This window comes from Mesorhizobium sp. WSM4906, assembly GCF_029674625.1.
Taxonomy (GTDB): Bacteria; Pseudomonadota; Alphaproteobacteria; order Rhizobiales; family Rhizobiaceae; genus Mesorhizobium.
Genome location: NZ_CP121355.1, coordinates 3,808,621 through 3,863,605 on the forward strand (window position 1 = coordinate 3,808,621; position 54,985 = coordinate 3,863,605).

General features: G+C 63.0%; 54 protein-coding genes, 2 tRNA genes and 1 pseudogene (2 of these 57 running past the window's edge). 29 read left to right on the plus strand and 28 right to left on the minus strand.

Features of this window, described 5'->3' with window-relative positions; translation table 11 throughout:
- A protein-coding gene (locus tag QAZ22_RS18095) for a peptidoglycan DD-metalloendopeptidase family protein (protein ID WP_278202110.1) crosses the window boundary here: on the plus strand, nt 1-836 show its 3' portion. It extends 694 nt beyond the left edge of the window; the window shows 836 of its 1,530 coding nt (coding positions 695-1,530); the start codon falls outside the window, past its left edge; its stop codon occupies nt 834-836.
- A gap of 101 nt (nt 837-937) precedes the next feature.
- On the opposite strand, the gene QAZ22_RS18100 is transcribed toward QAZ22_RS18095, so the two are convergent.
- Nucleotides 938-1,810: an ATP-binding protein gene (locus QAZ22_RS18100; protein ID WP_278202112.1), complete on the minus strand. Its 873-nt coding sequence runs from the start codon at nt 1,808-1,810 to the stop codon at nt 938-940.
- A gap of 266 nt (nt 1,811-2,076) precedes the next feature.
- Between QAZ22_RS18100 and yajC the strand changes: the two genes are divergently transcribed.
- The 6 genes from yajC to QAZ22_RS18130 all read left to right on the plus strand — a co-directional run bounded on the left by yajC (nt 2,077) and on the right by QAZ22_RS18130 (nt 7,845).
- Complete coding sequence (gene yajC, locus QAZ22_RS18105; RefSeq protein ID WP_067000009.1) at nt 2,077-2,415, plus strand: preprotein translocase subunit YajC; 339 nt, start codon at nt 2,077-2,079, stop codon at nt 2,413-2,415.
- A gap of 55 nt (nt 2,416-2,470) precedes the next feature.
- On the plus strand, nt 2,471-5,020 hold the full coding sequence (gene secDF / locus QAZ22_RS18110; RefSeq protein ID WP_278202113.1) for a protein translocase subunit SecDF: 2,550 nt from the start codon (nt 2,471-2,473) through the stop codon (nt 5,018-5,020).
- Between the two features lie 127 nt (nt 5,021-5,147).
- Nucleotides 5,148-5,537 (plus strand): Mth938-like domain-containing protein, encoded by a 390-nt coding sequence (locus tag QAZ22_RS18115; RefSeq protein WP_278202114.1) that lies wholly within the window; start codon nt 5,148-5,150, stop codon nt 5,535-5,537.
- Nucleotides 5,538-6,392 carry a phytoene/squalene synthase family protein gene (locus QAZ22_RS18120; RefSeq protein WP_278202115.1) on the plus strand — a complete coding sequence of 285 codons (855 nt, stop codon included), beginning with the start codon at nt 5,538-5,540 and terminating at the stop codon, nt 6,390-6,392.
- A gap of 77 nt (nt 6,393-6,469) precedes the next feature.
- Complete coding sequence (locus tag QAZ22_RS18125) at nt 6,470-6,895, plus strand: hypothetical protein (RefSeq protein ID WP_278202117.1); 426 nt, start codon at nt 6,470-6,472, stop codon at nt 6,893-6,895.
- The gene (locus tag QAZ22_RS18130) at nt 6,895-7,845 is read left to right on the plus strand and encodes a sterol desaturase family protein (RefSeq protein ID WP_278202118.1); all 951 of its coding nucleotides are present in this window, start codon (nt 6,895-6,897) and stop codon (nt 7,843-7,845) included. The genes QAZ22_RS18125 and QAZ22_RS18130 overlap by 1 nt, the downstream gene beginning before the upstream one ends.
- Before the next feature lie 8 nt (nt 7,846-7,853).
- Here QAZ22_RS18130 and QAZ22_RS18135 read toward each other — a convergent pair whose 3' ends face one another.
- From QAZ22_RS18135 to QAZ22_RS18155, 5 genes are all read right to left on the minus strand, one after another.
- On the minus strand, nt 7,854-8,177 hold the full coding sequence (locus tag QAZ22_RS18135) for a type II toxin-antitoxin system RelE/ParE family toxin (RefSeq protein WP_278202119.1): 324 nt from the start codon (nt 8,175-8,177) through the stop codon (nt 7,854-7,856).
- A complete protein-coding gene (locus tag QAZ22_RS18140; RefSeq protein WP_278202120.1) occupies nt 8,161-8,451 on the minus strand; it encodes a type II toxin-antitoxin system ParD family antitoxin in 291 nt (96 codons plus the stop codon). Before QAZ22_RS18140 ends, QAZ22_RS18135 begins: the two co-directional genes overlap by 17 nt.
- Nucleotides 8,452-8,522: 71 nt before the next feature.
- Nucleotides 8,523-9,932: a methylenetetrahydrofolate--tRNA-(uracil(54)-C(5))-methyltransferase (FADH(2)-oxidizing) TrmFO gene (trmFO, locus tag QAZ22_RS18145; RefSeq protein ID WP_278202121.1), complete on the minus strand. Its 1,410-nt coding sequence runs from the start codon at nt 9,930-9,932 to the stop codon at nt 8,523-8,525.
- Between the two features lie 400 nt (nt 9,933-10,332).
- Nucleotides 10,333-10,473 carry a DUF1127 domain-containing protein gene (locus QAZ22_RS18150; protein ID WP_071096637.1) on the minus strand — a complete coding sequence of 47 codons (141 nt, stop codon included), beginning with the start codon at nt 10,471-10,473 and terminating at the stop codon, nt 10,333-10,335.
- A 49-nt stretch (nt 10,474-10,522) separates the two neighbouring features.
- The gene (locus QAZ22_RS18155; protein WP_071031999.1) at nt 10,523-10,663 is read right to left on the minus strand and encodes a DUF1127 domain-containing protein; all 141 of its coding nucleotides are present in this window, start codon (nt 10,661-10,663) and stop codon (nt 10,523-10,525) included.
- 233 nt (nt 10,664-10,896) lie between these two features.
- On the opposite strand from QAZ22_RS18155, the gene QAZ22_RS18160 reads away from it, so the two are divergent.
- Together QAZ22_RS18160 and QAZ22_RS18165 are read left to right on the plus strand one after the other, a co-directional pair.
- Nucleotides 10,897-12,012 carry a DUF2157 domain-containing protein gene (locus tag QAZ22_RS18160; protein ID WP_278202122.1) on the plus strand — a complete coding sequence of 372 codons (1,116 nt, stop codon included), beginning with the start codon at nt 10,897-10,899 and terminating at the stop codon, nt 12,010-12,012.
- The gene (locus QAZ22_RS18165) at nt 12,009-12,587 is read left to right on the plus strand and encodes a GDYXXLXY domain-containing protein (protein ID WP_278202123.1); all 579 of its coding nucleotides are present in this window, start codon (nt 12,009-12,011) and stop codon (nt 12,585-12,587) included. The genes QAZ22_RS18160 and QAZ22_RS18165 overlap by 4 nt, the downstream gene beginning before the upstream one ends.
- A 149-nt stretch (nt 12,588-12,736) precedes the next feature.
- On the opposite strand, the gene QAZ22_RS18170 is transcribed toward QAZ22_RS18165, so the two are convergent.
- A tRNA-Leu gene (locus QAZ22_RS18170) sits at nt 12,737-12,821 on the minus strand.
- Between the two features lie 343 nt (nt 12,822-13,164).
- On the opposite strand from QAZ22_RS18170, the gene tig reads away from it, so the two are divergent.
- The 4 genes from tig (at nt 13,165) to QAZ22_RS18190 (ending at nt 17,435) form a co-directional block, all read left to right on the plus strand.
- The gene (gene tig, locus QAZ22_RS18175) at nt 13,165-14,664 is read left to right on the plus strand and encodes a trigger factor (RefSeq protein WP_278202124.1); all 1,500 of its coding nucleotides are present in this window, start codon (nt 13,165-13,167) and stop codon (nt 14,662-14,664) included.
- Nucleotides 14,665-14,837: 173 nt separating this feature from the next.
- The gene (locus tag QAZ22_RS18180) at nt 14,838-15,353 is read left to right on the plus strand and encodes a hypothetical protein (protein WP_278202125.1); all 516 of its coding nucleotides are present in this window, start codon (nt 14,838-14,840) and stop codon (nt 15,351-15,353) included.
- Nucleotides 15,354-15,639: 286 nt separating this feature from the next.
- Nucleotides 15,640-16,020 carry a cytochrome c family protein gene (locus QAZ22_RS18185; RefSeq protein ID WP_278077657.1) on the plus strand — a complete coding sequence of 127 codons (381 nt, stop codon included), beginning with the start codon at nt 15,640-15,642 and terminating at the stop codon, nt 16,018-16,020.
- 596 nt (nt 16,021-16,616) lie between these two features.
- Nucleotides 16,617-17,435: a DUF2189 domain-containing protein gene (locus QAZ22_RS18190; RefSeq protein WP_278202126.1), complete on the plus strand. Its 819-nt coding sequence runs from the start codon at nt 16,617-16,619 to the stop codon at nt 17,433-17,435.
- 45 nt (nt 17,436-17,480) lie between these two features.
- Here the strand turns inward: QAZ22_RS18190 and QAZ22_RS18195 are convergent, their stop codons facing one another.
- The 7 genes and pseudogenes from QAZ22_RS18195 to QAZ22_RS18225 all read right to left on the minus strand — a co-directional run.
- A complete protein-coding gene (locus QAZ22_RS18195) occupies nt 17,481-17,954 on the minus strand; it encodes an aminoacyl-tRNA deacylase (RefSeq protein WP_278202127.1) in 474 nt (157 codons plus the stop codon).
- A 129-nt stretch (nt 17,955-18,083) separates the two neighbouring features.
- On the minus strand, nt 18,084-18,473 hold the full coding sequence (locus tag QAZ22_RS18200) for a cytochrome C oxidase subunit IV family protein (protein ID WP_278202128.1): 390 nt from the start codon (nt 18,471-18,473) through the stop codon (nt 18,084-18,086).
- Between the two features lie 25 nt (nt 18,474-18,498).
- Complete coding sequence (locus tag QAZ22_RS18205) at nt 18,499-19,218, minus strand: heme-copper oxidase subunit III family protein (protein WP_278202129.1); 720 nt, start codon at nt 19,216-19,218, stop codon at nt 18,499-18,501.
- Between the two features lie 10 nt (nt 19,219-19,228).
- Entirely contained in the window at nt 19,229-19,933 is a 705-nt protein-coding gene (locus tag QAZ22_RS18210) for a cytochrome c oxidase subunit 3 (RefSeq protein WP_278202130.1), read from the minus strand.
- The gene (ctaD, locus tag QAZ22_RS18215) at nt 19,930-21,699 is read right to left on the minus strand and encodes a cytochrome c oxidase subunit I (protein WP_278202131.1); all 1,770 of its coding nucleotides are present in this window, start codon (nt 21,697-21,699) and stop codon (nt 19,930-19,932) included. Before ctaD ends, QAZ22_RS18210 begins: the two co-directional genes overlap by 4 nt.
- A gap of 21 nt (nt 21,700-21,720) precedes the next feature.
- Nucleotides 21,721-22,605, minus strand: coding sequence for a cytochrome c oxidase subunit II (locus QAZ22_RS18220; protein WP_278202132.1), 885 nt, complete (start codon nt 22,603-22,605; stop codon nt 21,721-21,723).
- A 153-nt stretch (nt 22,606-22,758) separates the two neighbouring features.
- A pseudogene (locus QAZ22_RS18225) lies at nt 22,759-22,927 on the minus strand (JAB domain-containing protein); the annotation flags it as partial.
- A gap of 438 nt (nt 22,928-23,365) precedes the next feature.
- Between QAZ22_RS18225 and QAZ22_RS18230 the strand changes: the two are divergent.
- From QAZ22_RS18230 to QAZ22_RS18250, 5 genes are all read left to right on the plus strand, one after another.
- Nucleotides 23,366-24,283 carry an AraC family transcriptional regulator gene (locus QAZ22_RS18230; RefSeq protein ID WP_278202133.1) on the plus strand — a complete coding sequence of 306 codons (918 nt, stop codon included), beginning with the start codon at nt 23,366-23,368 and terminating at the stop codon, nt 24,281-24,283.
- Nucleotides 24,284-24,385: 102 nt separating this feature from the next.
- Nucleotides 24,386-25,201 carry an SDR family oxidoreductase gene (locus QAZ22_RS18235; protein ID WP_278202134.1) on the plus strand — a complete coding sequence of 272 codons (816 nt, stop codon included), beginning with the start codon at nt 24,386-24,388 and terminating at the stop codon, nt 25,199-25,201.
- A gap of 73 nt (nt 25,202-25,274) precedes the next feature.
- On the plus strand, nt 25,275-25,706 hold the full coding sequence (locus QAZ22_RS18240) for a heme-binding protein (RefSeq protein WP_278202135.1): 432 nt from the start codon (nt 25,275-25,277) through the stop codon (nt 25,704-25,706).
- 65 nt (nt 25,707-25,771) lie between these two features.
- Complete coding sequence (locus QAZ22_RS18245; RefSeq protein ID WP_278207877.1) at nt 25,772-26,239, plus strand: nuclear transport factor 2 family protein; 468 nt, start codon at nt 25,772-25,774, stop codon at nt 26,237-26,239.
- A gap of 11 nt (nt 26,240-26,250) precedes the next feature.
- The gene (locus QAZ22_RS18250; RefSeq protein ID WP_278202136.1) at nt 26,251-26,853 is read left to right on the plus strand and encodes an NAD(P)H-dependent oxidoreductase; all 603 of its coding nucleotides are present in this window, start codon (nt 26,251-26,253) and stop codon (nt 26,851-26,853) included.
- 110 nt (nt 26,854-26,963) lie between these two features.
- On the opposite strand, the gene QAZ22_RS18255 is transcribed toward QAZ22_RS18250, so the two are convergent.
- Together QAZ22_RS18255 and QAZ22_RS18260 are read right to left on the minus strand one after the other, a co-directional pair.
- Entirely contained in the window at nt 26,964-27,455 is a 492-nt protein-coding gene (locus QAZ22_RS18255; protein ID WP_278202137.1) for an SDR family NAD(P)-dependent oxidoreductase, read from the minus strand.
- Nucleotides 27,456-27,516: 61 nt separating this feature from the next.
- Nucleotides 27,517-28,788 (minus strand): epoxide hydrolase family protein, encoded by a 1,272-nt coding sequence (locus QAZ22_RS18260; protein WP_278202138.1) that lies wholly within the window; start codon nt 28,786-28,788, stop codon nt 27,517-27,519.
- A gap of 80 nt (nt 28,789-28,868) precedes the next feature.
- Between QAZ22_RS18260 and QAZ22_RS18265 the strand changes: the two genes are divergently transcribed.
- Nucleotides 28,869-29,780, plus strand: a complete 912-nt coding sequence (locus QAZ22_RS18265; RefSeq protein WP_278202139.1) for a LysR family transcriptional regulator — start codon at nt 28,869-28,871, stop codon at nt 29,778-29,780.
- Nucleotides 29,781-30,249: 469 nt separating this feature from the next.
- On the opposite strand, the gene radC is transcribed toward QAZ22_RS18265, so the two are convergent.
- The 3 genes from radC to map form a co-directional block, all read right to left on the minus strand.
- Nucleotides 30,250-31,002, minus strand: a complete 753-nt coding sequence (gene radC, locus QAZ22_RS18270; RefSeq protein WP_278202140.1) for a DNA repair protein RadC — start codon at nt 31,000-31,002, stop codon at nt 30,250-30,252.
- A gap of 266 nt (nt 31,003-31,268) precedes the next feature.
- Nucleotides 31,269-31,952: an OmpW family protein gene (locus QAZ22_RS18275; RefSeq protein ID WP_278207878.1), complete on the minus strand. Its 684-nt coding sequence runs from the start codon at nt 31,950-31,952 to the stop codon at nt 31,269-31,271.
- Between the two features lie 479 nt (nt 31,953-32,431).
- Nucleotides 32,432-33,259, minus strand: a complete 828-nt coding sequence (gene map, locus QAZ22_RS18280; RefSeq protein ID WP_278202141.1) for a type I methionyl aminopeptidase — start codon at nt 33,257-33,259, stop codon at nt 32,432-32,434.
- A 281-nt stretch (nt 33,260-33,540) separates the two neighbouring features.
- Between map and QAZ22_RS18285 the strand changes: the two genes are divergently transcribed.
- The 3 genes from QAZ22_RS18285 (at nt 33,541) to QAZ22_RS18295 (ending at nt 34,733) form a co-directional block, all read left to right on the plus strand.
- Nucleotides 33,541-33,873, plus strand: coding sequence for a hypothetical protein (locus tag QAZ22_RS18285; RefSeq protein ID WP_278207879.1), 333 nt, complete (start codon nt 33,541-33,543; stop codon nt 33,871-33,873).
- Between the two features lie 113 nt (nt 33,874-33,986).
- Nucleotides 33,987-34,223, plus strand: a complete 237-nt coding sequence (locus QAZ22_RS18290) for a hypothetical protein (RefSeq protein WP_278202142.1) — start codon at nt 33,987-33,989, stop codon at nt 34,221-34,223.
- Nucleotides 34,224-34,427: 204 nt separating this feature from the next.
- A complete protein-coding gene (locus QAZ22_RS18295) occupies nt 34,428-34,733 on the plus strand; it encodes a DUF982 domain-containing protein (protein WP_278202143.1) in 306 nt (101 codons plus the stop codon).
- 4 nt (nt 34,734-34,737) lie between these two features.
- Here the strand turns inward: QAZ22_RS18295 and QAZ22_RS18300 are convergent, their stop codons facing one another.
- The 6 genes from QAZ22_RS18300 to QAZ22_RS18325 all read right to left on the minus strand — a co-directional run bounded on the left by QAZ22_RS18300 (nt 34,738) and on the right by QAZ22_RS18325 (nt 42,561).
- A complete protein-coding gene (locus QAZ22_RS18300) occupies nt 34,738-35,424 on the minus strand; it encodes an aspartyl/asparaginyl beta-hydroxylase domain-containing protein (RefSeq protein WP_278202144.1) in 687 nt (228 codons plus the stop codon).
- Between the two features lie 100 nt (nt 35,425-35,524).
- Nucleotides 35,525-37,018: an efflux transporter outer membrane subunit gene (locus QAZ22_RS18305; protein ID WP_278202145.1), complete on the minus strand. Its 1,494-nt coding sequence runs from the start codon at nt 37,016-37,018 to the stop codon at nt 35,525-35,527.
- A gap of 10 nt (nt 37,019-37,028) precedes the next feature.
- On the minus strand, nt 37,029-40,184 hold the full coding sequence (locus QAZ22_RS18310; RefSeq protein ID WP_278202146.1) for an efflux RND transporter permease subunit: 3,156 nt from the start codon (nt 40,182-40,184) through the stop codon (nt 37,029-37,031).
- Nucleotides 40,185-40,188: 4 nt separating this feature from the next.
- On the minus strand, nt 40,189-41,478 hold the full coding sequence (locus QAZ22_RS18315; protein ID WP_278202147.1) for an efflux RND transporter periplasmic adaptor subunit: 1,290 nt from the start codon (nt 41,476-41,478) through the stop codon (nt 40,189-40,191).
- 89 nt (nt 41,479-41,567) lie between these two features.
- Nucleotides 41,568-41,774, minus strand: coding sequence for a hypothetical protein (locus QAZ22_RS18320; RefSeq protein ID WP_278202148.1), 207 nt, complete (start codon nt 41,772-41,774; stop codon nt 41,568-41,570).
- Between the two features lie 103 nt (nt 41,775-41,877).
- Entirely contained in the window at nt 41,878-42,561 is a 684-nt protein-coding gene (locus QAZ22_RS18325) for a hypothetical protein (RefSeq protein WP_278202149.1), read from the minus strand.
- 215 nt (nt 42,562-42,776) lie between these two features.
- On the opposite strand from QAZ22_RS18325, the gene QAZ22_RS18330 reads away from it, so the two are divergent.
- A complete protein-coding gene (locus QAZ22_RS18330; RefSeq protein WP_278202150.1) occupies nt 42,777-43,502 on the plus strand; it encodes a response regulator in 726 nt (241 codons plus the stop codon).
- A complete protein-coding gene (locus QAZ22_RS18335; RefSeq protein ID WP_278202151.1) occupies nt 43,499-44,746 on the plus strand; it encodes an ATP-binding protein in 1,248 nt (415 codons plus the stop codon). The genes QAZ22_RS18330 and QAZ22_RS18335 overlap by 4 nt, the downstream gene beginning before the upstream one ends.
- Before the next feature lie 431 nt (nt 44,747-45,177).
- Here QAZ22_RS18335 and QAZ22_RS18340 read toward each other — a convergent pair.
- The 3 genes from QAZ22_RS18340 to phaC all read right to left on the minus strand — a co-directional run bounded on the left by QAZ22_RS18340 (nt 45,178) and on the right by phaC (nt 48,867).
- Nucleotides 45,178-45,252, minus strand: a tRNA-Glu gene (locus tag QAZ22_RS18340).
- A gap of 288 nt (nt 45,253-45,540) precedes the next feature.
- The gene (locus QAZ22_RS18345) at nt 45,541-46,761 is read right to left on the minus strand and encodes a D-Ala-D-Ala carboxypeptidase family metallohydrolase (RefSeq protein ID WP_278202152.1); all 1,221 of its coding nucleotides are present in this window, start codon (nt 46,759-46,761) and stop codon (nt 45,541-45,543) included.
- Nucleotides 46,762-47,031: 270 nt separating this feature from the next.
- The gene (phaC, locus tag QAZ22_RS18350; protein WP_278202153.1) at nt 47,032-48,867 is read right to left on the minus strand and encodes a class I poly(R)-hydroxyalkanoic acid synthase; all 1,836 of its coding nucleotides are present in this window, start codon (nt 48,865-48,867) and stop codon (nt 47,032-47,034) included.
- Nucleotides 48,868-48,964: 97 nt separating this feature from the next.
- On the opposite strand from phaC, the gene QAZ22_RS18355 reads away from it, so the two are divergent.
- The 5 genes from QAZ22_RS18355 to recJ all read left to right on the plus strand — a co-directional run.
- On the plus strand, nt 48,965-49,369 hold the full coding sequence (locus QAZ22_RS18355) for a hypothetical protein (RefSeq protein ID WP_278202154.1): 405 nt from the start codon (nt 48,965-48,967) through the stop codon (nt 49,367-49,369).
- A 49-nt stretch (nt 49,370-49,418) separates the two neighbouring features.
- The gene (locus tag QAZ22_RS18360) at nt 49,419-50,636 is read left to right on the plus strand and encodes an LL-diaminopimelate aminotransferase (RefSeq protein ID WP_278202155.1); all 1,218 of its coding nucleotides are present in this window, start codon (nt 49,419-49,421) and stop codon (nt 50,634-50,636) included.
- 47 nt (nt 50,637-50,683) lie between these two features.
- Nucleotides 50,684-51,997, plus strand: a complete 1,314-nt coding sequence (locus QAZ22_RS18365; RefSeq protein WP_278202156.1) for a homoserine dehydrogenase — start codon at nt 50,684-50,686, stop codon at nt 51,995-51,997.
- A gap of 175 nt (nt 51,998-52,172) precedes the next feature.
- Nucleotides 52,173-53,156 carry a class II fructose-bisphosphatase gene (gene glpX, locus QAZ22_RS18370; RefSeq protein ID WP_278202157.1) on the plus strand — a complete coding sequence of 328 codons (984 nt, stop codon included), beginning with the start codon at nt 52,173-52,175 and terminating at the stop codon, nt 53,154-53,156.
- A 140-nt stretch (nt 53,157-53,296) separates the two neighbouring features.
- A protein-coding gene (gene recJ, locus QAZ22_RS18375) for a single-stranded-DNA-specific exonuclease RecJ (protein WP_278202158.1) crosses the window boundary here: on the plus strand, nt 53,297-54,985 show its 5' portion. 96 nt of this gene lie beyond the right edge of the window; 1,689 of the gene's 1,785 nt are visible here — the first part of the coding sequence; the start codon lies at nt 53,297-53,299; the stop codon falls past the right edge of the window.

Sequence of the window (54,985 nt, forward strand, 5' to 3'; positions counted from 1 at the left end):
AGGTTGCCGTTTTGCCGCAGCAGCCGAAGCTCAAGGATGGCAAGTCCGCCGCGCAGGTCGATGCATCGGCTGCCGCCAGCGGCTCGAAGAACGCCAAGCCCACGCCGCAGATGGCTGAGGCAAAGCCGGCGGGCGCCGGCGGCACCTACACCGTCCAGCAGGGCGATTCCCTGTCTTCCATCGCCCGGAAGACTGGTGTCAGCGCCACGGCGCTCAAGCAGGCCAACGGCATGAAGGACGGCCTCTTGAAGATCGGCCAGACGCTCAAGGTTCCGGCCGGCGGTACCGTTGCCGTCGCCGCCGCCAAGCCCGCCGCGACCAAGCCGGCCGTCGATCCGGTTACGACGGCGACCACGCCGCCGCCGGCAAAGACCACGCCATCGGAGACGCTCGCTTCCTACACGCCGCCGAAGAAGGACGCAAAGGTCATCCAGCAGGCCGAGGACGACGAAGCGGTGGCGCCGGATGCAACCGGCATCGGCAAGATGCGCTGGCCGGTGCGCGGCCGCGTCATCTCCGGCTTCGGCTCCGGCAAGGACGGCGTCGACATCGCGGTGCCGGAAGGAACGCCGATCAAGGCGGCCGAGAACGGCGTCGTCATCTATGCCGGCGACGGCCTCAAGGAGTTCGGCAACACGGTGCTGGTGCGCCATGAGAACGGCCTGGTCACCGTCTATGGCCATGCCAGCTCGATCGAGGTGCAGCGTGGCCAGAAGGTCAAGCGCGGCCAGGAGATCGCGCTGTCCGGGATGAGCGGCACGACGGACTCGCCGAAGCTGCACTTCGAGGTGCGCAAGAATTCCGCCCCCGTCGATCCGAGCGGCTATCTCGAATAGAACAAGAACAATTGCGGGCCGCCTGACCTCCAGTCCGGCCCGCCGTCTTCAGCCCGCTCCGCCAGGGGCGGGCTTTTTCAGTGCCGGCGACCAATCCTGGATCAATCCTTGAGCGGCCTGCCGAGGCGGCCGGCAAGATCCTGGGTGAATTGCCAGGCGACGCGGCCGGACCGACTGCCGCGCGTCGTCGCCCATTCCAGCGCTTCCGTGCGCAGCGTTTCGGGGTCGATTGTCAGGTCGTGGTAACGGACATAGCCGTCGATCATATCGAGATATTCGTCCTGCGAGCATTTGTGGAAGCCGAGCCACAGGCCGAACCGGTCAGACAGCGAAACCTTTTCCTCCACCGCCTCGGAAGGGTTGATGGCGGTCGAGCGCTCGTTGTCGATCATGTCGCGCGGCAAGAGATGCCGCCGGTTCGAGGTGGCGTAGAAGATCACATTGGCCGGCCGACCTTCGACGCCGCCTTCGAGCGCCGCCTTCAGCGACTTGTAGGAGGTGTCGTCATGGTCGAAGGAAAGGTCGTCGCAAAATAGGATGAAGCGACAGGGGGCAGCCTTGAGCAGACCCATCAGCTTGGGCAGCGTGTCGATGTCCTCGCGGTGGATCTCGATCAGCTTCAGCGGCCGGTCGAGCTTGTCCGAGACATTGACCTTGGCGTGCACGGCCTTGACCAGCGACGACTTGCCCATGCCGCGCGCGCCCCAGAGCAGCACATTGTTGGCGGCAAAGCCGGACGCGAAGCGCGCTGTGTTGTCGAGCAGGATGTCGCGGACGCGGTCGACGCCGCGGATCAGGCCGATGTCGACGCGGTTGACCTTGCGCACCGGCTCCAGATAGCCGGGATCGGCCTGCCAGACGAAGCAGTCGGCCACGCCGAGGTCAGTCTCCGGAACAGGGGGCGGGGCGAGGCGGGAGACCGCCTCGATCAGGCGGTCGAGCTTTTTGCTCAGGGCGTCCAGGCTATCGGTCATTTCGAGGTCTTTTCGTTCAGGCATCTTGCAACGTGAAGCGGCTTCATGGCTGCGCACCAAGGACCAACCGCAAGCATTTGTTGGAGCACGATCTTTTCGGCCAGCTCCTGGTGGCTTCCGGCTGCGACGCTCTAGCACGCGCCAAACGGCTGGAAAAGCAACGGATTCGGCGGGTCGCGGAGTTGCATTGGCAACTTTACCGACTATATTCCGCCCAAATTTTCGCGGGGCCGTCCCGGCGTATTTCACCATCCAGGAGTTTCTTGATGTTCGTCACACCGGCATACGCCCAAGGCGTCGGCACCTCGCCCGATATGTTCATCAGCATTTTGCCGTTTGTCCTGATTTTCGTGATCATGTATTTTCTGATCATCAGGCCGCAACGCACGCAGTTGAAGAAGCGCCAGGAAATGCTGGCCGCGGTGCGCCGCGGCGATACGGTGGTGACCGGCGGCGGCTTCGTCGGCAAGGTGACCAAGGTGATCGACGACAATGAGCTGGAGATCGACCTTGGCGGCGGAACCAAGGTGACGGCGCTGCGCTCGACGATCTCTGACGTGCGCGTCAAGGGCGAGCCGGTGGCGAACCAGAACGCCAAGAAGTAATCATCACCTCGATGGCGGAACGCTGCCGCTTGTACGCCTGAACGGATAAGAACGAATGCTGTATTTCTCGCGCCTGAAGATGATCCTGATCTGGCTGGCCGTGGCCGTCACAGTGATCCTCGCCGCGCCCAACCTGTTCCCGGCAAGCACGCTGGCGCAACTGCCGAGCTGGGTGCCGAAGCGGCAGATGACGCTCGGCCTCGATCTTCAGGGCGGATCGCACATCCTGCTCCAGATGGATCAGAACGACCTGATCAAGGATCAGCTGGAGACGACGCGCGACGAGATCAGGACGCTGCTGCGCGATGCCAAGATCAATTATACCGGACTTTCAGGCTCCGGCCGCACCGTTCAGGTTCGCATCAACGATGCAAATCAAGTCGATGCCGCCAAGGCAGCGCTGAAGCCCATAACCAATCCAGTCAATGCCAGTCTATTCACTGGCGGATCCGTTCAGTCGATGACGCTGGACGATTCAGAACCTGGGCTACTGAGATTTACCGTCACCGACGCTGGCCTCAAGTATCGGACATCTACGGCGCTGTCACAGGCAATCGAGGTAGTCGAACGGCGCGTCAACGCGCTTGGCACCACGGAGCCGATCGTCCAGCGACAGGGTGACGACCGTATTCTCGTTCAGGTACCCGGTCTTCAGAATCCTCAGCGACTTAAGGATATTATCGGCCAGACCGCCAAGCTGACGTTCCAGATGGTCGATACGTCGGTGCCTGTCCAGGACGCGCTGAAGGGGCGGCCGCCGGCTGGCGACTCGATCCTCTACTCACAAGACGATCCGCCGGTGCCCTATTTGATCGAGAACCGCGTCATCGTGTCGGGTGAGGACCTGTCGCAAGCGACGCCAACCTACAATTCGCAGACCAATGAGCCGGTGGTCTCCTTTACGTTCAATTCGCGCGGTGCCACCCGGTTCGGTCAAGCGACCCAGCAGAATGTCGGCAAGCCCTTTGCCATCGTGCTCGACAATCAGGTCATCTCGGCGCCTGTCATCCGCGAGCCGATCCTTGGCGGAACCGGACAGATTTCCGGCAATTTCACCGCCGAAAGCGCCAACGATCTCGCCGTGCTTTTGCGCGCCGGCGCCTTGCCGGCAAAACTGACCATCATTGAAGAACGCACGGTGGGTCCGGGCCTTGGTCAGGACTCGATCCATGCGGGCAAGATCGCAGGCATTATCGGTTCGATCCTTGTCGTCGCCTTCATGTTCGTCGCTTACGGATTCCTCGGCTTCCTCGCCAATGTGGCCTTGGCCGTGCACGTTGCGATGATCGTGGGCGCGCTGTCGCTGCTCGGCGCAACGCTGACCTTGCCGGGTATCGCCGGTATCGTGCTCACCATCGGCATGGCGGTGGACTCGAACGTTTTGATCTATGAGCGCATCCGCGAAGAGCGACGGAACGGCCGCTCGGTGATCCAGGCGATCGACACCGGCTTCTCCAAGGCACTGGCGACGATTGTCGATTCCAACGTCACCTCGCTGATCGCGACCGTGGTGCTGTTCTGGCTCGGCACCGGTCCGGTCAAGGGCTTCGCCATCACCTACGCCATCGGCATCCTGACCACGGTCTTTACCGCCTTCACCTTCACCCGCATGCTGGTGGCGATCTGGTTGCGCCGGGCCCGCCCGAAGGAACTGCCGCGCGCGCCGGTTACCTTCATTCCGCCCGGCACCAAGATCCCGTTCATGGGCATCCGCCGCTGGACCTTCGCGCTGTCCAGCCTGCTGTCGATCCTGTCGGTCGTCGGGTTCCTGACCATCGACATAAATTACGGCATCGACTTCAAGGGCGGCTCGATGATCGAGGTGCAGGCGAAGCAGGGCAACGCCGATCTCGCTGACATCCGTGGCAGGCTGTCCGAGCTCAACATCGGCGAGATTCAGGTGCAGCAATTCGGTCAGCCGAACGACGTCCTGATCCGCGTCGGAACACAAGATGCCGGCGAGAATGCCGAGCAGACCGTCATCGACAAGGTGCGGGGCGAACTGCAGGACCAGTACGACTTCCGCCGCGTCGAGGTGGTGGGACCGACGGTCTCCGGAGAACTGGCGAAGCAAGGCACGATCGCGATGCTGATCGCGCTGGTCGGCATCCTTCTCTATGTCTGGTTCCGCTTCGAATGGCAGTTCGCGGTCGGCGCCATTGTCGCCACCGTGCACGACGTGGTGATGACCATCGGCTTCTTCGTCATATCGGGGCTGGAATTCAACCAGTCGTCGCTTGCCGCGATTCTTACCATCATCGGCTATTCGCTCAACGATACCATCGTTGTCTACGACCGTGTGCGCGAAGATTTGCGCAAGTACAAGAAGATGCCGCTGCCGCAACTCCTCAACAACGCCATCAACGAAACGCTGTCGCGAACCACGCTGACGTCGGTGACGACATCGCTCGCGCTTTTGGCACTGGTGCTGTTCGGCGGCGAGGTGATCCGTTCCTTCACGCTGGCGATGCTGTTCGGCGTGGTGTTCGGCACCTATTCGTCGATCTTCATCGCCGCCCCGCTGCTGATCCTCTTCAAGTTGCGGCCGCAATCCGCGACCGCTGAAGAGACGAAGCCGGCGAACGGCAAGGCCGTGACGACCTGACGCCGCTAGAGCCGGATGATTTCAGGTCGAGTCGACCTGAAATTTGAATCCGGCTCTAAATCAAAGAGATAGAGCATGATGTCGTCCGAAAACCGCTCCACACTTTTCGGCATCATGCTCTAGACCCATGGCCAAAGGCATCATCATCCGCGAGGCGCATTTCCCGGGCAGGGCGCCGATCGAGGCCTATGGCAATGGCGGATTTCGCTTTGCCGACATGTCGCATCGTGGCTCGCTGCTCTGCCTGCCGTCAGGCATCCATGGCTGGGAGCCGGCCGATCCGTCAGCGCTGAAGACCTCCGACTTCGACAAGCTGTTCGCCCAGGCCGACAAGGTCGAGATCCTGCTGGTCGGTACCGGCAAGGATCTGCGGCCGCTGCCAGCAGCGTTGCGCACCGCGTTCAAGGAGGCCGGCATCTCGGCAGATCCGATGTCGACGGGAGCGGCCGTGCGCACCTACAACGTGCTTCTGGCCGAGGACCGCGCCGTGGCCGCGGCCCTTGTTGCTGTCGACTGAATGGCCGGCACATCCAACACCGTCATGGACGCGGTGCGTGCCGCCGACCATGACCGCTATCTGTCGGCACTCTATGCGCCGGCCAACAAGCGCGACGCTTTGCTTGCGCTCTATGCCTTCAATGCCGAGATCGCCGGCGTGCGCGACCGCATTCATGAGCCGCTGCCGGGCGAGGTCAGGCTGCAGTGGTGGCGCGATGTCATCTTGGCCGAGGGCGAGGCGGAGACCGGCCATCCGACCGCCGATGCGTTGAGGGCGGCGATTACCGCCCATCACCTGCCGAAGGCCGCTTTCGAGAACATGCTCGAAGCGCGCGTGTTCGATCTCTACGATGATCCGATGCCATCGCGGATCGACCTCGAAGGTTATTGCGGCGAGACGGCCGCGGCGCTCATCCAACTTGCGGCAATGGTGCTCGATGCGACTGCTGCGCCAGGCCTTGCCGAATTGGCGGGCAGGGCCGGCTGTGCGCAGGCGATCACCGGTCTGCTGCTCCTGTTGCCGCTGCACCGTCGACGGGGCCAATGCTACGTGCCCGCAGACATCCTGGCGGCCGCTGGCACGACGCCGGAAGAGTTCGTCAAGGGCGATGGTGGGGCCGGCGCTGAGCGAGCAGTAGCGGCGACGATTGCGCTGGCGCGAGAACATCTCGGCGCTTTCGAGAAGGGCGCATCGGCTCTCCCAGCGTCACTGCGCCCGGCCTTTCTGCCGCTCGCCCTGACGCGCGCCTATCTCGACAAGATGGAAAAGGGAGCGCCGTCGCCGTTGAAGGGCGCTGCGGCGCTCTCAGCATTGCGCCGGCACTGGCTGCTCTTGCGTCATGCGACCCGGGGCCTGGGCACCCCTTTGACGTAAACGTCAATCGTGCTAGGTGTTCTGCCGGCTGGACTCGCCGCCGAAGAAGAGCGAGCCGCCGGAGGAGAGGCCTTCACATGAGCCTGCCTGTCCTGGTCATCCTTGTGGTGGTCGGCATCGCGCTGTCGGTCGCGGCCGTGCACTTTACCGGCGGCACAATTACCGCCACCCTCGCCACTGCTGATCAGGCGCTCGCGCGTTTCGCCGACGATTTTCCAGACGAGAAGCCTGGCACGGTCAGGTTGACTGCGGACAGGCATGCCGCGTTTCTCGATCTTGGCCCGCAACGCTGTGGCATCGTCCAGAGCATCGGCGACTGCTTCCTGACCCGCATCGTCACACCGCAGGACATTCTGGCGTTCACAAGGGAAGGGAATTTGGTGTCGCTAAGGTTGAATGACTTCACCTGGAAAGGCGGCAAGTTTGCCTTCGCCAACGAAGCTGACGCGCGGGCGGTGGCAGCGGCGCTGCAGAACCATGATCAGATCCGAAAGGCTGCGTGATGGACGACTACAACTTCCCGCAGGTCACGCAGCTTGCCATCCCGTTCTTCGTCACGGCGATCCTGATCGAGCTCTGGCTGGTGCGCACGGGCCGCGCCAAGGGATCGTTCGAGACGCGCGACACGCTGACCAGCCTGATGATGGGAACCGGCAATGTCGTTGCCGGGCTGCTGCTCGGTGTCGTGTCCTACTGGGCGCTGCTATGGCTCTGGCAGTTCCGCTTCTTCAATCTCGGCCTGTCGATCTGGGTGTTTGTCGCCGCCTTCCTGCTCGATGATCTGCGCTACTACGTCTATCACCGCGTCGCGCACCGGGTACGCTGGGTCTGGGCCGAACACGTCAACCATCATTCCAGCCAGCACTACAATCTCTCGACGGCGCTCAGGCAGAGCTGGACCGGCCTCTTTACCTTCACCTTCATCCTGCAGGCGCCGCTGGTGCTGCTCGGCTTCCATCCGGCGGTGATCGCCTTCGTCTTCGGCTTCAACCTGGTCTGGCAGTTCTGGATCCACACCGAAACGATCGGCAAGATGTGGGGCTGGTTCGAGTTCATCTTCAACACGCCCTCCCACCACCGCGTCCACCACGCCACCAACCCGCGCTATCTCGACGCCAATTTCGCCGGCACGCTGATCATCTGGGATCGCATGTTCGGTACTTTCGTCGAGGAGCTGGAGGAGGACCAGCCGCGCTACGGCATCGTCAAGAACATCGGCACCTTCAACCCGCTGAAGGTCGCCTTCCACGAGTGGATCGGCATGTTCAAGGATGCGGCTATGCCGGGACTGACGCTCAGCCAGCGCCTCAACTATCTCATCCAGCCACCCGGCTGGAGCCATGACGGTTCGCGCGACACGTCGGAAACGCTGAAGGCGGCCTATGTGCGGAGAAATCCGGGTTCGGCGGGGAAGCCGGGATTGCCGGAGGCGAGCGCCGAGCCGGCTGAGTAGCTATTCTGTTAAGACGGCTCGCCGCCTCGCATCAAAGCTTCGTAGTCGCGCCCGCCATAGAAAACATTGACGATGCGCACGATACTGCTTTCGATGACATAGGTGATGACGGCGGAATGTTCGAACGGGACCATTCTCAGTCCCGGAACGATATAATCGAGCGAACGTCCGCCATGAGGAGCATTGCCGATACGTTGACAGCGGTCTTCGATACGCAGGACAAATTTCAGTGCGAGATCAGGATTCCCGCTGGCCTCGGCGATATGCCGGAAAATATCAGTAAGATTATTGTTGGCGCTTTCACGATACTCAACCTCAAGCCGCCGAATCATCGTTACGGCCTGAATATTGAGCGGCGTATCTTTCCAATCGGGCGCGAACCTCTTCCCCGGAAAGGTTTGGCCTCTTGTCCTCGAGCGAAGCCTTCACTCGCGCTCGGATCGAGGCGATGCGTTCGGCATGCTCTTCCTCTTCGCGCTGGAAGGCGCGCAGCGCTGCGCGGATGACTTCGCTCGCCGATCCGAAGGAGCCGTCCTCGACCTTTTCGCGGATCATGCGCGCCATGGCTGGCGTGACGGTGACGGACAGTTTCTCGGCGGACTCCATAGCATCGCTCCATGCATATAAAGTAGGATGATATCCTACTTTATATGGGTCGTCCAATCGGAATCGAAAGCTTATTCCGCTGCCTGTGCCTGAACCGGCAGCCCCAGCCACTGCCTGCAATCGGCAAGCGCGCGCGCCGTAATCGTTCTGCGCTTGGCGACGGTTTTGTCCTTACCGCGCAGGCGCTTGCCCTCGGACTTTGGCGCCTCGACCGGCGGGAACAGGCCGAAATTGACGTTCATCGGCTGGAAGGAGCGTTTGCCGGGTTCATCATCCGAGACGATGTGGCCGCCGGTGATGTGATTGAGCAGCGCGCCGAAGGCCGTGGTCGGCGGCGGCAGCGAGGGCGCCTGGCCGAGCCGTTCTGCGGCGGCGAAGCGGCCGGCGAGCAGGCCGATCGCGGCGCTTTCGACATAGCCCTCGCAGCCGGTGATCTGGCCGGCAAAGCGCAGGCCCGGTCGCGATTTCAGCTGCAGCGACGGATCGAGCAGCGTCGGCGAGTTGATGTAGGTGTTGCGGTGCAGGCCGCCGAGACGGGCGAACTCGGCATTCTCGAGCCCGGGAATGGTGCGGAAGATGCGCACCTGCTCGGCATGCTTCAGCTTGGTCTGGAAACCGACCATGTTGTAGAGCGTGCCCAGCGCATTGTCCTGACGAAGCTGCACTACCGCATAGGCCTTGACCGACGGATTGTGGACGTTGGTCAGGCCCATCGGCTTCATCGGCCCGTGGCGCAGCGTCTCGACGCCGCGTTCGGCCATCACTTCGATCGGCAGGCAGCCGTCGAAATAGGGCGTGCCTTCCCACTGCTTGAACTCGGTTTTTTGTCCTTCCAGCAGCGCCGCCACGAAGGCGAGATATTGCTCCTTGTCCATCGGGCAGTTGATGTAGTCCTTGCCGGTGCCGCCGGGGCCGACCTTGTCGTAGCGCGACTGGTACCAGCAGACATTCATGTCGATCGTGTCGAAATGCACGATCGGCGCGATGGCGTCGAAGAAGGCGAGCGCATCGGCGCCGGTCGCCTCCGCGATCGACTGCGCCAGCGAGGGCGCGGTCAGCGGACCGGTGGCGATGATCGCCTGTTCCCAGTCCGCCGGCGGCAGGCCGGGCACTTCCTCGCGCTGGATGGTGATCAGCGGATGCGCCTTGATCTTCGCTGTGACCTCGTCGGAAAAGCCGTCGCGGTCGACGGCAAGCGCGCCGCCGGCCGGGACCTGATGCGCGTCGCCGGCGCTCATGATCAGCGAGCCGGCAAGCCGCATTTCGGCATGCAAAAGGCCGACCGCATTGGTCTCGGCATCGTCGGAGCGGAAGGAATTGGAGCAGACGAGTTCGGCGAGTCCCTCGGTCTTGTGCGCGTCGGTGCCGCGCACCGGGCGCATTTCATGCAGCACGACTGGCACACCGGCTTGCGCGATCTGCCACGCGGCTTCGGAGCCGGCGAGGCCGCCGCCGATGACGTGAACGGGATTTTTGCTCATGAGCGCCGAAATAATCGCTCGACGCGGCGAATGCAATTGCCGGCTTCACGAGCCGATGCGGCAAGCCTGCTTCCAAAAACAACAACACCCGCCGGGGGAGGAGGTCCGGCGGGTGTCGTTTTGGGGGTCGATCCTCGGGAGGAGGTGAAGATCGACCGTATTCGTCATCGCCGGGGAGGAGGTCGGCTTTGACGAAATTCCTTTCGCCTTTTTAGAAGGGCGAAACCTTCGAAGACGAACTACGTTCGCTTGGAAGACGAACTTCGTTCGCTTCTGAACAACGCCCGCCGGGGGAGGAGGTCCGGCGGGCGCCGTTTCGGTGGTCAACCTTTGGGAGGAGGTAAAGGTTGACCGTATCCGTCAGGGTCGGGGAGGAGGTCGACCCTGGCGAAATTCCTTATCAAACCGCCTTGCGGGCGATCATCTTGATCTCGTCGCGAACGATGCCGAGATCATGGAGCTGGCGGTTCGAAAGCCGACCCAGCTCGGAAACCGTCTCGCGATAAACGCGCCAGTTACGATAGCTACGGATCAGGTTCATTGTCTTAGTCTTTCAAAACTGGTTCGGACCATTCGCGGTCCGAAGCGGATTAGACCGCCTTGCGGGCGACGTAGTGGATGTCGCTGCGGCTGATGCCGAGGTCGGTCAGTTCACGGTTCGACAGGCGGCTCAGCTCGGAAACGGTTTCCCGGTAGCGGCGCCAGTTGCGGTAGTTGCGGATCAGGTTCATGGTAGTTCTCGTTTCGTCTTTAGTTCGGATCATTCCGTTTGTGTACGAACAGAAAATAGGTGGGATCATATCGGTTTAAAAGTGCCATTGGCGCATGGCAGCAATGCAAATTGTGCAATGCAACATTAACGGCCATTCACGCTTGCGACACAAAGAAGGCCGAATCGGAAAATGCCGCTGCGTCAGCGGTTTGGCTGTTCCGGCTAAGAGAATGACCAAGCTTGGGGGAACGCATGGCGAGCTATGCGACAAAGGTTAGGGTCGATATCGCCCGCTGGCGGGAAGCGGGCCTGATCGATGCGGCGACCGCCGAGGCCTTGGCGCGCGACGTAACCGCCAACGAACGAGCGTCGCTGAGCTTCGGCTCGATCCTGGCGATGATGGCGGCGCTGCTGTTCGGCGCGGCGATCCTGATCTTCGTCGCGGCCAACTGGGAAGCCATTCCGCGGCTGGCGCGGGTGGCGGCGCTGTTTGCGGTCATCCTCGCCGGCTATGTCGGCGGCGCCGCTCTGAAGACACGCGACCATGCGGCGATCGGCGAGGCGCTATGGATCGTCGCCGCCGCGGCCTTTGGCGGGTCGATCGCGCTGATCGGCCAGATGTACCATTTGTCTGGCGACGAGGCTTCGGCGTTGCTGACATGGTGCGCCGGCACGGCGCTGGCAGCGGTCGCCCTGCGCTCCAGCCCGCTCACCGTGGCCGCGGTTGGGATCGCCGATGGATGGCTGTTCTTCAAGGGGTTCGGCTATTACTGGCACGCCGGGTTTCCGCATTTCTTCGTCGCCATGGCGATCGTTCTGTTCGCCATCTCGTTCTGGACGCGCAGCCTGGCGGCGCGTCATTGCATCATCCTTTCGCTGATCTTCTATCTTGTCCTTCTGGCCCTGGATCACGACACGCTGCGGGTCGCCATCCCGGTGGTCGCGGGTTCAGCGGCGCTGTTTGCCGCCGGCGTCTTTGCCGCCGGACCAGTCGACAGGATCCTGCAGCTCGGCGGCCGCTTGCCGTTGCATGCGCTGCTCGGATTCCTGACGGGCCTTGCAATCATCCAATTCGAGCTCGCGGATGAAAGCACCTACAACAGCGGCTTTGCCGTTGCCTCGATTATCGCGTTGGCCGGCATCGTCGCGGCAATCATGCTTGCGGGGCGCGAGAGCCGCGGGCTGCGTTGGCTGGCCTATGTCGGCTTCGCTTTCGAGCTGGCCATCATCTACAGTGTCACCCTGCAGTCGATGCTGGATACGGCCGGCTTCTTCCTCGCCGCGGCCGTGCTGCTCGGCATCCTGGCGCTGGTCATCATCCGCATTGAAAAACGCATGAGGGAGCCCGCAGGAGGAGCAGCGGCATGACCGGGAACAGACTGATCATCTCGGCGCTGGTGCTGGCGCTCGTCCAGATCGGCTTCCTCAGCTGGATCATCGCCGGGCGCGCGGCGATCTTGCGCAACGGCAAGGAAGTTCTGCTCAAGGTCGAGCCCGTCAATCCGCGCGATCTCCTGCGCGGCGACTATATTTCGGTCAACAGCATATCGCGGATCCCGGTGAAGCTGATCGCCAACATCCCGCAAGGCAAGTTTTCCAGCGACGACACCTCGATCGTGGTGCGGCTCAAAAAGGGCGCCGACGGCTACTGGCAGCCGACGGCGGCGTGGTTCGGCAAGGCGCCGGCATCGGCAGGACCGGACGAGGCAGACATTGCCGGCCATCTCGCCGAGGGCTGGGGCCTTCGTGATCCGGACGCGACGATCGCGCCTGAGTACGGGATCGACCGCTTCTATGTGCCGGAAGGCGAGGGCATGGCGATCCAAACAGACATGCGGGTGCGGCCATTCGGCATCAAGCTGGCGCTGGCGGCCGATGGGACGCCGCAGATCAAGGCGCTCATGGACGGCGACAGGACGCTGTTCGAGGAGCCGCTTTATTAACTTTATTAAAGAGCTGCGTGTCTTGAGTTGGCGCTGAAGAGTTCAGCGTGCGCATTGCCTGCGCCGGTCCTCTTCGGCCAGGGCTTCGGAGGTTTTGCTCTAACGAGCCTCAAGGTGGCTTGCCACCCTGAGCTCGTCAGAGCGAAGGGTGGTGCGGATGAAGGGACTCGAACCCCCACGCCTTTCGGCACTGGAACCTAAATCCAGGGCGTCTACCAATTCCGCCACATCCGCGCATCCCGGCAATCCCATGTAGCCATCATTCTGTCAATGTCGGGGTCCAAATCACCGTCATTCGCTAATCGCGAAGATGGTTGAAAATTAGCCTAGCCTGTGACAAAAGGCGTGTCGAATGTGACGGGACGCGACTATCCGCTTCTGCAGAATGTGAAAAGAAGTAGGAAAAACAAAGACTTCTTCACATTTTTGGAAGCATAGGTCAGGAGAGTTTGAGCCGCATTGGCGGTCAAATCACCAGGTTCCGTACCAAAAGCCATTTCCGGCAAGATTATACCGGCAGGCTGTGAACGGCTAAGGACCGTTTGGCAGCCTCATTGGTGAAAACAAAGGTTTTAGGATGCAGGTCACCGAAACGCTCAACTCCGGTCTCAAGCGCGAGATCAAGATCACCGTGCCGGCCGGTGACATGGAAGCCAAGCTGATGGCGCGGCTGAACGATGCCCGCGACAAGGTGCGGATCAACGGCTTCCGTCCGGGCAAGGTGCCGGTGCAGCACCTGCGCAAGATGTACGGCAAGTCGTTCATGGCCGAGGTCGTCAACGAGATACTCAACGACTCGACCCGGTCGATCATCTCGGGCCGCGGCGAGAAGGCCGCGATGCAACCCGAAGTCATCATGACCGAGGACGAGAAGGAAGCCGAGAAGATCCTGGCCGGCGGCGCCGACTTCGAGTTCCGCCTCAACTACGAGGTCATCCCTGCGATCGAGATCAAGGATTTCTCCGACATCAAGGTGAGGCGTCAGGTTTACGACGTGCCGGAGTCCGAGATTGAAGACCAGGTGAAGCGGGTCGCCGAATCTGCGCGCAGCTACGAGCCCAAGGACGGCAAGGCCGCGGAGGGCGACCGCGTGAGCATCGACTATGTCGGCAAGATCGGCGGCGAAGCCTTCGCCGGCGGCGCCGGCACCGACCAGCCGCTGGTGCTCGGCTCCAAGGAATTCATTCCGGGCTTCGAGGACCAGCTGATCGGCACCAAGGCGGGCGACGAGAAGCTCGTCACCGTCACTTTCCCGGAGAACTACCAGGCGGCGCATCTGGCCGGCAAGGAAGCCACCTTCGACGTCACCGTCAAGGAAGTGGCCAAGCCCGGCGAGCTCGAGATCAATGACGAAACCGCCAAGAATCTCGGCCTGGAGTCGCTGGAGCGCCTGCGCGAGATCGTGCGCGGTCAGATCGAGAACCAGTTCGGTTCGATGACACGCCAGAAGGTGAAGCGCCAGCTGCTGGATCAACTCGACGCCGCCTATTCCTTCGAGGCGCCGTCGAAGCTCGTCGAGGCCGAGTTCAGCAACATCTGGGCGCAGGTCAACCGCGACCTCGAGGCCGCCGGCCGCACGTTCGCCGACGAGGAGACGACGGAAGAAGAGGCGCGCGCCGAATATATGCGCCTGGCCGAACGCCGCGTGCGTCTCGGCCTGGTTCTTGCCGAGATCGGCGAGAAGGCCGGCGTCACCGTATCGGACGAAGAGCTGCAGCGCGGCCTGTTCGAGCAGGTTCGCCGCTTCCCGGCCAACCAGCAGCAGGAAGCCTTCGAGTTCTATCGAAGCAACCCCGAGGCGATCAATTCGCTGCGCGCACCGATGTTCGAGGAGAAGGTCGTCGACTACCTGCTCGGTCAAATCTCGGTTGATGACGTCAAGGTCAGCAAGGAAGAATTGATGGCCGACGACGAGGAGGCCGAAACCGCGACCAAGGCGAAGCCGGCGAAGAAGGCTTCCTCGAAGAAGGCCGAGGCCAAGGCAAGTGAAGCAAAGTCGGGCGAGGCCGCCGGCGAGGCGGAAGAGCCCAAGAAGAAGGCCGCGCCGAAGAAGAAAGCCGCCAAGGACGCCGAGTAAAAAACGGCTCGATACGTGATTTGGAAAGGCCGCCCTCGAGGCGGCCTTTTTCGTTGTTGCCGCGCGGCAACACAATCGGCTTCGGATGAATGCCGGCTGCTGGCGATACCGAACGTTGATGATTATCTGCGCGGTATCGCATTTGGCGGGGTTGTTTGGAGGCGCGGGTGATCATGGCATTCAAGATGAGGGGCGTGGTTGTTGCCGCGGCGCTCTTGCTTGCCTCGGCTTGTGTTGCTCAAGCCGGACCCGATCTCGGCAACTGGCGCGTCGATGCCGCCGGCGGCCAGGTGACCGCATCGCTTTACGCCACCAACAAGTTGATCACCGGCGGCGGCGCGCTGGGCTACAGTCCGGTGCTGACGCTGGCCTGCCGGTCCGACGGTGAACCGCGCTGGAGCGAATGGCTGCAGCTCAACGACGCTGTTTCGGCCAGCCGCAAGATCACCATGTCGGTCATGGTCGACGGCGGCACCAAATTCGACGAAAACTGGTCCGTCGGCCCACGCGGCAAATTGCTGGTCAGGGAAGGGGATGACGGCATCAGGCGGCTGGTTTCCGCGAACCGGCTGTTGCTGTCATGGCGCTTCGGCCTGCTGTCGGGACGCGGCGAGGCCGATTTCGATCTCGCCGGACTGTCGGAGGCAATCGGCCAGATCGCTGCAAGCTGCAAGACCGACCCGCCCTGATCGTGCCGTCCAGAACAGGCTTGCACGGACGACGACACCGAAAATGGGAGCCGGCGAAACCCGACCCAGTTTCTGCCGCTTTTGCCGTTTCGGGCGGCTACCACCCCTCGCAGCCTAAACCTTCGCAAAAGCTGGCTTTTTCTACCCATTGAGATGATTCTGTGGTATGTAGATGCCGCAATTCCACTGAAGAGACACGGACATTCCGCTCCACCGTGCAGGGTACGCCAGCGGGCTGGTGTGGTGCGGATCGTCCGACGTAAACGACGATCAGGGAGGAAGTGCCATGCGCGCAACCGCGCTTTTCATCGTCTTGTCCGCCACGACCTTCTTTGCAAGCCCATCGCAGGCGCAGGACGCCGCCGCAGGTGAGAAGGTCTTCACCAAGTGCAAGGTCTGCCACATCGCGGATCAGGACAAGAATAAGGTCGGGCCGTCCCTGCATGGCGTCATCGGGCGCACGGCGGGCACACATCCCGATTTCACCTATTCCGCGGCCATGATCGCGGCCGGAAAGTCCGGCGTCAAATGGGACGAACCCACATTGACGACCTATCTTCACGATCCCAAGGCCATGGTCAAAGGAACGAAGATGGCGTTTCCAGGCCTCAAGAGCGACCAGGACATAGCCAACGTCATCGCCTACCTGAAGCAGTTTTCCAAGTAAGCGCGGCCCTCCCAGGCCCATTTGGTGGTCGCCTGCTTATTCCGAAGGAAGACGGTCGGCAGTTGCGCAGTTGAATATCGCGCCCGGCGCCGTCACGCCGGCAGCGCAAAAAATCCCAACAGCAGCAGAATGACTATGCCAAGGCCGAGTATGAGAAGCGTCCGCGTGTCCATGACGTTCACCTTCGCATCTTGACAATACCGAAAAAGCGGCCCTGGAGCCAGAACGCTGATGCGGCTGACCATTAAACGCGTTACGCAGAAACGGATTCGGGTGACGCGCTTTGAGTCTCTGTTTTGATGCGTGTCGTTCCCCCAAAACCGCTGCGCGCTTTTGGGCGACATGCACCTAAAGCGCATCGCGATCTTTCAGGTTCGCTCCATGCGCTTAGGTTTTTGATTTTACACATGTCTTTGTCCCGAAAACCGGTTCCCACCTTCGGGAGACATGCTTTAGCCGACGCCGTCCGGAGGGCGACAAATCGGGCGCAGAGGAGTATGTTGGTACCGGGTGCAGGTCGCGGTTTGCGTGGCCACGCAGAGCGGTAGCACCGTAAAGATCCGCGACCGTGCCGGACTTGGTCTGGAGGATTGGTCATGGCAAGCTTTCACGTGATTGCAGGGGCCAGCGAGACGCTGGAGCATACCAGAGTCAGAAAGATCGGCGTTTCCGACCTCTTTGACGCGCTTCGGCGCGGTGTCGAAGACTTCATGGTCAAACCCTCGCACATCGTCTTTCTGTGCATGATCTACCCGCTCGTCGGCGTGGTGCTTGCCACTTGGACGTCGGGAGCAAACGCGCTGCCGCTGCTCTTTCCGCTGGTGTCCGGCTTTGCGCTGATCGGCCCATTCGCGGCGATCGGCCTCTACGAGATCAGCCGCAGACGGGAAGCCGGGCTCGATGCGTCCTGGCGCCACGCGTTCGAGGTCAGGAACTCCCCGGCGCTGCCGGCCATCGCCGCGGTCGGGATCATGCTGTTCGCGATATTCATCGCTTGGCTTTTGACCGCCAAGATTTTCTATGAGCAACTGTTCGGCCCCGAACCGCCGGCGTCACTGTCGAGCTTCATCAATGAGATATTCGCCACCGGACGCGGCTGGACTTTAATCGTGCTGGGTCACGCCATCGGGTTCGTATTCGCCGTGGTCGTGTTGTGCACCACCGTGGTCGCTTTCCCGTTGCTGCTCGATCGCGATGTCGGGGCCTATGAGGCCATCCACACTTCAGTGCGCGTGGTCCTGGCCAACCCCATTGTGATGCCCGCCTGGGGACTTATCGTCGTCGTTGGGCTTATCGTCGGCTCGCTGCCTGTGTTTGCGGGACTGGCGGTGGTGCTGCCGATTCTCGGCCATGCCACCTGGCATGTATACCGCAAGGTCGTGGAGCCGCCGGCCGCCCGCAGACCGGCGAATTGACGAACCGAACCCTGTCATGGCGCACCGGCGGAAATGCCGGTGCGCTCAGAAGGCCCGGTGGCTGAACCGCGCCTGACGCGCGCCCGTGGTCAGGTTGCGGAAATCCTTGCCGCTGACATGCACAAGCGTCTTGTGATCGCCGCCCTCGAAATAGACCTCGGCGGCATCACCGAGGCTTTCGTCCAGGATGACCGGCACGTCATAAGCCGCGCCGATCGGCGGTATGGCACCGATGTCGCAATCATCGAAAAGCGATACCACTTCGTCTTCGGAAGCGAGGCCGAGGCGCCTGTCCATGACGTCCTGCAGCTTGTTGAGCTCGATCCTGTGGGTGCTTGGGACCACGGCCAGCGCATAGCCGAGTTCGTGGTGAACGACCACGGACTTCGCCATGATGCTGCCGGGCACGTGGGCGGCAATGGCGGCCTGCCGGCTGGTGGCAGTTCGATGATGCCCGACGGTGTCGTAGGAGATTCCCTTGCCGTCGATAAAGTCTCTCAGTTTGTTTGCTATCGTCATTGTCCGCGTCCTTTGCTCGAGTTCACGGCGCATACGCCAAACCAAAATGGGCCGGCAGCCTGTTGTTTCAAGGCACCGGAACCGGCCGTTCCCGGCTGGTTGTGCTGCGGATGGACCCCGTATCGGGTGTCAGGGGCCGGGCCCGAAGAACGCGATACGGGTCAGCAGCGTATAGTCGGCCTCGAAGACCATCATCGTCACGAAAACCAGCACCAGTATCGGTGGCAGGATGATCGCATACATCATCGCCAGCCGCTCCCAGGCCATATGCATGAAGACGGCGACGATCAGTCCTGCCTTGAGCATCATGAAGATCAGGATCAGCGACCATCTGAGATAGCCGTGGATGCCGAAATAGTCGACCAGATAGGAGCAGGTGCTGAGAATGAACAGCCACGCCCAGACCACCAGATAAAGCTTGATCGGGTGCTCCTGATGCGTCTCCGACTTGGCGACGATCGCCGCGTCATGGGGATGCAGTGCGTGCTGCCCAAGACCGTTTGCGGTTGCTTCAGCCATGTCTGCCTCTCAACAAGTCTGCCTCTCACCAAAGATAGAAGAAGGCGAAAATGAACACCCAGACCAGGTCGACGAAGTGCCAGTAGAGTCCCATGATCTCGACATTCTCGTAGCGGCCGCGGCGGCTCGTGAAAAACCCGGGTCGTCCGATGTCGAAATCGCCGCGCCAGACTTTTCGCGCCACGATGATCAGGAAGATCACGCCGATGGTCACGTGGGTGCCGTGGAAGCCCGTGATCATGAAAAAGCACGAGCCGAATTGCGCGGCTCCCCAGGGATTGCCCCAGGGACGAACCCCTTCGGTGATCAGCTTGGTCCATTCGAAGGCCTGCATGCCGACGAAGGTTGCGCCGAGCGCGGCGGTCAAAAGCATCAGGATCGCGGTTTTGCGGCGATCGCGGCGGTAGCCGAAATTGACCGCCATGGCCATGGTCCCGCTGCTTGAGATCAGCACGAAAGTCATGATGGCGATCAGGATCAGCGGGATTTCCGAGCCGCCGATGCGCAGGGCGAAGACCTCGCTCGGATTCGGCCACGGCACGCGCGTGGACATCCGCGCCGTCATGTAGGAAAGCAGGAAGCAACCGAAGATGAAGGTGTCGCTGAGCAGGAAGATCCACATCATGGCCTTGCCCCAGGACACGTTCTTGAAGGCGCGCTGATCCGAGGCCCAGTCGGCGGCGATCCCGCGCCAGCCTTGGGGGCGATCCAACTGGCTGGTATGCGTCAGTGTCGTCTCGGCCATCGCCAGTCTCCTAGGTCAGCAGCCGTTGGCAAATGCTCACGAACGTTGTCGCCCAGCCGGCCAGAACGGCGAAGATGCAGAGCCAGACGAAAAGCAGGAAATGCCAATACATGGCGCAGAGCTCGACGCTGAGGCTGAGCCGCTCCGGCCGCGTTCCGTTCCAGGCGCCGGCGCTCGTCCTGCCAAGGCCGACCAGTCCGCCCAGTATGTGCAGGCCATGCGTCGCGGTGATCAGATAGAAGAAGCTGTTGGCCGGGTTGGAGGCCAAAAGGTAGCCGTCATCGGTCAGTTGCCGCCAGGCCATCAACTGGCCGGCCAGGAAGGCGAGGGCGGTCAGCCCGGCCGTTGCAAGACCGAGCCTGACCATGTCCACCTGGCCTCTGCGCGCGGCGACCACGGCACATTGCAACGCGACGCTGCTCAGCACCAGCACCCCGGTGTTCAGCCAGAGCAGGCGCGGCAGCGGCAGCGGCCGCCAGTCCGACAGGCCCATGCGCATGAAGTAGGCGCTGGTGAACAGCGAGAACAGGCAACCGACGACAGCGAGGAAGACACCGAGGCCGATCTTGGCGGTGGGCAGGGCCGACCGGTCGAAGCCGACGAAGTCCCCGGCCACGCCTTGCTCCAGCCACGGCTTCGCCATTAGCCGCTGGTGCGAAAGCCACCAACCGGCAAAGCCGGCTATCACCAGCAGAAAGACCAGGATGACGCTCATGCCGGCTCCCTGGAGGGGCCGAAAGAGCCCGGCACGTTCTGTGGGATGAAGTCCTCCTTGGCCCCTGGCACGCTGTAGTCGTAAGCCCAGCGATAGACGATCGGCAGTTCCTTGCCGAAATTGCCATGCGCCGGCGGCGTCTCAGGCGTCTGCCACTCGAGCGTCGTTGCCCGCCACGGGTTGCCGCCGGCCTCGCGGCCATGGCGGATGCTCCAGATCAGGTTGAACAGGAACACCATCTGGGCGAAGCCGACGATGAAGGCCATGATGCTGATGAACGAGTTCAGATGGTGGGCCGATTCCGTCATGATATTCATGTCGGTCAGTTCGGCGTAACGCCGCGGAACGCCCATCAGGCCGAGATAGTGCATGGGGAAGAAGATCAGATAGGCGCCGACGAAGGTGACCCAGAAATGGAAGCGGCCGAGCGTCTCGTCCAGCATCCGTCCGGTGACCTTCGGATACCAGTGATAGATCGCACCGAAGATCACCAGGATCGGCGCGACGCCCATGACCATGTGGAAATGGGCTACGACGAACATCGTGTCCGACAGCGGCACGTCGACGACGACATTGCCGAGGAACAGGCCCGTCAGGCCGCCGTTGACGAAGGTGACGATGAAGGCGAGCGCGAACAGCATGGGTATGGTGAGGTGGATGTCGCCGCGCCATAGCGTCAGCACCCAGTTATAGACCTTGATCGCGGTCGGCACGGCAATGATCAACGTCGTGGTGGCGAAGAAGAAGCCGAAATAGGGATTCATGCCGCTGACATACATGTGGTGCGCCCAGACCACGAAGCTCAGCGCGCCGATGGCGATGATGGCCCAGACCATCATGCGGTAGCCGAAGATGTTCTTGCGCGCATGCGTGCTGATCAGGTCGGACACGATGCCGAAGGCCGGCAGCGCCACGATGTAGACTTCCGGGTGGCCGAAGAACCAGAACAGATGCTGGAACAGGATCGGGCTGCCGCCATTGTGCTGCAGCTGCTCGCCCATCTCGACGATCGCCGGCATGAAGAAGGAGGTGCCGAGCAGACGGTCGAGCAGCATCATGACACAGGCAACGAACAGCGCCGGGAAAGCGAGCAGCGCCATCACGGTGGCGGTGAAGATGCCCCAGACGGTGAGCGGCAGGCGCATCAGGGTCATGCCGCGTGTGCGGCCCTGCAGCACCGTCACCACATAGTTCAGGCCTCCCATGGTAAAGCCGATGATGAACAGGATGAGCGAAGAGAGCATCAGGATGATGCCCCAATCCTGGCCGCCCGGCGTGCCGCTCATGATCGCCTGTGGCGGGTAGAGCGTCCAGCCCGCGCCGGTCGGCCCGCCCGGCGCAAAGAAGCTCGACACCAGGACCAGCACGGCGAGCAGATAGACCCAATAGCTCAGCATGTTGACATAGGGGAAGACCATGTCGCGGGCGCCGACCATCAGCGGGATGAGGTAATTGCCGAAGCCGCCAAGGAAGAGCGCGGTGAGCAGGTAGATCACCATGATCATGCCGTGCACGGTGATGAACTGGTAATAGGCCTCCGGAGTGATGAAGTCGAACGTGCCGGGGAAGCCGAGCTGCAGGCGCATCAGCCAGGACAGCACCAGCGCGACAAGGCCTATCGCCGTTGCCGTCGCCGAATACTGGACCGCTATGACCTTGGCGTCCTGTGAGAAGACGTATTTCGTCCACCAGCTGTGCGGATGGTAGAGCTCGACCTCCCCGACTTCGGCGGGTGGAACGGCATCTGCGGGTGTGACATCGACCATGGGAGCACCTCCGTGCCCTGTTCAGCGGGCCTCGAGCGTTTCGAGTTTTGCCGGGACGCCCAGATTGGACGCCATCGTCTTTCCTGACGCTTGGTTCGCCGAGCCGGTTTGCTTGGGCGCGGACAATTGCGCAAAGGTCTGCTGCTGGCCGAGCCAGGCCAGATAGTCCTGCTCGGTGTCGACCACGACCACGCCATGCATCAGCGGATGTCCCTGGCCGCACAGCTCGGCGCACAAGACCTGGAAGGTTCCGGTTCTGGTTGGCGTGAACCAGAAATAGGTGACCGATCCGGGGATCATGTCCATTTTGGCGCGGAATTCCGGGATGTAGAAATCATGCAGCACATCGATCGAACGCAGCAGCACCTTGACCGGCTTGCCGACGGGAAGGTGCAGATCGGCGGCCTCGACCAAGACGTCGTCCTGGCCGTTGGGATCTTTGGGGGCGATGCCCAACGGATTGTCGGCGGTCACGTCGCGGGTATCTGAGGTACCGAGCTTGCCGTCCTTGCCCGGCAAGCGGAAGCTCCATTGCCATTGCTGGCCGATAACCTCGATATCGGCGGCCTGGCTGGGAACGTTGACGAAGCGGCTCCAGACGAAGAGACCGGGAACGAGCAAGGCGGTGACGCCGGCCGCGGTGGCGATCATCAGCCACGATTCGAGCCGCTTGTTCTCCGGTTCATATGCGGCGCGATTGCCTTCCCGATGCCGGAAGCGGAAGACGCAATAGGCCATAAAGAGCACGACAGCGGAAAAGACGATGCCGGTGATCCAGAAGCTGATGATGATGGTGTTGTCGATATAGTCCCAGTTCGAGGCGATCGGCGTCCACCACCATGGGCTCAGGAGGTGGAACAACACCGAGCCCACAACGATCAAAACGAGTACAAGCACAATGGCCATGTCCCGTCCTCCCGATATTTCACCGGAGCGCGAAGCATCCTATGGAAATACCAAGCCCCATCATGCTTGATTTCCTGTTGAAATTCCAGAGCCGACTATCTGAAGAGGAGACGATGTCGTTCGCCCGGCAATCTCGAATGTCGGGCAAACGCCTCAAATCAGCAGCAGCCCCTTCATCGAGGCGTTGCCCTTGCGGCCGATGATGATGTGGTCGTGCACCGCGATACCGAGGGGCTTCGCCGTATCGATGGTCTGCTTGGTCATCTGGATGTCGGCGCGGTCGGCGCGAGGGCGTCGGGTCGCCGGACGGATGGTTGTGCACAAAGCCGCTGATATCCACATCATGCTGATATTCTTGGGCTTTCTTTGATGCCTGTTTCAGCGGGGGTTGCGCCGGGGAGCGGTAACCAATGACAACTCATGATGATGCCGCTGACTCATGTTCGCTCACAATTGAGATACGTGGAGCATATCCACCCGCCCTGTAGAGAACGAGGATTCGATGGTACACTCCTCGGACTCCTCAGCCCGCAATCCCAGGAAAGTATGATTCATGCCCTCCGAGGCCGAGAGTCGCGGCTTCGCGTCCTGCCGGAGCGCCATCTCTGGTAAGCGAGATGGCCATCTGGTCGATTGCATGACCCCGCTTGCGGGAGGGTTGAGTATCTCAAATGGGGACTCGCTCGCTTTCCGGCTAAGATCAAACTATCTTGCTCGGATCGGCTCTAAAATTGATCGTGGTGTGCTTGAGGGGGTGAGCATGTATAATTCTTCGCGAGGATTTCAGGAGAAATTTGTCGACATTGACAAGGCCCCTGGCGTCAACGCCTCTCAATTGGAGAACGGCGAATTGAGAGCTATGCACGTCAGTTGGCAGGCCGGCGAATGCGCATATGCGACGAGATGTAGCTTGGCCGAAGGCTACATGCTCTATCTGACGAGATGCGATCTGGCGCCGCACCCGAACTGGGTCGATGGCCGCTCTGCGCCGCTGCGCACGCTTAACTCAGGCCAGTCTCTGCTATTGGATTTGCGTGCACAGCATTCCGCGCTTGTCACCGGAGATGTCGATTGCGTGTCAGTCTACACATCGAGCGCAGCATTGCTCCGGTTTCAGGCAGAACATGATTTGCCTTGTCATGGTTTACTGCATGCTCCCGAGAACGTGATCCACGACGACGGCGTGCTCCGGCACTTAGGGGAAGCTCTCTTGCCCGCCCTTCAGCAGCCGAAATATGCCAGCAAGCTCTATGTGAATCACTTGACGCTGGCGCTGCTTTTCAGGCTAACGACTCAGCACGCAGCAGATGATATCGCCAAGGCCCGGTTGATCCAGCCATTGCGAGGCGGACTTGCTAGTTGGCAGGAACGGCGAGCCAAGGAGATGTTGCTGGCAAGTATGGATGGCGGGATCGGCCTTGAGGAGCTCGCTGCACAGTGCCAACTGTCGCGTAGCCATTTCGCTCGAGCATTCAAGGCCTCAACCGGATTGTCGCCTCTTCGTTGGCTGGCCAAACAGCGGTTGGAACGGGTGAAAGTCTCGCTGAAAAACACAAATCTATCTTTGGCGGAGATCGCCGCGTCCTGCGGTTTTGCGGATGCCAGTCACCTCACTCGAGTGTTCATCCGAGAGACAGGCCATCGTCCAGGCGCCTGGCGCCGAGAGCGGCGTCGTTAAGCGGCGGCGCTTCACAGCACTCCGGTCCAATCATCGGCACCCGCGATCATCGGCACCACGTCGGAGTCGGCATAAATTCGTTCCTCAACAAAGGAGCGAACTATGCAAACCAAGACCATTCTTATCACCGGTGCCGGGTCGGGCTTCGGCAAGGGGGCCGCCATCGGCATGGCCAAGAACGGACATACTATTATCGCGACTTGCGAAGTCTCGCCGATGGTCACCGCAATGCGCAACGAAGTGAAAGCGCTCGGCTTATCCGAGCGCATCCGCGTCGAGCGCCTCGACCTCCATGATCCCTATGATATTAAGCAGGCTCAGAGCTGGGACTTCGATATCCTCTGGAACAATGCCGGCCGCGGCGAGCCCGGCCCGGTGTGGGAGATCCCGGTCGATATCGTCCGTCGCAACTACGAGAACAATGTCTTCCTGCCGCTGGAGCTGACCCAGGGCGTTGTCCAGCGCTGGATCCGCGAGGGGAAGAGTCAGGGCAAGAAGGTGGTCTTCACTTCCTCGATGGGCGGCCTGTTCACTCCGGCCAACTGGGGCACCTATGTCTCGACCAAGCACGCGCTCGAGGCGTTCGCGGAGGCGATGCAGCAGGAGCTGGCGAGCTACGGGATTAAGGTCCAGACGATCAACCCGGGCGCCTATTACACCGGCTACAACGAGACCATGGCGGACAATCCCTTCCGCTGGCTCGATGACTCGAAGAATTTCACCAAGCGCGCTGACTTGCGCAAGGGCTTCGACGACTTCTTCGCGACGCCCGAGGGCAGGATGGACCCGCAGGAGCAGATCGACCGGATGATCGAGATCGTTCCGGCCGACACCGGCAAGTTCCGCAACGTCTGCCCCAAGGCGATCGAGGACATGCTCAGGCAGCATCAGCTCCAGGCTTGGGAAAACCAAATCTGAGCCGGCGCCTCCCGTCGCGCCGTCATCCCCCTTGGGCGCGGCGGCAACATCTTTCTCAAATTGGAGGCGTTCAATGACTATCTCCCAGGACCAAGCGGATAAAGTGATCGCCGCCGGCCGCCGCGCCGCCGAGGCAATTGGCGTCCCGATGAACATCGCCGTTCACGACGACGGAGCCAATCTGAAGGCCTTCTCGCGTATGGATGGCGCGCTGCTCGGTTCGCTTGACATCGCCATGGCCAAGGCTCGCACGGCGGCGCTGTTCGGGTTCAATACCGAGGCACTCTACGAATTCTGCAAGCCGGGCGGCACATCACCTGGGTTCGAAAACACCAACGGTGGTCTTGTGGTCTTCGCCGGCGGCATCCCGATCCGCGACGCGAACGGCAGGCTACTCGGCGCGGTGGGCGTCTCAGGCGGCGCAGTCGATCAGGACTTCAGTGTCGCGCAGGCGTCTGTCGCCGGCCTGCAGCCGACCGCATCGTGTTCGGGGGACGAGCTATGATGCGCGGCATCAAAGCGATCACACCTAGCGTCGTAGCCCTTTCGTTGTGTGGGGTGCTGTTTTTGATGGCCGAGGGAGCGTCAGGTCAAAACATGAGCGAACAGGAGCGCAAAATCGTGAGCGAGCAGGAACGCAATCGAGCCCTGGTGTCAGAAGGCTTTGCAAAGTGGGCTTCCGGGTCAGGGAGTCCGTATGACCTTCTCGCCGACGGCGCCCGCTGGACCATCACCGGCAAGTCGCTCGCCGCAAAAACCTATCCTTCCAAGGAAGCCTTCCTGAGCGAGGTGATCCGGCCATTCAATGCGAGGATGCGCGACCGGCTGGTCCCAACGGTCAACCGCATCTACGCCGACGGAGACACGGTCATCGTCCATTTCGACGCGAGCGGCGCAGCCAGCGACGGCAAGCCCTATGTCAACAGCTACGCGTGGATCCTGCGCCTGGAGGAGGGTCGGATCGTCGAGGCTCATGCCTTTTTCGACAGCATTGCATTTGACGATCTGTGGCGGCGGGTCGCGCCAACAGCGAAGTAATAGGCGCGGTTATGATTCAGAGACCGCGCATTGCGATCGTCATCAGCACGACACGGCCGGGTCGGTTTGGAGACACACCCGCCGAGTGGCTCCTTGGACTAGCCCAGGCGCGAGATGACGCAGATTTTGAACTCATCGATCTTCGCGACTACCCGATGCCATTCTTCAACGAAGAACGCGCGCTGGTGTATGCTCCCGCGCAAAACCCGGTGGCAGTGCTCTTTGCGGAGAAGATGCGAAACTTCGACGGATTTATCTTTATCACGGCGGAGTATAACCACAGCATCACGGGGGTTCTGAAGAACGCCCTCGACTACCTTTATACAGAAATGCATCGCAAGCCGGCGACCTTTGTCGGCTACGGCGGCGTGGGCGGATCGAGAGCCGTCGAGCATCTTCGTCACATACTAGCAGAGCTTCAAATGGCGACGCTCAAGTATGCGGTCCATATTGGTGCAACAGAGCTTATCGGCATGCTCCGTGAAGGCAGAACGATGGCAGATTTCCCGCATTTGGCGGACGCGGCATTCATCATGATCGACGATCTGCTCTGGTGGACTAATGCGCTCAAGATGGCGCGCGCCGCAAAAGAAGACGTCGAGTGCCGGCTGTGAGCCCGCCGCCGTCTACGACAATCTGGCCTGGCTGATGTCGCGTGGCGCAGTCGGGTTCGGCATAGGTCACATCGAGCCGCCACAATGAGCTTTGCCGCTGTCCTCATGTGCTAATCAGACAGTCTGGTTGGGCGCAGTTTCAAGATCGTCGGGAGCCATTCGGCATCACCTACGTGGTGCCGATCGTTGAGCAGTATCGAAGTATAGGCTGACCTACGATCCGAACGGGTAGCTTCCGGGTCGATGCGTGCGGCGCGCAGGGTTCGCGTATACGCCATGTACTTTGAATCCATGGCGTCACGCATGTGCCCGTCATTGAGCTGTGCGAAGGGTAGCGTGATCGACTGCGTCCCTAAGGTCAGAACGAGGTGGTCGAACGTGCCGATCTCACCGAAGAAATGGCGCAGATCAGCCTCATCGGCAGGTGAAACGACATGGCCGCGCGCCAAGGGGCCAAGCAACTGAGCTCTGGCTGCCGCACGCTCCCGCTGTCGTCCGGTTATGATCACGCGAGCGCCAGCCTTGACGAACAGCTTCGCGGTGGCGTGTCCGATGTCGCCCGTCCCTCCGACGATGACTGCCGTCTGCTTTTGCAGGTCCATATACGCCGTTCCTCTCTGTCGAAGGTATCAACTTTGTCCGCTACCTTGGCGGTCTGCCCCGTCAGTCAAGTCCGGCAGCGAAATCCCGAATGTCAGCGGCAAGAACGTCCGTCTGCTCGAGCATCGGAAGATGGCCGCCCTCAACGTGCTCGCGCCACAATCTGATGTCGGGGCGCGATCGCTCGACGAAGCGGCGCGGCATGCGGGGCAGGAGCGGATCGGGAAACGACGAGTAGCCGAACGGAACCGCTATCTTCTGCCCTGGCTGCAGGCCAAACGGCTCCGTGGCAAAGCCGGCGTAGGGCCAGATCGAGGTCGCCACCGTGTCGGTGACGAGAAACAGCATGACTTCGGTCAGCAATCGGTCCGGGCCGTAGATCGCGTCGACGCTGCGCTTGCGCGTGTCGCTCCATTTCTGCCACTTGTCGAGCATGTAGGCGGCCCAGCCGACCGGGCTGTCCGTTAGGGCATATGTGATGGTCTCGGGGCGCGTGAACTGGAGGCGAAAGTAGGCGCTCTCACGATCCATGTTCTCCACCTCGGCTTTCGCATAGGCCATTTCCTCGGGAGCTGGGTCCGCGACACCCGTTTGGCCTGACCCATACTCCGCGCCAGCATGGCGGAAGGCGATCATGTGGGCATGGATGCCTGCCAGGTGGTCGGGCGTGTCGATCGCGATCCAATCGGCGACCACCGCGCCAAAGTCGCCGCCATGAATGAGGTAACGGGCGTAACCAAGAACATCGGTCATCAGGCGATCGATTCGCCTGGAGATGAAGCGGAGGCCACGGATTTGATCGTCGGGGGCTTCCGAGAACGCGAAACCCGGCAAGGACGGCACGATTACTTCGAAGCCATCGTCTGCGAGCTTCTCCGCCAGCGGAAGCATGGCGGCAAATGTGTACGGCCATCCGTGCAGGAGCAGCAGCGGCGGATGGGCGCCGTGTCCGCCGGCCGGAGCAAGTCGAGCATAGTGAACGTTTCGGCCGTCAATATTGACCAGATATTGCGGGGTGCGGTTCAGCGACGCCTCGATCGACCGCCAATCGTAAGTGTCGCGCCAGTACGACACGAGCTTCGCGAACCAGTCCGCATCTACGCCATACCGCCAGCCGGTGGTCTTCGAGACGTTCGGCCAATGGACGGTCTGGAGCCGATCCCTGACGCGGGCGAGCGTTGCGTCGGGGACATGGATCTTGAACGGTTCAGCTTGGGACATGGTGTTCGATTCCTTTGATCCGGAATCGGCCAGCAGTGCATTGGGCATCAAGCTCGCCGCCATCAGCGCTGACGCCGAGGCGAGGACTGCTCTGCGATCTGCTTCAAGAGACATGGGTTCATTCCAATTGAGGGCAAAGCCATAGCCTGAAATCATCGTTGCCATGAAGCAAATGGCATGTTTTCATGACAGTCATGAATGAGAAGAATTTTCGGGGCGTCGATCTGAACCTGCTGGTGATGTTCGTGGCGGTGATGCGCGAACGATCGACGACGCGCGCGGCCGAGCGCCTGTTCGTGAGCCAGCCTGCGGTGAGCCACGCGCTGCGGCGGCTGCGAGCGATCTTCGACGACCGGCTGTTCGTGCGCGTGCGCCAGGGCATGGTCCCGACACCGCGCGCCGAGGCGCTCTACTGCGACTTGCTGCCGAGCCTCGAGGCGATCGAGCGCAAGCTGCAGGAACGCGACCACTTCGAGCCGGGGCCTTCCGAACGCGTGTTCCGACTGGGTCTGCCGAGCGCGCTGGACATCTGCGTCATGCCGCTACTGTTGGAGGCGCTCGCTAAGCAGGCCCCTCGCGTGAGTCTGGTTGTGCGGCCTGTGAGCCTGCATACGGGGCCAGCGCTTCTCGACAGCGAGGAGATTGAGCTGGGCGTGTCGGTATTTCCGAGGATCGAATCCTGGCACCGCCGCAGGAACCTGGGCCCGCGCAACTACGGCTGCGTGTTCAATGGCCGGCGGCTGGGAATCCGGCCGCCGATCACCCTCAAGCGCTACCTCCGCCTGCCGCACCTGCTGACCTCGTTCAGCGGCGAGCGAAGCGGCGTGGTCGACACCGCCCTTGCCAAGCAGGGGCTGAGCCGTCGTGTCCTGGTGGCGGGCGACCTTGCCGCGCTGCCGTTCTATCTCTCCAAGTGCGATGCGGTCGCAACGCTGCCCGACTACGCAGCCCGGGTGGTCGCGGCCCGGCTAGCATTGAGCTACAGCAAGCCGCCACTCGCGCTGCCGGATTTTTCGCTCTCCATGATCTGGCATGACCGGCACGACTACGATCCCGGCCACCGCTGGTTCCGCGACCTGGTCGGCGAGATCGTCATTGCCATCTGAAGCTCGTCTCGCAATGCCCGTGGGAGGCGGAATTCTCGCCCTGGCACGTCCGTGGTCCATGGGTGCCGCTTGCTCAAGGTCCGGTGCCCGGAGTCGAGCTGACCCCGCTCTGACCGCAGGCCTGCGAACGGGCACCAAACGCATCTGTCGTCATTCGGATGGCATGGCGCCACTGATCAGCTCCGCGAGGGAGCGGAGCACATGCTTTGGCGGGTGCGCGCGGTACTCGTCCGTTTGATTGGTGCGGTTGGGAGCGAAGGGAGCGGATCATCGCCATGAGTTCGGGCCAACAGGATCATGCCGGGAGGAGCCCGAGTGTTCAGTGGAAGGCGGCAGTCTTCGCGCGCGATGGCACGCGCCAGATGTCATGTCTGGACCTATGAGCGGCTCGGGTGAACTCCCCGACTCGGCAATCGCATCGAAACCGAAATGTCTGCAATTGAGTCCGTTCTGCTCCAAGCAGACATCGCTAAATCAGCAGCAGCCCCTTCATCGAGGCGTTGCCCTTGCGGCCGATGATGATGTGGTCGTGCACCGCGATACCGAGGGGCTTCGCCGTATCGATGATCTGCTTCGTCATCTCGATGTCGGCGCGCGAGGGCGTCGGGTCGCCGGACGGGTGGTTGTGGACCAGGATGATGGCGCTGGCGGACAGTTCGAGCGCGCGCTTGACCACCTCGCGCGGATAGACGGGCGTGTGGTCGACGGTGCCGGTCTGCTGCACTTCGTCGGCGATCAGCCCGTTCTTCTTGTCAAGGAAGAGGATGCGGAACTGCTCACGGGTCTCGAAGGCCATCGCCGAGCGGCAATAGTCGAGAAGTTGCGGCCAGTTGGACAGAACCTCGCGGCTCTGCACCTCGCCGCGGGCCATGCGCTGGGCGGTCGCCGCGACGACCTTGAGATCGGTCGCCACCGCCGGACCGATGCCTTTGACTTCCTCGAGCAGGGAAGGCGGCGCGCCGAGCACCTCGGCCAACGAGCCGAAGCGGGCGATCAGCGCCTTGGCGATCGGCTTGGTGTCAACGCGCGGGATCAGCCGGAAAAGCAGGAGCTCGAGCAACTCATAGTCGGGCAGGGCATCCGGTCCGCCGGCGACGAAGCGTTCGCGCAAGCGTTCGCGATGACCATGATAGTGCGGCTTTTCGGCCGGCTCGGCCTTCGCGGGCCGCCGGATCGGCAGCTCCGCGAAAAATCCCCGCTCGTCGTCGCCGGTTTCCCCCATAGGCCGCCCGCTCTTGGCCGGAAAGGCCCGGCAAGAAGAAACTCTAAGCCGGTAGGCCGGGGCCAGTCGAGTTTTTTCGGCACGGGCGCGAAATCCTGCACCGGCTTCGGTCGTGTCGACGGGTGTGCGCGCACTGCCGCGACGATGATTCGAGGGGCCAGCCTGCGTATTGAAGGTGACGAAGGCGCCCGATGCGCGAGGAGGACGCGCAAAGCACCCTCCGAATAGCGACTCAAATGCAGGCAATCGGCCTTCGTCGTGCCTTGTCAGAAGCGGTAGGTGACGCCCGTGCCGATCAGCCACGGGTTGAGCCTGGCCTTACCCGTAAAGTCCGTGCCGCCGACCGTGACGTCGAATTTCGGCTCCAGGAAGAGCTTCTTGACGTCGAAATTGAAGCCCCAATGCTGATCCAGCATGTAATCGAATCCGACCTGCAGAGCGCCGCCGAATGTGTCCTTGACATGGAGAGCGTCGGCACTGCCGGCATCCTGGTTGTAAAAGATCGTGTAGTTCACGCCAGCACCGACATAGGGCTTGAAGGCGCCGAAATCGGTGAAATGGTATTGCAGCGTGAGCGTGGGCGGCAGCAACCAGACCTTGCCGATCTTGCCCAATCCGCCGATCGTTCCCTCGCCGTAGATATTGGCGTAGGTGGTGCCGAGAATGAGTTCGGCGGCGAGATTGTCGGTGAAGTAATAGGAGATGTCCAATTCCGGCGTCACCGTGTCCGAATAGGAAAGGTCAGAGCCCGGGATTCCGTTGACGTTGCCCTTGTCGTCCGTGATCACGCCCAGGGCGCGCAGGCGAATCTGCCAAGGGCTGGATGCCGCTATGGGAGCCTCTGCTTGCGCAGTGTCCACCGATCGTACGTCCGCCGCCGCGGCCTGCTGCAGCCCTGCCACAACAAGCGCGATGGCAACCGTCGTGATCCCTCGCCGTCGCGGCCCCATCCAGTCTCTCACCATGATATCTCTCCTTGAAATTTCGAATTTGGTGCGCTGCAGCAATGACAGCCGCGGAGAGATGCTCGGTTGACCCAGATCAATGGTGGAATGAAGTAGATTGAAGCAGCATTTTCTTCGATGTCGCATGTAACAAAAATGCAACAATGACGATCGCGACAATGAGGCGGAGCCCGGCCTAGAAAGACCGAGTAGCCATGGGCGCAGAGGGCCGAATGTCGCGACGGCGTGAGCTCCAAAAGAAGAAGCCTCTTGCGCACAGCGATACGATGAGCGGCATACCCCTGCGCGGGACCATGGACGTCGTGGGGGAAACTTCAAGTGCTACGGTCGGGGACGGTCCGGCGGCAAGAATCCTAGAGCAATTCCAGGAAAAGTGTGAAAACGGTTTTCCGTTCGGAATTGCGCCAAAACAAAGAGATAGAGCGGTTCGCCGTTCCCGTCTTCCCGTGAAACGGTGAAATGCTCTAGGCCGGCAGACCGGGGCGGTCGAGCTTTTTCGGCGACAGCGTGAAGATCTCGCAGCCGGTATCGGTGACGCCGATCGTGTGCTCGTATTGTGCCGACAGCGAACGGTCGCGCGTCACCGCCGTCCAGCCATCCGACAGCACCTTCACATGCGGGCGGCCGAGGTTGATCATCGGCTCGACGGTGAAGATCATGCCGGGCCGCATCTCGACGCCTTCGTTGACGGTGCCGTAGTGCAGGATGTTCGGCGCGTCATGAAAAAGCTGGCCGACGCCGTGGCCGCAGAAGTCGCGCACCACCGAACAGCGCTCGGCCTCGGCATAGGTCTGGATCGCGGCGCCGATGGCGCCGGTGCGGGCGCCGGGCCGGATCGCGGCGATGCCGCGCATCAGGCATTCATAGGTCACTTCGAGCAGGCGCTCGGCGGCGCGCTTGATCGTCCCCACCGGGTACATGCGCGAGGAGTCGCCATGCCAGCCGTCGAGGATATAGGTGACGTCGATGTTGACGATGTCGCCGTCCTTCAGCGGCTTGTTGTCGGGAATGCCGTGGCAGACGACGTGGTTGATCGAGGTGCAGGAGGACTTGGTGTAGCCGCGATAGTTGAGCGTCGCCGGCAGCGCGCCGTGGTCCATGCCGAACTCGAAGACGAAGCGGTCGATGGTCTCGGTAGTGACGCCGGGCTTCACCATCGACACGAGTTCGTCGAGGCAGCGCGCGGTGAGGTCGCAGGCCTTGCGCATGCCGGCAAAGCCTTCTTCGCCATAAAGGCGAATCTGGCCGGTGTTTCTCAAGGGGGCCGTTGCGGCGTCGAGATAGGTAACCATTCTTGTCCGTTCGCGGGTTGGCTCCTGACGCGAGCCGATGCGGGAATTTTCTCCAGATTTGGCACCGGAAGCGGCAAGGTTCAAGGACGAAGTGCCTTCAACCGGTTTGCTGCGGGGAATATTCGCTGGCGCAGAGCTGGCGCGTCCGGGTTAGTTGCAAGCTTTCCTTTCGCTGCCCCATGGGGTAGGGCGGTCTGGATATGGGAGATTTAATGCCGTTGACGGCATCGGAACGCGCAAGATCGACGCTGCAGCCATTCAGGACCGCATGCTTGGCCCTGATGGCGATGCTCGTGCTCGCGCTGCTGGGCTTCGCTCAGGCCGAAGTCTCCGCGTCCGCCGCCTCGGCCGCGGGCGGCCCCGGCCTCAGCGCAACGCGGCAGGGCGAAACGCTTGCATTGCTGAGGGTCACCGGCAAGGCGCAGGCCATCGAGGCCCGCGCCGGCCGGCCGCTGCCCTTGAAGCTCGTCGGCGGCAATCCCGGCGCGCTCGCCCCCGCATCCGATTTCCTTGTCAGCGGCCAGGCCTTGCCGGCGCAGGCGAACATCGCGCCTGTTCCCGTGGCCGCGACGCTCTCGCATGCCAACCAGCCTCGCGCGCCACCAACGGGCTGAACCCGGCGGCCGCTGACCGCAGTTTTCACACCTCAAACATTCCTTCGCGCTGCGATCTGGCGACGGCATGTGCCGCCCGCCGGCTGCGTGGCGCGTCCATTGGACATTTCGCGATGCGACGTATCAAGACCTTCAAAACGCTCACGCGCGCTGCCTCGGCAGCCTCGTTTCTCACCGTCCAGGCAATCATCTGCGCCGGCACCGTCTACTGGGCCATTGCCGAAACGCTTCGCATGGAGGGGACGGCCGCGATCGTGCTCGGCGTCATCTTCGCCATTCCGTCCGCCTATCTGCTGATGGTGGTCTCGCGCATGGCCTACGATGCGGAGACGGACCCGGCGAACCAGTAGGCGCGAATGAAATTGGCGGAATACGGGACGGAGCGATGCCTGTCGCATCGCCCCGTCGAACGATGTGACCAGGGTGCCGATCCGCCGCACCCAGGCTCGAGCGGCCGACCGTACTGAGGTCACATTCCTGTCCCAGAAGGCGTCAAAAGAATTTTTTCAGAACGAACGGCGCTGCTCGGGCTTCGCCAGTTCGGGAGACAGGGAATGGACAGACTGCAATTCGAGGTGCCGGTGCGCATCACGCCCGCGCCCGGCCTGCCGGTTGAGGAAATCTACAGCGTCGAGCAGGCGCTCGACTTCCTGCAGGACTGGCCGAAGCGCCGCCAGGGCAAGGTCTATGATCTCGCCTTCAACGCCTGCTTCGGCGCGACCGTCGATGTCGCGAGTTCGGAGGAAGCCTGCCGCGCCTTCATGGCTTTCTGCCGCATCAGCGGGTTGCTCGCCCGGGATATGATGTTGCCGGTCAAGCGCGGCGGCAGCGCAAGGAGATTTCGCGAGGCGAGGGCGTAAGGCTTCAGCCGGCGAAAGATACCCCTCTGTAGTGCATTCCCACCTGCACGCCGCGCACGATCAGTCTGGACAGGATCTCCATGTCCAGGGGCATTTCTGGACGCCACACATCGAGCAGCAAGGCAATACGCGCCTGATCGGCGTTGTTCATCACCTCGTGCTCGAAAGTGTCGTCCCAAAGCATGCACTCGCCGTCGGAGATGCGCCTGTCCTCATGGTTGATCATCATGACTGTCGCCGGCCGGCCATCCGCCTGTTTCGGGATGACCAGACCGAGATGAAATCTCATGATGCCGCGAAAGGGACCGCGATGGGGCGGGATATGCTTGCGCGGCGCCAGGAATGAGACGGCCGCCGATTTGACCTCGGGGCATTCGGACAGCAGCCGGCCGAGGGTGGGCATTCGCGCGAGGTTTTCCGGAATCGTCATGTCGTAGGCCTTGAGCACGAACATGCGCCAATCGAGGCCGTCATTGGCCGAAATCTCGGCCTGCTCCGGCATGATGTCGTGGAAGCGCGGCACCCTGTTCAACTGCACCGCCAGGGCTTCGTCGCGAATACTCTGCCAGGCGGCCGCGAACTTCGTCGCGTTGGGGAAATGGGTGCTGATATCAAGAATCGCTGGTGCATCTATGCGCTTTTCATAGATACGACGCACCAGATTGGTTCCAAGATCGTAGACGTTCGACATCGCATTGCCTCGACCAGGTTATAGTATAGTGGATGATTGCTTTCAGCTATTGCTCACGGAGATTTGTTCCGAGGGCTTCAGATAGACGTCCGGCTTCATATCACTGCGTTTCCGATGCCAGCCGCGGACCGGCGCCGACATCGACGACTTCAGGCTTGGCGCTGTCGATCGTGCCGTCCCAACCGCCGCCGAGCGCCTTGTTGAGTGCGATGTAATCGGTGGCCAGCGACACGCGGCTCTGCAGCAGGGTGTCCTCGGCCGTGTAGAGCGACCGCTCTGCATCCAGCACGTCGAGAAGGCTTGTCTCACCCGCTTTGTAGAGTGTTCTTTCGAGCCGGGCGGCGTCGCCATAGGATTTTGCGGAAGAGGCGAGCTTGCCGTTCCTGATCCGCTCCTGCGACAGAGAGACGGTGGCGTTTTCCACGTCCTCCAGCGCCGTCAGCACGGCGGCCTTGTAGGCAATGAAATATTGGTCGCGCTGGGCTTTGGCGATCTCGACGGCCGCCTGCAACTGACCGGCGTTGAACAGCGGCACGCTGAGCGTCGGGCCGAACGACCAGCCGATGGTGGAATTCCTGCCGAGATCGCCGAGCTTGAGGGCGGTGGTACTGATGTCTCCCGTCAGGCTGACGCTCGGATAGCGCGCCGCCTCTGCCTGGCCGATCTTGGCCGTGTACTGAGCATATTGCCGTTCCGCCATCCGCACGTCGGGGCGGGTCAGCAGGATGTCGGCCGGAATGCCGGTCGGGATCGGCAGGCGCGGCGCCGGGATCGACGTGGGGCGCTTCAGCCGCTCGACCAACGCCGCCGGCGGACGGCCGGTGAGCACCGAAAGGCGGTGCACCGCTTCGGCGTAGTTCGCTTCCAGGGTCGGGACGTCGGCTTCCGTGCTGCTTGCCTGTCCCATCGCCTTGGCGACATCGGCAGCGGTTGCCGTGCCGGCCAAGGCCATGGTGCGGGTGAGCTCGGCGGTCTGCCTTTGCGATGCAGCCGAGCGCCGGGCAAGCGCGATGCGGGTCTGGTAGCCGCGGGCCTGGACGTAGTTGGAGGCAACATCGCCGATCAAGGTCAGCAGGGTCGAACGGAGGCTCTCTTGGGAGGCGTCCAATCCGTAGCGGGCGGCCTCGACACTCCTGTGGTTGGCGCCGAAGAGATCGAGCTCCCAGCTGGCGTCGAAGCCCGCCTGATACTGGTCGTAGGTCTCGCTGGCGGTCCCGCCCGAGGTGGTCGCGGCGACCTTGTTGCGCGTGGCGGAGGCCGAACCGTCGACGGATGGAAACAGCGTCCCCGCGGATTGGCGGTAGGACGCGCGTGCCTCGCGGATCTTGGCCTTGGCCGTCGCCACGTCCAGATTGTCGGCAACCGCTTCCTCGACCAACTGGTTGAGCTCGGGATCGCGGAGCTTCCGCCACCATAGCGACAACTGCGCCGGCTTGGCCGGCTTCGTCGCCTTCCAGTCGCTCCAGGTCGCTGGCACGACCAACAAGGGCGTCCGATAGTCTGGACCAACGACGCATCCGGAGAGCAGAAGGCCCGCAAAGGCGGGCAAAAGCAGCCCTTTCGCGGTCCGCAGACCACGTTCGAAACCCATCATGACGAAACCCTTATTGCTGAGTGGCTGTGGCTGGCGTCCCGCCCGTATCCTGCCCAGAATCCTGCTTGGCGGCCTTGCCCTTGAAGATGCGGCGCACCGTGACGAACAGCAGCGGCACCAGGAACACGCCGATCACGGTTGCCGCGAACATGCCGCCCATCACGCCGATGCCGACGGAATTCTGCGCGCCCGAACCCGCGCCGCTGGCGATTGCCAATGGCGTGACACCGAGAATGAAGGCCAGCGACGTCATCAGGATTGGCCGCAGTCGTTGCCGCGCCGCTTCCAGCGTCGCCTCGACCAGCCCCATTCCCGCCGCCTGCCGTTCGATGGCGAATTCGACGATGAGGATGGCGTTCTTGGAGGCGAGACCAATCGTGGTCAGCAGGCCGACCTTGAAATAGACGTCGTTGGTCTGCCCGAACAGGCTCGCCGCCAGCAGCGCGCCGAAGATGCCGATCGGCACCGACAGCATGACCGCGAACGGGATGGACCAGCTCTCGTAAAGCGCGGCGAGGCAAAGGAAGACGACGAGCGCCGAGATCAGATAGAGCGACATCGCCTGGTTGCCGGAAAGCCGCTCCTGATGCGAGAGCCCCGTCCACTCATGCGCGTAGCCTGCGGGCAGTTGCGCGACCAGCTTGTCGATCTCGTCCATGGCGGCGCCTGAACTCACGCCCGTCGCCGCCGCGCCCTGGATTTCCACGGCCGCCGAACCGTTGTAGCGCTCGAGCCGGGGCGAGCCGTATGTCCAATGGCTGGAGGCGAAGGCCGAGAATGGCACCATGGCGTTGCCGGAATTGCGGACCTGCCATTTGTCCAGGTCTTCCGGCTGCATGCGGAAGTCCGCGTCCGCCTGCAGATAGACCGGCTTCACCCGACCGCGATCGATGAAGTCGTTGACGTAGTCGCTGCCCCAGGCGGTGGAGAGCGTGTTGTTGATGTCGGAGAGGCCGATGCCGAGGGCGCTTGCCTTTTCCTGATCGATGTCGACCGAGAACTGCGGCTGATCCTCCTGGCCGTTGGGGCGGGTGTTGGCGAGCAGCTTGCTCCGCGCGGCAAGACCGAGAAGCTGGTTGCGCGTCTGGATCAGCGCCTCATGGCCGGCGCCGTTGACGTCCTGCAGATAGAAGTCGAAACCGCTGGTGTTGCCGAAGCCCTGGATGGCGGGAGGGGCGAGCGCGAAGACTTGCGCATCCCTGATCTTGGAGAAGGCGGCCATGGCGCGGCCGGCGACCGCCTTCGCCGCCAGGGCCGGCGACGTGCGCTTGTCGAAATCCTTCAGCCGAACGAACGCGATACCGACATTCTGTCCAGCGCCGCCGAAACCGAAGCCGGATGCGGTGAACACCCCATCGACCGCGTCCTTCTCCTCGTTCAAATAGTGGTCGGTCACCTGGGCGAGCACGCGCTCGGTTCGGTCCTGTGTCGCGCCGACCGGCAGCTGCACGCTGGTGATCAGGATGCCCTGGTCCTCGTCGGGCAGGAATGAGCTTGGCAGCCTGGCAAACATCCAGCCCATGGCAATGACGATGGCCAGGAAAACGACGAGGAAGCGCTTGCCCCGGTTGATGATGCCGTGCGAGCCGTCGCGATAGGCCGTCGTGCCGCGGTCGAAGGCGCGGTTGAACCAGCCGAACGGACCTCTCTGCGTCGCGTGATCCCTCGGCGGCCGCAGGATCGTGGCGCACAGCGCGGGCGTCAGCACCAGCGCGACCAGCACCGAGAGCACCATCGCCGAGACGATGGTTACCGAGAACTGCCGGTAGATGATGCCGGTGGAGCCGCCGAAGAAAGCCATCGGCACGAACACGGCCGACAGCACCGTGGCGATGCCGATCAGCGCGTCGGTGATCTCGTTCATCGATTTGCGCGTCGCCTCTCTCGGCGGCAGGCCTTCCTCCGCCATGACGCGTTCGACATTTTCGACCACGACGATGGCGTCGTCGACGAGCAGGCCGATGGCGAGCACCATGGCGAACATGGTCAGCGTGTTGATCGAGTAACCGAAGAAGGAGAGCACACCGAAGGTGCCGAGCAGCACCACCGGAACGGCGATCGTCGGGATGATGGTGGCGCGCAGGTTCTGCAGGAAGAGCAGCATCACCAGGAACACCAGCACGATCGCTTCTGCCAGCGTCTTAACCACCTCTTCGATCGACAGGCGTACGAAGGGCGATGTGTCGTAGGGGTAGACGACCTCGACGCCTTGCGGGAAGGTCGAACTCAGACGGTCGATGGTCGCGCGCACCGCCTCGGCGGTGCTGATCGCATTGGCGCCGGTCGCCAGATTGACCGCGACGCCGGCCGACGGCTTGCCATTGTAATGGGCGGCCGTCGTGTAGCTTTCGGCGCCGATCTCGACCCTGGCGACGTCGTTGAGCCGAACCAGCGAGCCGTCGGTGTTGCTCTTCAGGATGATGTTGCGGAACTGCTCGGCGGTCTGCAGCCGGCTCTTGGCCGTCACCGTGGCATTGAGCTGCTGTCCCTTGCGCGCCGGCAGGCCGCCGATCTGGCCGGCGGAGACCTGGGTGTTCTGCGCCTCGATCGCGGTGACGACGTCGCTCGGCATCAGCGCATATTGGGCGAGCTTGTCGGGGTCGAGCCAGATGCGCATGGCATAGCCGGAGCCGAAGAGCTGGGTGGAGCCGACGCCTTCGACGCGCTTCAGCGTGTCGTTGACCGTGCTGTCGACATAGTCGGCAAGGTCTGTCGAGTTCATCTTGCCGTCGGTGGAAACGAAGCCGATGACCATCAGGAAGCCGGTCGAGGATTTGGAGACGGTGATGCCGTTGCTCTGGACGACCTGCGGCAGCTGCGACTGCACCAGCTGCAGCTTGTTCTGGGTCTGCACCTGGGCGGTGTCGGGATTGGCGGCGCTGGTGAAGGTCAGCGTGATCGAGGCCTGTCCGGTCGAGGTCGACGTCGCCGTCATGTAGTCGAGATTGTCGATGCCGGTCATGCCTTGCTCGATGACCTTGGTCACCGAATTCTCCACCGTCTGGGCGTCGGCGCCGGGATAGCTGGCGCTGATGTTCACCGTGGTGGGCGCGATCTGCGGGTATTGCGAGATCGGCAGCGACCGGAGCGCGAGCAGGCCGCCCAGCATGATCACGATGGCGATCACCCAGGCAAAGATCGGGCGATTGATGAAGAAAGTCGACATCGCCTCAGTTCCCGGTTGCGCCAGACGGTTGCTTGGCGGCGCCGGCAGCCTTGCCGCCAGCCGGTTCCGCCGTGGCGGAGGTCTGCTGGCGATCCTTGATCTCGCCGGTCGCCTCGTCGATCGTCACCTCGACCGGCGTCGCGTCGCCGCCTGCGCGCACTAGCTGCACGCCTTCAACGATGACGCGGTCGCCGTCGCCGACGCCGGAGTCCACCAGCCAGTTGTTGCCGACGCTGTTGCGCACGCTGAGAGCACGTGACTCAACCTTGCCCTGGGCATTGACCACCATGGCCGTCGCCTGACCTTTCGGGTCGCGGGTGACGGCGCGCTGCGGCACCAGGAAGCTGTTCTGCGCCACACCTTCCTCGACGATGGCGCGCACATACATGCCTGGCAGCAGCAGGCGGTCGGGATTGGGGAACTGGGCTCTGAGCGCGAAAGTGCTGGTGGATTGGTCGACATTGGCGCCGGCGAATTCCAGCTTGCCGGTTCGCGAGTAGATGGAGCCGTTGTCGAGCTTGAGCTTCACGCTGACGTTGGGCCCGCTGACCTTCAGCCGGCCTTCGTTGATCGCCTGACGCAGGTTGAGCAGATTGGTGCTGGACTGCGTGACATCGACATTGATCGGGTCGAGCGCGCGAATGGTGGTCAGCACCGTCTCCTGGTTGGCGGTGACCAGCGCTCCCGGCGTGAGCGTGGATTTGTCGATCCGGCCGGCGATCGGCGCGGTGATCGAGGTGCGGTTGAGGCTGATGCGCGCCGTCTCGACGCTCGCCTTGGCCGATGCAACGTCGGCCTGGGCCTGCGCCAGCGTCGCGGCGGCATCGTCAAAGTCCTGCTTCGAGACGACGTTCTGCTTCAGCAGTCCGGAATAGCGGTCGAACTTGGCCTGGGCGGTGGGGAGCGCCGCTTCGGCCTTCTGCCGGGCGGCGACGGCGCTGTCATAGGCTGCCTGGTAGCTCGCCGGATCGATAAGGTAGAGCGGCTGTCCCGGCACCACCTCGGCGCCTTCCTGGAACAGGCGCTGCTGGATGATGCCGTCGACCTGCGGGCGTACCTCGGCGATGAGGGAGGCCGCCGTGCGGCCGGGCAGTTCGGCGGTGATCGCGACCGATTGCGGATGCAAGGTGACGACGCCGACCTGGGGCCGGCCGACGCCGCCCATGCCCGCAGGAACCTCGCTCTTTTCCTGCGAACAGGCCGCCAGAAAGAGTACCGCACACAGCATTCCTGCCCAGGGAGAGAGGCGACGTGGCCTCGTCGGCAAAAGAGAATGACTAGGCTGGATATGCATCGGCTGGATCTTTCGCTGAAGTTGCAGTCGCCGCCTGACCATCGACGGCGCCGGCCGCGACCAGCACGGCGACGAGGAGAAGATGCCTTTTACGCAATTTTCTGGTCATGATTTTCAGTGCTTGAAGACGACATCGGAAGCGACAGGCGGTAAGCGGCGAAGCTCAGCCGGATCGCCCCTTTTAGCGCCTGCTTCGACAGGATCCGTTGCCTGGCATCGGCGCTGGAGCGGATTGGCAAGGGCGAGCCCAGCGAGGCAAGCAGCCGCAGCATCATCAGGGCTTCCCACATCATCATGCGCTCCACGCTTGACGGCGGTCGCGCGGTCGCGTCCGCCAATTCGCAAAAGAACCGGCCGGCCCGTGAACGGGTGGATCAGCGGACCGGCCGGTGCAGACGGTCAGAGTTGCTCGCCATTCCGGGGTAGGGGTGGCTGAAGCTGTCCGTGCGGATCTCCAGGGCCGGCTACGTCGTCCGGCGGATTGCCCCATGGACCGGGGGGCGGGCCGTGCGGTCGATCCGCTGAAGCGAGGATTTCGAGCTGTTCGGGCGTCAGCTTGGTGCGCAGCACGGCGATCGCATCCTTCAGCTTGGCGGCCGAAGCCGCGCGCTTGGTGACTTCGTCGGCCAGTCGCTCCTGGAAGGCGAAGGGATCGCGTTGCGCCTGGTCGGGACCGCCGGGCGTGGACGGCCCGCCTACTTCAGAGCCACTGCGAGCGCCGGGGCCATGGTCGAACCGCGGCGGCGCCAGGACCGCCTGCAGCGCGCTGGTATAGTCGCGCCAGGCATCGAGCTGCTCGGTGCGGATGCCGATGCGGGTCTCGAGCGCCGAAAGCCGAGCGGCAAGCATCTCCGGCGGTGGCGGTCCCATGCGGCGGAAGGCTTCCGGCCCCTGTGGCATCGGTCCGTGCCGCATCGGCCCATGCGGGCCGGGCCAGGGCATCGGGCCCGGGCCCGCATCGTCCTGCCGGCCGATCGCCGGCGGTTCGTCACCAGGCGCCGCGGCAGGGTCGGACTGGGCGGCCAGCACGGGATGGATGGCCGCGACCGAGAACAGGCCGAGCGCCAAAAGTCTGCTTCGCATGACGTGATCCTTTCCTGCATGCTTCGGATGGCGGGAGGATAGGAAGCGTCTTTTGCCGTTTTGCTTCGGCGCGTTGCCGAAGGTTTCCAGAAAAGGGAGATTTGTTTCTGAATGTTTCCGGAGCCTTCCCGGAAACATTCGGTTGCAAATTTCCATGCCGCTCTTTCGGCCGCTCTTCCTATAATCGGTGGCGAACAAGGTGAGATGGGCTGGGAATGCAGGCACAACCCCACATCCTCGTCGTCGATGACGACCGCGAGATCAGGACGCTGCTCGGACGCTATCTCGACGGGCAGGGTTTTCGCGTCTCGGTGGCGGCCGACCGGCGCGAGTGCGAGCAGAAGCTCGGCTCAGGCCAGTTCGACCTCATCGTGCTCGACGTCATGCTGCCCGACGGGTCGGGTCTCGACATCTGCCGCGCCTTGCGCGACCGCAAGCCGCATATTCCGGTCATTCTGCTGACCGCGCTGAAGGAGGATGTGGACCGCATCATCGGGCTGGAGCTCGGCGCCGACGACTATCTCGGCAAGCCGTTCAACCCGCGCGAGCTTTCAGCCCGCATCCGCGCGGTGCTCAGGCGCTCGGCGCCGGAGGAAGCCGCTCCGCCCAAGGTTCGCGTCTATCGTTTCGCCGGTTACAGGCTTGAGCCGGACACGCGCAAGGTGATCGACGCCGAAGGTGCCGCGATCGACCTTACCGGCGCCGAGTTCGACCTGCTGCAGGTCTTTCTCGACCGGCCGGGGCGGCTCCTGTCGCGCGATCAGCTGCTCGATCTGACGCAGGGGCGCGAGCGCGAGCCGCTCGACCGGTCCGTCGACGTGCTGATGAGCCGGCTGCGTCGGAAATTCGCCGAGGCGGGCGAGGAGAACCTGTTCAAGACCGTGCGCAATGGCGGCTATCAACTGACCGCGCGTGTCGAGACCGCGGAGACCGGGGCATGACCTCGCTGCGCCGGCGGCTGATCATCCTTCTGGTCGTTTCGATCCTGGGCGTCGTCGGGCTCGCCACCTTCGTCGCGGTGAAGGTGCTCGGCGGGCCGTCGCCGGAACTGATCATGGGCCCGCTCGCCCACCAGATCCAGTATATGGTGCAACTGGCTCCCGCCCACGCGCCGAATTCAAGCGATGCACCCGTCATCGTGCAGGATCGCCCGGCCGACGGCTTCGAGGACCGCAAGCACACAAAAATGCTGAACGAGATCCTGCGCCACAACGGCCTCGATGTTTCGGCCGTGGTCAGCCGCAATGCCGACAGGCCGGGAATGGTCGCTTCGGTCGAGCTGCCCGACCATCGCTGGATGATCGTCGATGTCCCCGATTTCGGTCCGCCGCGCGATGTCTGGTACGGGCTGGCGGGCTGGATGGTGCTGATCGTGCTCGGCGCCACGCCGGTGTCGATCTACTTCACCGGCGTGCTGGTGCGGCCGCTGGAAATGCTTGAGGCCGCCGTCAGCAAGATCGGTTCGGACGGGGTGCTGGCGACGGTTCCTGAAGAGGGGTCGGCCGAAGTCAGGGCCACCGCGCATGCGCTCAACCAGCTTTCGGCAAGGCTCGAGGCGGCGATGGAAAGCCGCATGCGCCTTGTCGCGGCCGCCGGCCATGACCTCAGGACGCCGATGACCAGGATGCGGCTCCGCGCCGAGTTCCTCGACGAGGATCGCGAGAAGTGGCTGAGCGATCTCGACGAGCTCGACCGCATCGCCGACAGCGCGATCCGCCTGGTGCGCGAGGAGGTCAACCAGGATGCGGTAGAACCGGTGGAACTCGACGGGCTGGTCCGCGACATCGAGACCGAGATGACGGCGCTCGGCCATGCGGTGACGATCGACCATCTCGATCATGTGTCCGTCAAGGCCGGCGCGCTCGGCCTGCGCCGCGCGCTGCGCAACCTGATCGTCAACGCCGCGACGCACGGCAAGAGCTGCACCGTCTCGCTATCGAGGCAAGGCGGCCGGGCGGTCCTGACCATCGCCGACCGCGGCCCCGGCATCCCGCCGGACCTGTTGAACAAAGCCTTCGAGCCGTTCTTCCGGGTCGATCCGGCACGCACGCAGTTCATCCCGGGCGCGGGACTGGGGCTGGCGATCGCGAAGGAAATCATCGAGCGCTACGGCGGGATGATCCGTCTGGAGAATAGGCAGGACGGGGGACTGGTGCAGACTGTGGTGTTCGCGGCCGTTTCTTAATGGAATCGACGCTATCGAGGTTGCTTTATTTGACTTGTTCAATCACCGGGGCCGGCGGCTGGTCGGTTGCCGGAGCCAGCGTGCAATCTTGCCCCTTGCATTCCTGGACAGGGTTATCCTTTGGGGGCAAGCAATTTTGCCCCTCGCAGTGTTTTGCCGCCTGTTCTTGCGTTGCATCACCGTTCGACTGGGCAGGCTGATCCTCGGCGCGGAGGGGCTGCAGTCCTGCCAGTACGGTCATGGCCGCGCACAAGAGCGTTATCCGAAGCAAGTTCATTCTCGCCTCCACGGCTGAGAGCGGGGATAACTTTACACTTTCGGGTCGAGGCCGACATACCGTCACCGGCCAACGAAGTTAACGTCGCGTTTTCGCTCATGCACGATACAGATCTCGCGCACGTGGTCGGTTTCATCTTGGCAAGGGAAAGACTTGGTACGCCCAAGGGGAATCGAACCCCTGTTACCGCCGTGAAAGGGCGGTGTCCTAACCGCTAGACGATGGGCGCGCTCAGACGAAGCGGCTTATAATTGCGTTGTTGGCAACCGGCAACCCATGCGCAGCCACATGCGACAACTTTTTTCAAGCGTGGCAAAGGGCGGTTTCGTCATCCTATGGCGGAGCAAGGAGCGAAGCGACGCGGCGCAGACCATAGGATCCATGCCGTTACGCTAAAGCGTTGCAACGGTGCAGAATTCTGCTCCGCTGCATCCTTCGGCCAAGGTCACGGCATGGATCCTTGGGTCTTCGCTCCGCTTCGCGTCACTACGCCCAAGGATGACGAGGTCGGGGAGGCTCAGTTCTCGCCGCTGCTGGCGCGCCGGCGGCAGCGCCAGTTCCAGTCGCGCTCGGGCCCGACGTCGACATGGATCGATTCGGTGTGGCAGTAGGTGCCGACGCCGCCGCGGCCGGGCATCGAGCGGACATAGCTCGCCAGCTCCCACTTGGACACGCCGGGCACCTGGATGTCGGCGGCGGCGCAATACATGTGCAGCGAGTTCTTGGCTCCGTTGGCGCGGCGGTTGCGGGACGGGTCGCGATAGCCGGAGGTGACGATCATCTTGCGGCCGAAATGGCCCTCGATGGTCTTCAGCACGCGCACCAGCGACGGCTTCAGGCAGGCGACGTCGACGCTTTCGTTCTGCTTCAAGAGACCGTTGGGCGCGAGCCTCGCCATGCCGGCGGCGGACGCCACCTGGTAGGAGCCGCCTTCGTCCTCGTTGAGGTCGACGTCGCTCTCGTCGTCGATTCCGGACTTGCGCTTGATCTCGAACAGCGCCGTCTGGCGCACGCCAGGCAAGGCATCGGCGCCGGTGATGTGGTTGCTTGGATCGTCTCCGAGGGAAGCGAGTTGCACCGGCTTGTCGCCCGGGGTCGCGGAGGCGAGCGTCACGATCGGCTTGGCCGGTGGCGGCGTGGTCTTGGCCTGCGCGGCGGGCTGGCCGCTCGAACGCGTGTTGATCAAGGGTGCAGGCGCTGCCGAGGCCGGGGTGGTGCTGAACAGCGAGGCGAACAGGCCCTTTTTCGGCGCGGCAACCGGCTGCTGCGCCGGGTCACCCGCCGTCACGTAGACGCCGCCATTGTTCATGACCGGCGCTGTCTCAGCCTGCGCTTGCGACGCGACCGCGGCGGCATCGCCGGCAGCGACCTTCTCGGCGACGGCTTTCGTCTCGTCAGCCGTCTGCGTCGGCTGCACCAGCGGTTGCGGCGTATTGCCGGCAATCGAGGTGGCGCCGGCAGGCACGGCGACCTCAGGGAATGCGGCTCCGGGCCGTATCTCCGGCACATAGGCGACTTTTTCGGGCAGTGGCTTGTCGCCTTCGCCCATCACGGTCGATGCCGCCTCGGGCGAGGCCGACGCCACTTGCTGCGTCGAATCGGTCGAGGCCACGGGCTTGGCGGTGGAAGCCGCGCTCATCTCGGTGGCGGTTGAATTGTAGCCGGGAGTGACGACCGACATCGTCGGGTCGCCGGTCGAGGTGCAGGAGGCCAGAAGCACGGAGAAAAGCGCTGCCACAATGCTGCGGCTTTCCCTTCGTGCAAGACGCCAACCCACTGGTTTCAAAATAAAATTCCCCCTCGGTATCCGGTCCGTTCATCATCGCCGTGGCGCTCCAGTGCCCCTGGCGATGACCTCCTGTTCCCGAACCGGAAACGGGATCTGTGTCGATCTGCAAGCCTCGGATTTCTTCTGCGTCTGAAGGCGAACTGAGGCTGCGAAAACGATTAACGCCCACCATTTCGCCCTGTTTTGAGGGGCCGTCAACTCACCAGACATTACAGTCCGTTACACACGCACCTTGACATAGGTGCCCGGCGCATCCCCCAAGGTTTTCATACGCTTGCCCGGTTGGCGGGCGGGTAGATGCACATTGTCCTGGCTTTCGATCCAGTGCTGCCAGTGCGTCCACCACGAGCCCGGATGCTCGTGCGCGGTGGCGAACCAGGTGTTGAAATCGCCCACCGGCTTGGCGCCGGTCCAGTACTGGTATTTATGCGCCGCAGGCGGATTGACGACGCCGGCGATGTGACCGGAGCCCGCCATCACATACTCGACGTCGCCGCCGAAAAATCGCGAGCCGAGGAACACGGAAAGCGCCGGCGCGATGTGGTCTTCCTTCGTCGCCAGGTTGTAGACCGGTATCGTGATGTCGGCCAGCGAGACGGTGCGGCCGGCGAGTTCCATCGTGCCGCGCGAGAGATTGTTCTCGAGATAGCAGTTGCGCAGGTAGAAGGAATGGTTTGCCGCCGCCATGCGCGTCGAGTCAGCATTCCAGTAGAGCAGGTCGAAGGGCAGGGGGTCCTTGCCGCGCATGTAGTTGTTGATGACATAGGGCCAGATCAGGTCGCCGGAGCGCAGCATGTTGAAGGCGGTCGCCATCTTGGTGCCTTCGAGATAGCCCTTCTCGTTCATCGAGCGCTCGACCGCGGCAACCTGGTCCTCGTCGACGAACACCTTGAGGTCACCGGCATGGGTGAAGTCGACCTGGGTGGTGAAGAAGGTGGCCGACTTGATGCGGTGGTCGCCTTCCTGCGCCAGAAGCGCGAGCGCCGCGGCCAGCAGCGTGCCGCCGACGCAATAGCCGATCGCGTTGACCTCTTTCTCGCCGGTCGCCTTCTCGACCATGTCGAGGCCAAATTGCAAGCCTTCGCGAATATAGGCTTCCCAGCCCTTGGCGCCGTGGCGCTCGTCAGGATTGATCCAGGAGATGACGAAGACCGTGTGGCCCTGCTCGATCGCCCAGCGGATGAAGGATTTCTGCGGGTTGAGATCGAGGATGTAGTATTTGTTGATCCAGGGCGGGCAGACGAGCAGGGGGCGCCTCAGCACCGTCTCGGTCGTCGGGTCGTACTGGATGATCTCGGCGACATCGCTGCGGCCGATCACCTTGCCTGGCGTCGTGGCGATGTTCTTGCCGATCTCGAACGGCGCGTAGTCGGCCTGGCGGAGCTTCAGGTCGCCCCTGCCGGCGGCGATATCCTCGGCCAGCATCTTCATGCCGCGCACGAGGTTCTCGCCGTTGGAGGCGACGGTCTCGCGGAACAGTTCCGGGTTGGTGAGGATGAAATTCGAGGGCGCGATCGCGTTGGAAACCTGCTTGACGTAGAAGCTCGCCTTGTGGCGGGTGTGCTCGTCCAGGCCCTCGGCATGCTCGACGAGGTCGGAAGCCCAGCGCGAGGTGACGAGATAGGCCTGTTTCAGGAAATCGAAGAAGGCGTTGCGGCCCCATTCCGGGTCCTGGAAACGCTTGTCGCCACGCTCGGGCTTGACCGCGTCCTCAGCCGTTTCGGCATTGGGGCTGACCTTCTGAATGGCGTTCGCCCAGACCGTCATGTAGCCGGCGAAGAGCCGCGTCTGCGCTTCCAGCGCGCGCTGCGGGTCGGCCAGCCAGTATTCCGAGAGTTTGGAGAAGGTCTTGACCATGTCGACCACGGGTTCGGCGACATGGTCGCGCACCTCACCCTTCTCGCGCGGCTCGGCCCAGGCGGAGGCAGCCTTGCCTGCCTGCTCGATCATGCGCGCCATGTTCAACGCGAAACGCTCGGGATCTTTGACCAGATATTGCTCGACGGTCGAAGGTCCGCCATTTTCCGCTTTGTCCGAATCGGGCGCTTTGGACATGGTTCGCGGGGTTCCTCCCGGAGCGTTTTCTTGACATATTACCATGGGACATCTGACCGGGTCCAACACGCTCTAACCCGGCTGCCAGGAAAACAATATGACGATTAATGTAGGCGGGACTTATTTTCTCGGCGCCGGTTCGATTTGCCGCATCGCCGTCGCGGCAGTGGTGCTGTGTGCGCCGCTGCTTGCGGGCGGCTGCGAGACCAGCAACAACAATTCGGCGCCGACGGCGTTGACCGAGGGCCCGAAGGATACCGGCTCCTATCCGAACCTCAACATTCCGCCGCAGGTGGCCGCCAAGCAGCTGTCCAAGGAAGAGACCGCCGCCAAGCTCGGCGAGCTCAAGGCCGACGAGCAGGCGCAGCTTGCCAAGGGCGGCGGCGTCAAGCCGACCGCCAATCCTGCCGCGCTCAACACGCTCGCCAGAACGCATGGCGACGACACGCTGAAGCAGATCGAAGGCAAATGCGATCCCGCCCTCGACCCTAACTGCAATTAGGTTTATATCGCGCGCCGAAAGCGCCCCCGTTTGATCGTCTGGAACTGAAATGGAAGAATTTCACAAGGTCCGCCGGCTTCCGCCTTACGTGTTCGAGCAGGTCAACCGGCTGAAGGCCAGCGCCCGCTCGCGCGGCGCCGACATCATCGACCTTGGCATGGGCAATCCGGACCTGCCGACGCCGAAAGCCATCGTCGACAAATTGTGCGAAGTGGTACGCGATCCGCGCACCCATCGCTATTCGTCCTCGCGCGGCATTCCCGGCCTGCGCCGCGCCCAGGCGAACTACTACCAGCGCCGCTTCGGCGTGAAGCTCAACCCCGACACGCAAGTCGTGGCCACCCTTGGTTCGAAGGAAGGCTTCGCCAACATGGCGCAGGCGATCACAGCGCCCGGCGACGTCATCCTCTGTCCCAATCCGACCTATCCGATCCACGCTTTCGGCTTCATCATGTCGGGCGGCGTCATCCGTTCGCTGCAGGTGGAGCCCGACGACGGCTTCATCCCGGCGGTCGAGCGCGGCATCCGCCACTCGATCCCGAAGCCGCTGGCGCTGATCCTCAACTATCCGTCCAACCCGACTGCGCTGGTGGCCTCGCTCGATTTCTACAAGGACGTGGTCGCCTTCGCGAAGAAGAACGACATCATCATCCTGTCGGACCTTGCCTATTCGGAGATCTATTTCGACGGCAACCCGCCGCCCTCAGTGCTGCAGGTTCCGGGCGCGATCGACGTCTGCGTCGAGTTCACCTCGATGTCGAAGACCTTTTCCATGCCCGGCTGGCGCATGGGCTTCGCGGTCGGCAACGAGCGGCTGATCGCGGCGCTGACCCGGGTCAAATCCTATCTCGACTACGGCGCCTTCACGCCGATCCAGGTGGCGGCGGCGCATGCGCTGAACGGCGATGGCGCCGACATCGCCGAGGTGCGCGAGGTCTACCACAAGCGGCGCGACGTGATGGTCGATTCCTTCGGCCGCGCCGGGTGGACGATTCCTGCGCCGGCGGCCTCGATGTTCGCCTGGGCGCCGATCCCGGAGCAGTTCCGCCAACTCGGCTCGCTCGAATTCTCCAAGCTGCTCATCGAGCATGCCGACGTGGCGGTGGCACCGGGGATAGGCTTCGGCGAATACGGCGACGATTTCGTCCGTGTCGCGCTGGTCGAGAACGAGCACCGGATCCGGCAGGCGGCGCGCAACATCAAGCGGTTCCTGGCTTCGACCGCCAAGCAGCCCAACAACGTCGTGCCGCTTTCGGCCCGCCGCTAAGCTCGCCGCACATCACACCGACCAATCTTTGAGGGGCGTCGCCGGACATGGCTGAAGCGTTGCGTGTTGGAATTGCCGGCCTTGGCACGGTGGGCGCCTCGGTGGCGCGCGTGCTCGACGAAAAGGCGGCGGAACTCACCCGCCAGTGCGGTCGCGACATCCTCGTCACGGCCGTATCGGCCCGCGACCCGAAGCGCGACCGCGGCGTCGATTTGAGCGCTGCCAAGTGGTTCGGCGACGCCGTGGAGATGGCCGAAAAGGCCGACATCGATGTCTTCGTCGAGTTGATCGGCGGCGACGAAGGACCTGCCCGCGCATCCGTCAAGGCGGCGCTCGAGGCAGGCCGCCACGTCGTGACCGCCAACAAGGCGCTGCTGGCCAAGCATGGCGTGCAGTTGGCGGAGATCGCCGAGAAGAAGGGCGTGCTGCTCAACTACGAGGCGGCGGTCGCCGGCGGCATCCCGGTCATCAAGACGATGCGCGAGGCGATGGCCGGCAACCAGGTCACCCGCGTCTTCGGCATCCTCAACGGCACCTGCAACTACATACTGACCCGCATGGAGGCCGAAGGCATCTCCTTCGACGCCTGCCTGAAGGACGCGCAGCGCCTGGGCTATGCCGAAGCCGATCCGACCTTCGACATCGAGGGTCACGACACGGCGCACAAGCTGTCGATCCTGACCAGCCTTGCCTTCGGCACAAGGATCGCCGCCAACGACATCTACATGGAAGGCATCTCCAACATCACCCAGGCCGACATTCGCGCGGCGGCCGATCTCGGCTACCGCATCAAGCTGCTCGGCGTCGCCCAGCGCACCGACAGCGGCATCGAGCAGCGCGTGCATCCGACCATGGTGCCGACGGCCTCCGTCATTGCGCAGGTGCACGGCGTCACCAATGCGGTGGCGATCGAGACAGACATCCTTGGCGAGCTTTTGCTCTCCGGCCCCGGCGCGGGCGGCAACGCCACCGCCTCCGCGGTGGTCGGCGACATTGCCGACATCGCCAAGAGCCGGCCGGGCTTCCAGCACGCACCGGTCTTCGGTTGGCCGGCGAGGGAATTGAAGCCCTACAAGAAGGCGCAGATGCGCAGCCATGCCGGCGGCTATTTCATCCGGCTCACGGTCCATGATCGCATTGGCGTCTTCGCCGCGATCGCCAAGCGCATGGCCGACAACGACATTTCGCTGGAATCGATCGTGCAGCAGGCGGCCGGTCCGGAAACCCAGGCGCAGAAGACGGTCATCCTCGTCACGCATGAGACGACGGAAGCGGCAGTGCGCAAGGCGGTCGAAGGCGTCACCAAGGACGGCCATCTGACCGACAAGCCACAGGTGATCCGCATCGAGCGAGCCGAATAGTTCGAGTCACATTTCATCTTTAATCGATTGATCTTGCTGCCATTTCAAAAATTGGCATGGCAAGTCTTGCCGTTGTCATGGAGCTTTGCCAGAAGAAGCGCGCCTCTGGCGGGAGGTGTCGAGCAGTAGGGCGGTTCAGAACCGAACCGCCTTCATCAACGAGGAATGCCCATTCATGAACATGGCCCAGAACATCGCAGCCGGCCTCGACCGTATCCTCACCATGGAAGTGGTGCGCGTCACCGAGCGGGCCGCCGTTGCCGCCGCCCGGCTGCGCGGGCGCGGCGATGAGAAAGCCGCCGACCAGGTCGCCGTCGATGCCATGCGCCAGGAGCTCAACCGCCTGGCCATCAAGGGCACGGTGGTGATCGGCGAGGGCGAGCGTGACGAGGCGCCGATGCTCTATATCGGCGAGGAGGTCGGCACCGGCAAAGGCCCGGCTGTCGACATCGCGCTCGACCCGCTGGAAGGCACGACGATCTGCGCCAAGAACCTGCCCAATGCGCTCGCCGTCATCGCCATCGCGGAAAAGGGCAGCCTGCTGTTCGCGCCCGACGTCTACATGGATAAGATCGCCATCGGGCCCGGCTACGCCGAGGGCATCATCGACATCGACGCCCCGCCGGCGGAAAATATTGCCAACCTCGCCAAAGCCAAGGGCGTGGCGGTGTCCGACATCACCGCCTGCATCCTCGACCGGCCGCGCCACGCCAAGCTGATCGACGCCGTGCGCGCCACGGGCGCGGCGATCCGGCTGATCGGCGACGGCGACGTCGCTGGCGTCATTCACACCACCGACCCGGAAGAGACCGGCATCGACATCTATCTCGGCACCGGCGGCGCGCCGGAAGGAGTGCTGGCCGCGGCGGCGCTCCGTTGCACTGGCGGACAGATGCAGGGCCGGCTGATCCTCGACACGCAGGAGAAGGCGGCACGCGCCGCAAAGATGGGCATTTCCGACCCGAAGCGGGTCTATCGCGCACAGGACATGGCGCGCGGCGACGTGCTGTTTGCGGCAACCGGCGTCACCGACGGCAATCTGCTCGACGGGGTCAGGTTCGGCCGCACCTTCATCACCACCCACACCATCGTGCTGCGCTCGTCCTCGCGCACCGTGCGCGAGATCAAGGCGCGTCACCAGGATCTGGAAAAGTTTTGATTCGTCCTGCCCACTCGTTTGACACAATCGCCGACGGGCAACCGTTCCACAGTTTTCCTGGAGTTGCCGACTTTCCCGGAATTGCTACCGCCGTCGCATATTGATATCTGCCGAAGGATGATCTGCGGACGGCGCGTCGCATGACGGGCGAAAGACGTTTCTTCCTCGATGTCAGGCAGTCGGCGACCGGTGTCTCCTGGGAGCACCGGCTTACCGAGCGGCAGGACATGGCCGCTTTGGCCATCGCGCAAGGCCATGGGGTGCCGGACATCGTCGCGAGGGTGCTCGCCGGACGTGGCGTGACAGCCGAGCAGACCGAGCGCTTCCTCGATCCGACCATTCGCGAGCTTTTGCCGAATCCGACCTCGCTCACCGACATGGAGAAGGCGGCGGCGCGGCTGGCGGAGGCGATCGTGGCCGGCGAGAAGGTGGCGATCTTCGGCGACTACGATGTCGACGGCGCCGCCTCGTCGGCGCTGCTCAAGCGCTTTCTCGCGCATTTTTCGGTACCATCCGAAATCTATATTCCAGACCGCATCTTCGAAGGTTACGGCCCCAATCCCGAAGCCATGCGCGAGCTCATCTCGCGCGGCGCGAAGCTGATCGTCACAGTCGACTGCGGCACCAACAGCGCAGCATCGATCGAGGCGGCCAAGCAGGCCGGCGCCGATGTCGTGGTGCTCGACCATCACCAGGTCGGCGGCGCGCTGCCGGCGGCCGATGCGGTGGTCAACCCGAACCGGGAGGACGATCTTTCGGGGCAGGGGCATCTGTGCGCCGCCGGCGTCGTCTTCCTGTGCCTCGTGCAGACGGCGAAGGTGCTGCGCGAGAAGCTGCCGGACGTCGCGCCGTTCGACCTGCTGTCGCTGCTCGACCTCGTCGCGCTGGCGACGGTTTGCGACGTGGTGCCGCTCACCGGCGTGAACCGCGCTTTCGTGGTCAAGGGACTGCAGATAGCGCGCCAGCAGAGGAACGAGGGGCTGGCGGCGCTTGCGCGGGTTTCACGCATCGGCGAGCCGATCAACACCTTCCATCTCGCCTATCTGATCGGGCCGCGCATCAATGCCGGCGGGCGCATCGGCGATGCGGCGCTCGGCAGCCGGTTGCTCGCCACCGACGATCCTGTGGAAGCGGCAAGCATTGCCGAGACGCTCGACCGGCTGAACCAGGAGCGGCAGCAGATGGAAATGGAGATGCTGGCGCAGGCGCGTGCCGAGGCCGATGCCGAGCTTACCGGCGGCAATGGTCCTGCCATCGTCGTCACCGCCAGCAATAGCTGGCATCCCGGCATCGTCGGTCTGCTGGCCTCGCGGCTCAAGGACCATGCGCGCCGTCCTGCTTTCGCCGTTGCCTTCAACGCCAATGGCATCGGCACAGGTTCGGGACGCTCGGTCTCCGGTTTCGATCTCGGCCGGCTGGTGCGCGAGGCGGCGGAGGCCGGGCTGATCGTCAAGGGAGGCGGCCATGGCATGGCGGCCGGCATCACCGTCGAGCGCGCCAAGCTTGGCGCGCTGCGGGCCTTCTTCGAGGAGCGCGCCGCGGCGGACGTGTTCCGGCTGCAGAGCGAGGAAAGCCTGGCGATCGACGGCGCCTTAGCCGCCGAGGGGGCGACGCTGGCGCTTCTCGATGCGCTGGAAAAAGCCGGCCCGTTCGGCGCCGGGCACATCGCTCCGGTGTTCGTGCTGCCGCGCCACCGGCTCGCCGATGCGCGGCCGATCGGCACCAACCACATCCGCGCCGACCTGCAATCGCAAAGCGGCGGCAACCTCCAGGCAATCGCATTCCGCGCCGTCGACACCGCGCTTGGCGAATTCCTGTTCAAGAACAGG

Excerpts from the sequence above, each read along its gene's own strand:
- QAZ22_RS18320 (WP_278202148.1), bottom strand. The coding sequence starts at position 41,774 with ATGATGATGTGGGAAGCCCTGATGATGCTGCGGCTGCTTGCCTCGCTG.
- yajC (WP_067000009.1), top strand. The coding sequence starts at position 2,077 with ATGTTCGTCACACCGGCATACGCCCAAGGCGTCGGCACCTCGCCCGAT.
- QAZ22_RS18190 (WP_278202126.1), top strand. The coding sequence starts at position 16,617 with ATGGCAAGCTTTCACGTGATTGCAGGGGCCAGCGAGACGCTGGAGCAT.
- QAZ22_RS18135 (WP_278202119.1), bottom strand. The coding sequence starts at position 8,177 with ATGATTCGGCGGCTTGAGGTTGAGTATCGTGAAAGCGCCAACAATAAT.
- QAZ22_RS18305 (WP_278202145.1), bottom strand. The coding sequence starts at position 37,018 with ATGATGGGTTTCGAACGTGGTCTGCGGACCGCGAAAGGGCTGCTTTTG.
- QAZ22_RS18245 (WP_278207877.1), top strand. The coding sequence starts at position 25,772 with ATGGCCGAGGGAGCGTCAGGTCAAAACATGAGCGAACAGGAGCGCAAA.
- QAZ22_RS18310 (WP_278202146.1), bottom strand. The coding sequence starts at position 40,184 with ATGTCGACTTTCTTCATCAATCGCCCGATCTTTGCCTGGGTGATCGCC.
- QAZ22_RS18205 (WP_278202129.1), bottom strand. The coding sequence starts at position 19,218 with ATGGCCGAGACGACACTGACGCATACCAGCCAGTTGGATCGCCCCCAA.
- QAZ22_RS18365 (WP_278202156.1), top strand. The coding sequence starts at position 50,684 with ATGGCTGAAGCGTTGCGTGTTGGAATTGCCGGCCTTGGCACGGTGGGC.
- QAZ22_RS18130 (WP_278202118.1), top strand. The coding sequence starts at position 6,895 with ATGGACGACTACAACTTCCCGCAGGTCACGCAGCTTGCCATCCCGTTC.
- QAZ22_RS18250 (WP_278202136.1), top strand. The coding sequence starts at position 26,251 with ATGATTCAGAGACCGCGCATTGCGATCGTCATCAGCACGACACGGCCG.
- QAZ22_RS18160 (WP_278202122.1), top strand. The coding sequence starts at position 10,897 with ATGGCGAGCTATGCGACAAAGGTTAGGGTCGATATCGCCCGCTGGCGG.
- map (WP_278202141.1), bottom strand. The coding sequence starts at position 33,259 with ATGGTTACCTATCTCGACGCCGCAACGGCCCCCTTGAGAAACACCGGC.
- radC (WP_278202140.1), bottom strand. The coding sequence starts at position 31,002 with ATGGGGGAAACCGGCGACGACGAGCGGGGATTTTTCGCGGAGCTGCCG.
- QAZ22_RS18210 (WP_278202130.1), bottom strand. The coding sequence starts at position 19,933 with ATGAGCGTCATCCTGGTCTTTCTGCTGGTGATAGCCGGCTTTGCCGGT.
- QAZ22_RS18290 (WP_278202142.1), top strand. The coding sequence starts at position 33,987 with ATGCGACGTATCAAGACCTTCAAAACGCTCACGCGCGCTGCCTCGGCA.
- QAZ22_RS18100 (WP_278202112.1), bottom strand. The coding sequence starts at position 1,810 with ATGACCGATAGCCTGGACGCCCTGAGCAAAAAGCTCGACCGCCTGATC.
- QAZ22_RS18335 (WP_278202151.1), top strand. The coding sequence starts at position 43,499 with ATGACCTCGCTGCGCCGGCGGCTGATCATCCTTCTGGTCGTTTCGATC.
- QAZ22_RS18180 (WP_278202125.1), top strand. The coding sequence starts at position 14,838 with ATGGCATTCAAGATGAGGGGCGTGGTTGTTGCCGCGGCGCTCTTGCTT.
- QAZ22_RS18140 (WP_278202120.1), bottom strand. The coding sequence starts at position 8,451 with ATGGAGTCCGCCGAGAAACTGTCCGTCACCGTCACGCCAGCCATGGCG.
- ctaD (WP_278202131.1), bottom strand. The coding sequence starts at position 21,699 with ATGGTCGATGTCACACCCGCAGATGCCGTTCCACCCGCCGAAGTCGGG.
- QAZ22_RS18325 (WP_278202149.1), bottom strand. The coding sequence starts at position 42,561 with ATGCGAAGCAGACTTTTGGCGCTCGGCCTGTTCTCGGTCGCGGCCATC.
- QAZ22_RS18300 (WP_278202144.1), bottom strand. The coding sequence starts at position 35,424 with ATGTCGAACGTCTACGATCTTGGAACCAATCTGGTGCGTCGTATCTAT.
- QAZ22_RS18360 (WP_278202155.1), top strand. The coding sequence starts at position 49,419 with ATGGAAGAATTTCACAAGGTCCGCCGGCTTCCGCCTTACGTGTTCGAG.
- QAZ22_RS18120 (WP_278202115.1), top strand. The coding sequence starts at position 5,538 with ATGGCCGGCACATCCAACACCGTCATGGACGCGGTGCGTGCCGCCGAC.
- QAZ22_RS18275 (WP_278207878.1), bottom strand. The coding sequence starts at position 31,952 with ATGGGGCCGCGACGGCGAGGGATCACGACGGTTGCCATCGCGCTTGTT.
- QAZ22_RS18150 (WP_071096637.1), bottom strand. The coding sequence starts at position 10,473 with ATGAACCTGATCCGTAGCTATCGTAACTGGCGCGTTTATCGCGAGACG.
- QAZ22_RS18260 (WP_278202138.1), bottom strand. The coding sequence starts at position 28,788 with ATGTCTCTTGAAGCAGATCGCAGAGCAGTCCTCGCCTCGGCGTCAGCG.
- QAZ22_RS18355 (WP_278202154.1), top strand. The coding sequence starts at position 48,965 with ATGACGATTAATGTAGGCGGGACTTATTTTCTCGGCGCCGGTTCGATT.
- QAZ22_RS18165 (WP_278202123.1), top strand. The coding sequence starts at position 12,009 with ATGACCGGGAACAGACTGATCATCTCGGCGCTGGTGCTGGCGCTCGTC.
- QAZ22_RS18295 (WP_278202143.1), top strand. The coding sequence starts at position 34,428 with ATGGACAGACTGCAATTCGAGGTGCCGGTGCGCATCACGCCCGCGCCC.
- QAZ22_RS18185 (WP_278077657.1), top strand. The coding sequence starts at position 15,640 with ATGCGCGCAACCGCGCTTTTCATCGTCTTGTCCGCCACGACCTTCTTT.
- glpX (WP_278202157.1), top strand. The coding sequence starts at position 52,173 with ATGAACATGGCCCAGAACATCGCAGCCGGCCTCGACCGTATCCTCACC.
- QAZ22_RS18220 (WP_278202132.1), bottom strand. The coding sequence starts at position 22,605 with ATGGCCATTGTGCTTGTACTCGTTTTGATCGTTGTGGGCTCGGTGTTG.
- QAZ22_RS18155 (WP_071031999.1), bottom strand. The coding sequence starts at position 10,663 with ATGAACCTGATCCGCAACTACCGCAACTGGCGCCGCTACCGGGAAACC.
- QAZ22_RS18315 (WP_278202147.1), bottom strand. The coding sequence starts at position 41,478 with ATGCATATCCAGCCTAGTCATTCTCTTTTGCCGACGAGGCCACGTCGC.
- QAZ22_RS18195 (WP_278202127.1), bottom strand. The coding sequence starts at position 17,954 with ATGACGATAGCAAACAAACTGAGAGACTTTATCGACGGCAAGGGAATC.
- QAZ22_RS18265 (WP_278202139.1), top strand. The coding sequence starts at position 28,869 with ATGAATGAGAAGAATTTTCGGGGCGTCGATCTGAACCTGCTGGTGATG.
- secDF (WP_278202113.1), top strand. The coding sequence starts at position 2,471 with ATGCTGTATTTCTCGCGCCTGAAGATGATCCTGATCTGGCTGGCCGTG.
- trmFO (WP_278202121.1), bottom strand. The coding sequence starts at position 9,932 with ATGAGCAAAAATCCCGTTCACGTCATCGGCGGCGGCCTCGCCGGCTCC.
- QAZ22_RS18230 (WP_278202133.1), top strand. The coding sequence starts at position 23,366 with ATGTATAATTCTTCGCGAGGATTTCAGGAGAAATTTGTCGACATTGAC.
- QAZ22_RS18330 (WP_278202150.1), top strand. The coding sequence starts at position 42,777 with ATGCAGGCACAACCCCACATCCTCGTCGTCGATGACGACCGCGAGATC.
- QAZ22_RS18115 (WP_278202114.1), top strand. The coding sequence starts at position 5,148 with ATGGCCAAAGGCATCATCATCCGCGAGGCGCATTTCCCGGGCAGGGCG.
- QAZ22_RS18240 (WP_278202135.1), top strand. The coding sequence starts at position 25,275 with ATGACTATCTCCCAGGACCAAGCGGATAAAGTGATCGCCGCCGGCCGC.
- tig (WP_278202124.1), top strand. The coding sequence starts at position 13,165 with ATGCAGGTCACCGAAACGCTCAACTCCGGTCTCAAGCGCGAGATCAAG.
- QAZ22_RS18200 (WP_278202128.1), bottom strand. The coding sequence starts at position 18,473 with ATGGCTGAAGCAACCGCAAACGGTCTTGGGCAGCACGCACTGCATCCC.
- QAZ22_RS18285 (WP_278207879.1), top strand. The coding sequence starts at position 33,541 with ATGGCGATGCTCGTGCTCGCGCTGCTGGGCTTCGCTCAGGCCGAAGTC.
- QAZ22_RS18235 (WP_278202134.1), top strand. The coding sequence starts at position 24,386 with ATGCAAACCAAGACCATTCTTATCACCGGTGCCGGGTCGGGCTTCGGC.
- QAZ22_RS18125 (WP_278202117.1), top strand. The coding sequence starts at position 6,470 with ATGAGCCTGCCTGTCCTGGTCATCCTTGTGGTGGTCGGCATCGCGCTG.
- phaC (WP_278202153.1), bottom strand. The coding sequence starts at position 48,867 with ATGTCCAAAGCGCCCGATTCGGACAAAGCGGAAAATGGCGGACCTTCG.
- QAZ22_RS18255 (WP_278202137.1), bottom strand. The coding sequence starts at position 27,455 with ATGGACCTGCAAAAGCAGACGGCAGTCATCGTCGGAGGGACGGGCGAC.